The following is a 55,620-nucleotide window of genomic DNA, read 5'->3' on the forward strand; positions in this document are numbered from 1 at the left end:
ATGTCCGGCGCGCGTCGCGCCTGGACTGACGAGCGAAGCGAGCGCCAGCGAGCGAGTCGAGGAGGGAAGGCGCGACGTCAGGGCGCGCCGGACACGGCGAGCGGAGCGAGCCCATGTCATGTCCGGCGCGCGTCGCGCCTGGACTGACGAGCGAAGCGAGCGCCAGCGAGCCAGTCGAGGAGGGAAGGCGCGACGTCAGGGCGCGCCGAACACGACGAGCGGAGCGAGCCCAAAATAATGGCTCGCGCCGGCGGCTGCGCGGCGAGAACGCTGGCGACGATGAGGACCATCGCGACGAGGTGCAGCGGGCCGAAGTGCTCGCCGAGGACCACGACGCCGAGCAGGACCCCGACGACGGGGTTCACGAGGCCGATGATCGACGCCGACGTGGGTCCGAGCACGGACAGCCCGCGGAACCAGAGGACGTACGCGACCCCGCTGCCGAGCAGGCCCAGGTAGGCCAGAGCGCCGATCGCGGGCAGGTCGAGCGCCGGAGGCGTGCCTTCGACGACGAGGCCGAGAGGCAGGAGCACGAGGCCGCCGGCGACGAGCTGCCACGAGGTGCTCGTGAGGACGTCCGCCTGGGGAGTCCACTTCTTCGTCAGCACGAAGCCGACGGACGACGAGATGACTGCGAGCATTCCCGCGGCGAGGCCGACCGGGTCGAGCGGCTTGTCCAGGCCGTTCTGCAGCACGAGCAGGCCGACGCCGAAGAGGCCGACCACACTGGCGGCCAAGGAGACCCGGGCCGGGCGCTCGCTGAGCAGCAGCCATGCGACCGTCATCGTGACCATGGGCGCGGTCGCGACCATGGTCGCTCCCAGCCCGCTGGGGAGTCGGTATGCCGCGAGGAAGAGCAGCGCGTAGAACACTCCGATGTTCAGGGCGCCGAGCACGGCGGACCGCCACCACCAGTCACCGCGAGGCAGGCGCCGGACCCACAACAGCATGAGCAGGCCGACGGGAAGGGCGCGAACGGTCGCCGCGAAGAGCGGGCGCCCAGCTGGCAGCCACTCCTGCGTGACGGCATACGTCGACCCCCACACAGCGGCCGGCACGGCGGTCAGCGCGATGGTCGCCCACTGGCTCTTGTTACCTTCCATGGAAGGTAAAATACCTTCTCAGGAAGATATATTCCAACGCATGGACCGCCCCGCAGACCATGTGCAGCATGTCGTCGACCAGTGGGCCACCGAGCGACCCGACCTCGACGCGAGCCCGATCCTCGTCATCGGCCGGCTGCACCGAGTGGCGCTCGCGCTGACCGCGGAGCTCGTCCCGGTCTACAACGCGCACGGCCTCGGCGAGGGCGACTTCGACGTGCTCGCGACGCTGCGTCGCTCGGGGGCCCCGTACGAGCTGACCCCGACTGAGCTGATGGAGCAGACCATGGTGACCTCCGGCGCGGTCACCAAGCGGCTCGACCGCCTCGAGGGTGCCGGCCTGGTCGAGCGGCGCATCTCCGATGGCGATCGGCGAAGCCGGATCGTCGGGCTGACCAGCACCGGCCGCGACGTCATCGACACCGCGATGGCCGACCACCTCGCCAACGAGCGACGGCTGCTCGAGACCCTGACCGCGAGCGAACGGCGCACTCTCGCAACGTTGCTCGCCAAGCTTGGCGCCAGTCTCGGCGCATGACCAGGTTCCTTGGGCCGTGTCGGGTGAGCGTCTGCCCCTGTGCTGTGAGGGACGACGGCGACTCATACGCCCGGCTGGGGCCTGACACGGAGTCCTGACAGGACGGCTCCCGACCGTTGACGGCAGTGGCACGACGGCCACTGCGACAGATCAAGGAGTCCGTATGAACAGCAAGCGAATGGCACTCGCTGGGGCCGGAATACTCGCAGCAGCAGGCATCGCCATCGGTGCGGCATCGCTGGCCAACGCGGCCGGATCGACCGAGATCCCCGGCTACTCGGGGCAGCCCGGGAACGGTTACGGCGTCCCGAACGGTGCGCCGGGCGGCGCGGGATCGGGTGGCGGAGAGAGCCGGGGTGGCGCCCCGAACGGCAACACCGACCCGAGCAAGCCGATGCGCTCCGACGAGCAGCTGCTCACCGGCGACACCGCTGCCAGGGTGACCGCCGCGGCCAAGGCCAAGGAGCCGAACGCCACCATCGAGCGGGTCGAGACCGACTCCGACGGCGTCTACGAAGCACATATGGTGCGCGCCGACGGCACGCACATCATCGTCCAGGTGGACTCGAGCTTCGCCGTGACGAACGTGCAGGAGATGGGCCAAGGCGGTCCGGGTGACCACGCCGCCGGCGGCTACGCTCCGGTGGCATGACGGTTGGGGCACTCGCACTGCTCGCCATCGCGGCGCTGCTCGTCGGGTTCGCCAAGACGGCGATCGGCGGCATGGGCAGCGTCGCGGTGGCGATCTTCGCCTTCGTGCTGCCGACGCGCGAGTCGACCGCCGCGATCCTGCTCCTGCTCATCATCGGCGACTGCGTCGCGGTGTGGCACTACCGGCGCCAGGCCGACTACGCGTTGCTCAAACGCCTTGTGCCAGCGGTGATTCCGGGGCTGGCGCTGGGTGCTGTGTTCCTGTGGTGGGTCGACGACACCACCCTGCGGCGGGCCATCGGGATCCTGTTGCTCGTGCTCGCGGTGATGCAGCTGCTCCTGACGTGGCGCTCGCCCGACACGACCCGGGTGGCCTCGTCGCACGCGGCCGCCCTCGGCACCGGCGTGGCAGCCGGGTTCGCCACGATGACCGCCAACGCTGCGGGCCCGGTCATGACGCTCTACCTGGTGGCACAAGGGGTCGAGAAGCTGCGGTTCCTCGGCACCAGCGCCGTGTTCTTCTTCGTCGTCAACCTGTGCAAGCTGCCCTTCAGCTTCGGGCTCGGCCTGTTCACCGGGGCCACCGTCTGGCGCACCCTGGCCCTGGCACCGTTCGTCCTGGTCGGCTGCTGGGTCGGCCTGCACACCGCCCGCCGCCTGAGCCAGACGCGCTTCGACCAGCTGGTGCTGGCCGCCACCGTCGTGTCGGCGCTCGCCCTCGTCGTCCGCTGAGGGCTGCCTGCACGAGACGGGTCACCCGGGCGCGAGCCGCCCGGGGATGTTGTACGGCGTCACCACCTCGACGTTCGCGGGCGCCGACGTCGGCGCGCCGGGCAGGACGTGATGCGCGCGCATGACCTGCCGGAGGGCACGCCGCATGTCGGCCTGGAGGTCGTGGTGCAGCACCGCCGACACGACGCCTGCACGCAGCAGGTCGAGGTTGTCGGCGTCCAGGTCGTGCGCGACGAAGACCCGGCAGTCCCGCCCGGCTGTCTCGAACTCCCTTGCAATTGCACGGTTTCCGCCACCGACGGAGTAGACCGCGCAGATCGACGGGTCGCCGCGAAGTGCGTCGCGGACCGCCGTGCCCAGCGTCTCGTCGAGCCCGTCCGTGTCCGTGACCACACACGTCCGCAGCCCGGTCGTCGTCGCCGCCAGCCGGGCCACGAAGGCGTCCACCCGCTCACGCTCGCCGAAGAACGACGACCGGCTCATCGTGACGAGCACCGTGCCACCCGACCTGCCGAGCCAACGCGAGACGAGGTAGGCCGCGGTGTCGCCGGCGGCGGTGTTGTCGAGCCCGATGTATGCCGCCCTCCCGGAGTCATGCACGTCGGTGACCAGAGTGACCACGGGGATCCCGCGGGCCACGACCCGCCTCGCTGCAGCGCCGACCAGTGGGTCGTCCGGGGCTTTGAGCAGGACTCCGTGGGACAGTCGTCCACGCCGTCCGACCGCGTCGAGGGAGGCGACGGCCGCGGCCGGGTCGGCGCTCTCCCGCAGGTCGAACCGGGCTCTGACCACGGCCGGTCGCGTTGCGGGTAGCTCGGCCTCGACCGCCCGTCGGACGGCCTCTGAGAACCGCTCGGGCGCCTGCATGACAACGTCGACCACGAACGTCCGTGAGGCGATCCGCAGCTGTGACGCCTGGCGGTCGAGGTCCAGCACGGCTTGCTCGACGGCACGAACCGCACGCGCGCTCGCCCCCGCGCGACCATGCAACACCCGGTCGACGGTGGCCTCGGACAGACCGGACTGCTGGGCGATGTCGCTCACGCGGTGCGTCCGCGGGACGCGTCGGGTCATGTCGCCACGCTAGCCGCTGATGGGTTTCTGAGGGGTTCTGCCCGGCCCGCTCGCTCGCCGCAGCCGCATGCTGATAGGGACCCCAACACCCCGGCCGCCCGTCGAGGAGGACATCGTGACCGTGACCCGCCCAACCGCCAGCCCCGCCCCGCACTGGCTGGTCCCCGAGGACTGCCACCTGGAGGATCTCGTCGCCGTGCTCGAGGACCGCACCGACCTGGACGACTACCCGCACGCTGCCACGGTCGAGCAGGGCGTGGTGGTCTACGACGCCGCCGGGCTGGCCGGCATACTGAGCGACTCGGCGGCACGTCGCAGCCTGCTCGCCGAGCTCGCCCGAGCCCTCTCGCACGGCCCCGGCATCGTCGTCTTCGAGGGCGCGTTCGCTCCGGCGACCGTCGACCGGGTGACCGCGGCGTTCGAGGCGATGATCGCCGAGCAGCGCTCTTCCGGCACGCAGTCCGGGGACCACTTCGCCAAGCCGGGGGCCAACGACCGGGTCTGGAACGCCCTCGAGAAGCTCGCCGTCGCCGACCCCGGGGCCTTCGTCGACTACTACGCCAACGACATCGTCGCCCTCGCCGCGACCGCCTGGCTCGGCCCCGCCTACCAGGTGACCTCGCAGGTCAACGTCGTCAACCCCGGCGGTGCCGGCCAGACGGTCCACCGCGACTACCACCTCGGCTTCCAGAGCGACGAGGTGTGCGCGCTCTACCCCAGCCACGTCCACGCGCTCTCCCAGACGCTGACCCTCCAGGGCGCGGTGGCGCACTGCGACATGCCCGTCGAGTCCGGCCCGACTCTGTATCTCCCGCACAGCCAGAAGTACGCACACGGCTATGTCGCCTACCAGCGGCCCGAGTTCCAGGACTACTTCGTCGCCAACCACGTGCAGCTGCCGCTCGCGAAGGGCGACGCCGTGTTCTTCAACCCGGCCCTGTTCCACGCCGCCGGCACCAACCACTCGAAGGACATCCGGCGCATGGCCAACCTGCTGCAGATCTCGTCGGCTTTCGGGCGCGCCATGGAGACCGTCGACCGGCAGCGGGTCGTCGCGGCTGTCTACCCGGCGCTGCTCGCCGCCAAGGCTGCCGGCCTCCCCGATCCCGAGCTCGCGAACGCGGTCGCCGCGAGCGCCGAGGGCTACGCCTTCCCGACGAACCTCGACCGCGACCAGCCCCTCGGAGGGATGGCGCCCCCGAGCCAGGCCGACCTCGTGCGCCAGGCTCTCGTCGCCGGGACAGAAGCCGCCGAGCTGGCCGACCGGCTCACCGCCCAGTCCCGCGCGCGCGAGAGCCACTGAGGCTCCCACCGTCGAGTGGGCGCTCCGTCCCACCGTCGAGTGGGCGCTCCCACCGTCGAGTGGGCGCTCCGTCCCACCGTCGAGTGGGCGCTCCGTCCCACCGTCGAGTGGGCGCTCCGTCCCACCGTCGAGTGGGCGCTCCGTCCCATCGTCGACTGAGCGCTCACTCGACCTGTGTCGGTGCGGTGGTGCGGCGAACGACCAGTTCCGGTCTGATGAGCAGCTCGTCGCCTGAACGTGCTTCTCCCGCAAGGCGGTCCAGGCAGGATGTCACCCACAGGACGGCGGCTGCCCCCAGGAGGGCCGGGTCCTGTCGGACGGTTGTCAGGGCGACGTGTGGGTATGCCGCCTGGTCGATGTCGTCGAAGCCGACGACCGACACGTCGCCCGGGACGCTCAGCCCGGCCTGTCGCACGACGTCGATGAACCCCAGCGCGCACCGGTCGTTGAAGGCGGCCACGGCGGTCGGACGACGGTCCCGCGCGAGGGCCAGGAATGCTTCTGCGGCAGCCGCGCCGTCCAGCTCGGTAAGCCCTCCCGCAAGCACCTGCTCGTCCTGCGGAGGCTCCGACCGCATTCCGCGCCGGTAGCCCTGCCGCCGTTGCGCTGCGCCGGCCGCGCGGCCACCGTCGAGGAGCGCGACGCGACGGTGGCCGAGCGAACGCAGGTGGTCGACCGCGATACGAAGGCCGAGCGCATCGTCGGTCCGCACCACCCCGACCGACGAGTTCCGCACGGGCCGAAGGAGGCTCACGACCGGCATACGCTCAGCCAGCCGGCCCATCGCGGCCGTGGGCAGCTCGCTGCCGACGAGCAACAGCGCCTCACAGCGCTCGGCGAGGAGGGTCTCGACCGCATCGGCGTCCGGCCGGTCGGGCGTCACGCCACTCAGGACCACCTCGTATGCGGCCCGGTCGGCTTCCGCATAGAGGCTGCGGATGAGCTCGCCATGGAAGGCGTGTCCGACGGCGAAGGTGACCCCGAGCATCCGGGTGCGTCCGCGGCCGAGGCGGCTCGCCCGGGTGTCGGGGCGGTAGTCGAGCTCGCGCGCGGCGGCCAGGACCCGCGCGCGCGTCTCGTCTGACGCGCCGGCGACTCCCCGGAACACGATCGACACGAGAGCCCGCGAGACGCCCGCTCTCGCGGCCACGTCCTCCATCGTCACCCGGTTCGGCATGGCCCCGAGTCTAGAGCGCTCCACCAGCCTTGACGTGGAGCGCTCGGAGGCGTCACTATCGAACTAGAGCGCTCTAGTAGACAAGCGAAGGAGCTTCGGATGACCGCCACGCACCCCGTCCGTTTCGGGCTCATCGGCTGCGGCCGCATCGGCACGTACCACGCGACGACCCTCGCCCGACGCCTCACGGAGGCCGAGCTCGTCGCCGTTGCAGACCCTTTCGAGGAGGCTGCGCGCCGTCTCGGTGAGGCGCTCGACGTCGAGTGGCTCACGGACGCGCAAGCCCTCATCGACGACCCGCGCATCGAGGCTGTCGCCATCACGTGCGCGAGCACAGCCCACGCCGACCTCGTCGTCGCAGCGGCATGCGCCGGAAAGGCCGTCTTCGTCGAGAAGCCGATGGCCATGACTCTCGCCGACGCCGACCGCGCGATCGCCGCCGTCGAGTGTGCAGGGGTCCCGCTCCAAGTCGGCTTCAACCGCCGGTTTGCCCGTGACTTCTCGGCTGCGCACGACGCGGTCGCCTCGGGCGGGGTCGGCGCGCCGCACCTGCTCAGGTCGCTGACCCGCGACCCGGGGCTGGCGAACCCCGGCGCCGTCCCGCCCTGGACGATCTTCACGCAGACCCTCATCCACGACTTCGACGCCCTGAACTGGTTCAACGCCGGCAGCCGCGCCGTCGAGGTCAGTGTCATGGCCGACGCGCTGGTCGCACCTGACTTCAAGGACTCCGGCCTGCTCGACACCGCGGTGGTGACCGTCAGGTACGACAACGGCGCCATCGGCGTCGCCGAGGCCAGCTTCTCCGCGGCATACGGCTACGACGTCCGCGCCGAGGTCTTCGGCTCGGGAGGCATGGTGCTCGCCGGCAGCCCCGCCTACCTGACCACATCCCTGTGGACCGCGGACGGCGCCGCGCAGCCGACGGCGCGGATGGACACCGACCTTTTCGGCGAGGCGTATGCCGCTGAGCTCGCTGCGTTCTGCGCCGCGGTTCGCAGCGGTGTGCAGCCGCCTGTCGGCGCGTACGACGCGCGCGCGGCACTGCGGGTCGCGCTCGCCTGCATCGAGGCGGTCGAGACCGGCACCACCGTCACCGTGCGCGACACGGACCGGGAGGTGGCCGCGTGAGCGCCACCGGAGCGAGTCCGTTCCAGCTCGCCGTCAGCTCGGAGATGGTCTTCCTCGATCTGCCTGTGGCCGAGCGCATTCGGCGGATCCACGAGCTCGGATTCGCTGTCGAGATCTGGGACTGGACCCGGCACGACCTCGACGCGCTCGAGGCGCTGCGTGCCGAGGGTGTGGTCTTCTCGTCGATGACCGGATACGTACGGGGTCGGCTGAGCGACCGGGAGGGCGCCGACGAGCTGCTTGCGACCGCAGCGCAGTCGGTGCTAGTCGCGAAGCGCCTCGGCATCCCCCGGCTCAACCTGCACGGCACCGGACTCGACGACAGGGGACTGCCGGTCCGTCCAGAGGCCGAGGTCACCGGTGCGATGTGGCTGACTGCTCGGGAGACCCTCGCGCGCGTGGCGGAGCTCGGTGAGCGCGAGGGTGTCATGTTCGTCCTCGAGAACCTCAACACGGACGTGGACCACCCCGGCGTGCCGTTCGCTCGAGCCGCTGACTGCCTCGCGCTCGTCTCCGCAGTCGACAGCCCGCAGCTGCGCCTGATGCTCGACCTCTACCACGCGCAGATCGGTGAAGGGAACCTCATCGAGCTGTGCCGCCGCGCGCTGCCGTGGATCGGCGAGATCCAGGTCGCGGACGTGCCAGGGCGACGCGAGCCGGGGACCGGCGAGATCAGCTACCCCGCGGTGGCCGCGGCCTTGGCCGACATGGGCTACCGCGGACCGGTAGGCCTCGAGGCGTTCGCGTCGGGCGACTCCGAGCTGGCGCTCAAACGGTTCCGCGACGCGTTCACCCTCTGACCCGGCATGGGACGAGTGGGACGGAGCGCCCACTCGACCAGGTTGAGAGCGGCGCCCCGTACCGCCGCGCAGCGCGCAACCGCGTGCCCCCGACGCCCACCATCACGTCGAGTGGGCGCTGCGTCCCACCCGTCACACGGCGGCCCGCGGCTGGTGGGACCGAGCGCCCACTCGACCAGGTTGAGAGCGGGCGCCCCGTACCGCCGCGCAGCGCGCATCCGCATGCCCCGACGCCCACCATCACGTCGAGTGGGCGCTGCGTCCCACCCGTCACACGGCGGCCCGCGGCTGGTGGGACCGAGCGCCCACTCGACCAGGTTGGGAGCCGGCGCCCCGTACCGCCGCGCAGCGCGCATCCGCGTGCCCCCGAGGCCCACCATCACGTCGAGTGGGCGCTGCGTCCCACCCGTCACACGGCGGCCTGCGGCTGGTGGGACCGAGCGCCCACTCGACCAGGTTGAGAGCGGGCGGCCCGTACCGCCGCGCAGCGCGCATCCGCGTGCCCCGACGCCCACCACCACGTCGAGTGGGCGCTGCGTCCCACCCGTCACACGGCGGCCTGCGGCTGGTGGGACCAAGCACTCACTCGCCGGGGTGCGCCGGTGCCGTGGTGCCTCGCACGACGAGGTGCGGTTCGAGCACGATGTCGACGGGCTTGGCCCGACCCTCGTCCAGGCGCTGAGTCGCGGCCTCGACCGCGGCAACCGCCATCGGTTCGGGCGCCTGGCTGACGGTCGTCAGGTCGATCGTCGCGAGCCGGGCTATCGGGCTGTCGTCATAGCCGACGACTGACACGTCCGCCGGGACGTCGATCCCCTTGCGCCGCAAGGCATCCAGCGCTCCCAGCGCGGCGCGGTCGTTGAAGCAGACGAGTCCGGTGACCGAGTCGTCGCCGGACGCGAGCACGCCATCGAGCGCGGCCACGGCACCCTGACCTGCCTCCTCGGTGGCACCGCCGGGCACGACTCGCGCAGCAGGCAGCCGCAGACGGCCCACCGCCGAACGGAACGCCGTGCGGCGAACGGACGAGATCGGCCCGGCCGGACCGTCGACGTACGCGAGCGCCCGATGCCCCAGGGCGGCCAGGTGGTCGACGGCCAGCGCCACGCCGACGTCGTCCGCGGCCCGGACCACGTCGATGCCCGGCACGTCGATGGCACGCCCGATCGCGACGACATGGTGCTCTGCGGCGAGGGCGGCGAGGTCGTCGTCGGACATCGCCGGACCCAGCAGCAGCAGCGCCTCGCAGCGGAAGTCGAGGAGCGACTCCACCGCGCGCCGCTCGTCACGGGTCCGCGTCAGTGGGCTCACGACCACGTCATAGCCCCGCTCGTCGGCTGCGGCCTGGAGGTCCTCGAGCAGCTCGGCGTGGAAGGGGTTGCTCACGGTCATCGTGACGCCGAGCAGCTGGGTGCGTCGCCGGGCGAGCAGGCTGGCGGTCCGGTCCGGTCGGTACCCGAGGTCGGAGGCGGCTCGCAGGACGGCCTCGCGCGTGGACTCCGACGGTCCCGGTCGGCCGCGCAGCACGAGCGAGACCGAGGCGGTCGACACTCCAGCACGCGCGGCGACGTCGTCCAGCCTCGGACGCGCCGGACGCGCCGGACGCGCAGGACGGGCAGTTCGCGACGGTCGGGACGGGCGGGACGGCATACGGCTCCTCTGGCTAGACGACGATGGTCGGAAGTTTGTCAGCACAAAGTGTTGACACCGGGACAGCGCCCCCCGCAAACTCTCTTAAAGCGCTTTAAGGCTACCGCACCCACTGGTGTTCGAAGGAGCACATCATGACCACGTCCCCCATCGGCGTCGCCGTCATCGGCGCCGGCATGGCCGGCCGCGCGCACTGCGCGGGCTACCGCAGCGCGCCAACCCTGTTCGACCCCCCGCTGCCCCCGATCCGGTATGCCGCCGTGGTCGACGCCAACGCGGCCGTGGCCGAGGACGCCGCAACCCGATACGGCTTCGACCGTCACAGCACGGACTGGCGCGACCTGCTCGACGCCGACGACGTCCACGTCGTCAGCGTCGTCGTCGCGAACCACCTGCACCGGCAGATCGTCGAGGAGCTCCTCGACGCGGGCAAGCACGTCCTGTGCGAGAAGCCGCTCGCCGCCGGCCTCGAGGACGCACAGGCCATGGTCGCCGCTGCAAAGGCGCACCACGACCAGGTGACCGGAGTCGGCTTCGTCTACCGGCGCCAGCCCGCTGTCGCCGCGATCCGCGACCTCCTGCAGGACGAGCTCGGCGAGGTGTCGCACTTCAACGGCCGCTACTGGTGCGACTATGCGCGCAGCTCGGAGACGCCGATGGCTTGGCGCTACAAGGGCGGACCAGGCACCGGCGCGCTCGCAGACATCGGCAGCCACCTCATCGACCTGTCCGAGTTCGTCTGCGGCCCAATGGACTCCGTGAGCGGCGGTGCTTTCGCGACCAAGGTCACCGAGCGGGCAGTTCCGCTCGGCACGACATACGGGCACGCCAAGGCCGAGCTGTCGGACGTGTGGGAGCCCGTCGAGAACGACGACGTCGCGACGTTCACCGCCCACTTCGCCAGCGGCGCCGTCGGCACGTTCTCGATCTCTCGGATCGCGCCGGGACACGCCAACTCACTCGCGGTCGACATCATGGCCGAGCGCGGCGGTGCCAAGTGGGACATGGACCGACCCGCCGAGTTCAGCGTCATCCGCAAGCTCCGCGGCGACGGCCTCGACGGGTACAACCAGGTGCTCGCCGGGCCGGCTCACCCCTACGTCAAGGGCGGCCTGCCCATGGACTTCCCCGGCTGCTCCTACGGCGTCGGCGACCTCTTCGGCTACCAGGCCCGAGCGTTCCTCGAGCAGGTCGCCGGCATCAAGGGCCTCCCCCCGGTCGCGCCGTTCGAGGACGGCGTGCGCGACCTCCAGATCATCGACGCGGTCATCCGCTCGGCCGCGGCCGGCGGCGCCCGCGTCTCGGTCGCCAAGGGCGCCTGAGCCTCCCCCGCACGTCACAGACCACCCGGAAAGGACCATCCATCATGCAGCTCGGTGCGTACAACGCGTGTCTCGCGGACAAGTCGCTCCCCGAGGCCCTCGACATCATCGCCGGCCTCGGCCTCACCAGCGTGGAGATCAACTCGGGCGGCTTCCTCCCGCCGATCCACCTGCCCATCGACGACCTGCGCTCCAGCGAGGACGCGCGCCAGCAGTACCTCGGCGAGTTCGCCTCGCGCGGGCTCACCCTCACCGCGCTCAACTGCAACGGCAACCCGCTGCACCCAGCGGCCGGCTTCCCGCACTCGCAGGACCTCATCGACTCGATCGAGCTCGCCGCCCTGCTCGGCGTCACTCGCCTCGTGACGATGTCTGGGACGCCCGGCGGCGAGCCGGGCACCACTGTCCCCGTGTGGAACCCGCTCCCCTGGTGGAGCCCGTTCCTCGACGTGCAGGACCACCAGTGGAGCGTCGCGGTCCCGTACTGGAAGGACATCCAGGCCCGCGCCGCCGATGCCGACGTCAAGGTCGCCATCGAGATGCACCCGGGCAACATCGTCTTCAACCCCCGCACGATGCATCGTCTCGTCGAGGAGATCAACGCGACGCACGTCGGCGCGGAGATGGACCCCAGCCACCTGTTCTGGCAAGGCATCGACCCCGTCCTCGCCGTGGCCGACCTCGGTGAGCTCGTCTACAACGCCGCCGCGAAAGACACTCGGATCAACGAGTCCGCCAAGGTCAACGGCGTCATCGACGACGCCTTCAGCCGGGTCGCAGAGGGCGCGCCGGGCTACCTCTCGCTCGGCGGGGGCACGAACCTGAGCGGCTGGCCGAAGCACCCGTCGTGGGACTTCGTCGCGGTCGGCCGCGGCCATGACACGGCGTACTGGACCGAGTTCCTCCGCGCCCTGCACAAGATCGACCCCGACATGCCGGTCAACATCGAGCACGAGGACCAGGAGCTCGACCAGCTCGAGGGGTTGCGCTTCGCAGCCAACACTCTCCTCGAGGCAGAGCAGGCGCTCTGACCATGGGCCACGTCGACGAGCCGTTGCGCATCGGCATCCTCGGAGCCGCGCGCATCACTTCGCTGAGTCTCGTCGCACCGGCCACGGCCACCGGGCATCGCCTCGTGGCCGTGGCCGCGCGGGACGGCGGGCGCGCGCGGGACTTCGCGGCCGAGCACGGGGTCGAGCGGGTGCACGAGTCGTATGCCGACGTGCTCGCGGACCCCGAGGTCGAGGCGGTCTACAACCCGCTGCCGAACTCCCGTCACGCGGAGTGGAACATCCGGGCCGCCGAGGCGGGCAAGCACGTGCTGGCGGAGAAGCCGTCGGCGCTGGACGCGGCCGAGGCGCAACGCGTTCGGAACGCCGTGACGGCATCCGGCGTCGTCTTTCTGGAGGCGTTCCACTACCCCTACCACCCGCTGTTCGCGCGCGTGTGCGCGCTGCTCGGCGACGGCGCCGTGGGCGAGGTCGAGCACATCTCGGCCGTGCTGCGTATGCCGGCGCCACCCGACCATGACCCGCGCTGGTCGAGCGAGCTGGGTGGCGGCGCCACGATGGACCTCGGCTGCTACAGCCTCTCCTGCCTGCGCCTGCTGGGCAGGTATGCCGGCGGCGAACCTCGCGTGGTCGGTGCGTGGGCGGACGAGCGGCCGGGTCGCCCCGGGGTCGACGAGCGGCTCTTTGTCGATCTTGAGTATCCTTCTGGTGCAACGGGGTTCGGCGGCAGCGACATGGACGCCACTGACCGCGACATGGCGCTTACCGTGCGAGGGACGCGTGGCGAGATCGTCGTGCCGATGTTCCCGGTGCCGCACGAGGGCGACTCCCTCGTGCTCGGGCGGGCGGGGTCCGAGGCCGTCGTTGAACACCTCGGGACGCGGACGAGCTACACGTACCAGCTCGAGGCATTCGCCGCCGCGGTCCGCACCGGTGCGCCCGTCGTGACGAACGCCGACTGGTCGGTGGCCAACCTCGAGCTCGTCGACGCGGCATACCTGGCCGCCGGCCTGCCGACACGCGCCGATGCGAGAGCCCTCACGAGCTGACTGGACCTGTCCCGCGCGTCAGCGGGGGAACAGGTCACAGCGATAGGCCAGCACGATGGCCTGGGCCCGGTCGCGCACCTCGAGCTTCTGCAGCACGCGCGTGACGTGGGTCTTGACCGTGGTGTCGCTGATGAAGAGCGCGCGCCCGATCTCGGCGTTGGACAGACCGTCGGCGATGAGCCGGAGGACGTCCAGCTCCCGCGAGGTGAGCGTCGACAGGGCCTGGGGCGGCGCCTGGCGATAGCGGGGAGTGAAATGGGCGATCACCCGGCGGGTGATCGAGGGCGACAGCAGCGCGTCACCCGCCGCGACAGTCCGGACGGCCGCGATGAGCTGCTCGGGCGGCTCGTCCTTGAGGACGAACCCGCTCGCCCCGGCGTGCAAGGCCTCGTAGACGTAGTCGTCGAGGTCGAAGGTCGTCAGGATCAGCACCTTCGCTGCCGCGTCGGCGGTCAGGATCCGTCGGGTCGCCTCGAGGCCGTCCAGCACCGGCATCCGGATGTCCATGAGCACGACGTCGGGGCGGTGGCGCGCGGCCTGAGCGACCGCCTCCTCACCGTTGCTCGCCTCGGCGACGACCTCGATGTCGGGCTCGTCCGCGAGCAGCATGCGCAGCCCGGCACGCACCATCGACTGGTCGTCCACGACGAGGGTCCTGATCGTCACCCGGTCATCGTCCATCGAGAGGCAGCCTCGCCGACAGAGCGAAACCACCACCATCGATTGCGGTGGCACTCATCTGCCCTCCGTAGATCTTGACGCGCTCGCGGATGCCGACCAGTCCGTGGCCAGTGCCGTCAGCCATGGACCCGCCCACACCGTCGTCCAACACTTCGAGCGCGATCTCGTTGGGGTCGTAGCTGATCCGCACCTTCGCGTGACTTGCGTGGGCGTGCCGGAGCGTGTTGGTGAGGCCCTCTTGGACGATGCGGTAGGCAGACAGGTCGAGCCCCGGGGCAAGCGGCACGGGATCACCGTGGACCTCCAGCCGGGCGTCGAGACCGGCCCTGCGCACGTCCTCGACCAGCGCGGGCACCTGCGCGAGGCCGGGCGCAGGGGCACGGTCCACGTCCTCGCCGTCGGACCGCATGGCGTCCACGATCCGCCGCATCTCGGACAGGGCCACGCGGCCGGCGTGCTCGACGTTCTCGAGCGCGGCGCGGTTCGCGGCGTCCGCAGCCGGCATTCGATGCCTGACCGCCCCGACCTGCAGCACCATGACACTCACCGAGTGAGCCACGACGTCGTGCAGCTCGCGAGCAATCCGAGCCCGCTCCTCGGCCACCGCCACCCTGGCCGACGCCGCACGGTCCCGTTCGGCCTCCGCCGCGCGACGCTCGGCAGCCTCGGTCTGCTCGGACCGCTCGTGGAGGACGAAGCCGACCAGCCAGCCGAGCACGAACAGCGCCGGGATGAACAGCATGCTGCTGGCCGAGTGCGTCGGGTCGTTGTAGACGATCGTGGTCGCACCGACGACGACGACCGCGAGGCCCACTCGGGCCTGGCGCACGTCGGCCAGGCTGCCGAGCAGCACGGCGGCGATCATCCCGGCGATGAACACCGGGGACTGGCCCACGATGAGGCGACCGTCCGCGAAGGACAGCGCCGCGCCGACGAGCCAGGTCGCCGCCGGTGCGACGAAGGGCGCCCAACGGCGCAGGAGCAGGCTGAGCACCACGGCGCCGACGGCCGCAGCCTCCAGCCAGGGCCGGGAGCCATGGTCGCCCGGCGCGGTCCCCAGGCGCACGGCCGTCCCGACCGCACCGGCGACGGCGAGGACGACGACGAGCGCGTCCAGCCCGTACTCCGTCACGATGCTCCGGTATCGACTCACGTCGCCAACGTATGCCGGTGCGCCGGGCCCCCGCGTCGTCCAAAGGTCGGACTGGGCGTCCTTCCCCGAGACGACAGGGAACCCGCACTTTCGACGACGCGGTCGACGGCGTCGCGCTCCTACCGTCGAGAGTCATGACAACAACCAGCTCTCTTGAGAACGGCGCCGGCCCGACCCGGCGCCCGTCGACGTCGACCGCGGCCCACGGCATACAGGTCAGGGCACCTCAGCCGACGGCCATCCCGCAGTACTCCCGCGCGCGGATCCTGGCCGTCTGGGCCGCCGCCGCGCTGCCCATGGCGGCCCTCGCGTGGATCGCCGCCCCGCTGCTCGCCGGCGCCCTCGACGGTCCCAGCGCCTGGCCGCGAGCCCTGCTGCTCTGCCTCACCGCAGGGCTCGCGTGGCAGCTGGTCCTGGTGGCTGCCTCGGTGCGCCGCGAGCAGGGCTCGCTTCGCTGGTCCGTCGTGAAGGACGCGCTGTGGCTGCACGCACCGACCAGCCCGCGCAGCGGCAGGCGCGGAGGCCGCCTGTGGTGGGTCCTGGTGCCCCTCGTCCTCGCCGTCGCCGCGAAGGAGGCGCTGCCGAAGATCCCGGCCCCCGCCAACCGCGACCAGGGTCTGTTCCTCCAGTCCCTCGACGGCCGTGAGTTCTTCTCCGGCAACTGGCTCTGGTTCGCCCTGACCGTGACGATGATGGTGCTCAACACGGTGCTGGGCGAGGAGCTGCTCTTCCGGGGCCTGCTGCTGCCGCGAATGCGAGGCGCCTTCGGCCGCTGGGACTGGCTGGCCAACGGCATCCTCTTCGGCCTCTACCACCTGCACCTGCCGTGGTCGATCCCGGCGAACCTCCTCGACACGTTCTTCATCTCGTGGCCGGCCAGCAGGTATCGCAGCGCCCTGATCGGCATCTGCGTCCACAGCGTTCAGACCGTGGTGTTCACGGCGATGCTGCTGGTCCTCGTGCTGCGGTGACGCGCAGAGTCGAATGCATCGAGGTGACCGCCCGACCTGTTGGCTCAGGTCGCGCGGTCACCTCGGTCCGGGCTCAGGCGTAGAAGTCGGGCTTCGCGACCATCTCCACCGTGACGACACCGTCCTCCGTGAGCGCCTTGACGCCGGCGTCGCAGACGCAGGCCGCGGCATATCCGTCCCACGACGTGGAGCCCGTGTGCTCCCCACGCCCGACCGCGTCGATCCACTCCTGCACCTCGGTGACGAAGGCCCCCCAGAAGCGGTCGTTGTGGTCGCGGGCGATGGAGTTCCGGTGCCCCGAGGCGTCCCGCACCTCGATGGCGTTCTGGTCGGCGAGGCTGACGGTGCCCTTCTCTGCGACGGCCTCGCACCGGATGTCGTAGCCGAACTGGCAGTTGACGAAGATCTCGTCGTCGACCCGCACACCCGACTCGGTCTCGAGGACGAGCACCAGCGGGTCCTGCAGGTGCTCGAAGCGCAGCGACGTCTTCTTCGGCTTGTCGACGCGGGCCGAGACGAACTCCTCACCGAGCAGCCAGCGCATCGTGTCGACCTCGTGGATGGCGGTGTCGTTGATCGCCATGTCCCACGTGTAGTTCTGCGGCACAGTGGGATTGCGGTGCGCGCAGTGAACCATGAGGGTCTCGCCGAGGTCGCCGGAGTCGAGCAGTGCCCTCATCTGGCGGTAGCTCTTGTCGAAGCGCCGCATGAACCCGACGGTCACCAGTCGACGCCCGACGGCCTGCTCGGCAGCCATGATGCGCAGCGCCGCCTCCGCCGTGGGCGTCAGCGGCTTCTCACAGAAGACCGGCTTGCCGGCCGCGATGCAGGCCAGCACGTCCACCTCGTGAGCGGGGCCGTAGCTGCAGATCATCACGGCGTCGACCTCGTCGGCGCCGATGAGGCTCGCCGAGTCGGGGTATGCCGTGCCGCCGATCCGGTCGGCGACCTCCTTCGCGCGCACCTCGTCGACGTCACTCACGGCGACGACGCGGCCGCCCGCGATGACGGTGTGGATGCGGTCGATGTGCGCCTGCCCCATGCCGCCGGGGCCGATCATGCCGATGCGTACGGTCATGGTGACTGTCTCCTTGCCAATCTGGGGCGTCAGCGCAGGCCGAGGCCGATGGATGCGAGGTACTCGCGGGTCTGGATGGCGTTGGGCAGGGGGTAGGACGGCTCGCAGGGGTACATGTCCTGCTCGCACACGACGTAGAGGTCCTTGTCGAGGTCGGCCAGTGCTTCGATGAGCGAGGGCATGTCGGGCGCACCGGCGGGAGGCGCGACGGAGCAGCCTTTGGCGACAGCGAGACCGAACGGCCAGTCCTCGTCGTGGGCCTGCTGGACGAGGCCCGGGTCCATCGCCTTGATGTGGACGTACGAGATGCGCTCGGGGTACTTGCGGCACAGCTCCATCGGGTCGCCGCCGCCGTAGACGATGTGGCCGGTGTCGAGGCAGAAGCCGACGTACTCGGGGTCGGTCGCCTGGAAGATGCGGTCGATGTCCTCCGGAGTCTCGATGTGGCTGTCGCCGTGCGGGTGCAGGACCATCCTGAGGCCGTAGTCCTCCTTCATGATCCGGCCGAGGCGGTCCGCGTTGGCGATGTAGTGGTTCCACGCCTCGGTCGAGAGCACCCGGTCGTCGGTGTACTCCCAGGTCTTGTCGTCGCGAAAGAGCGGCGGCAGGTGGACGATGTACTCCGCGCCGACGGCGGCGTGCGTCTGCGCGATCGAGCGGAACGTGGCTTCCGTGTCGGCCCAGGCCTCCGGCTTGTGCAGGATGCCCCAGCCGGTGCCCGCGACGACGCGGAAGCCGCGCCGGTCCATCGCATCCTGGAGTCGCTTCGGATCCTTGGGGAAGTAGCCGTACGGCCCCGTCTCCATGACGGAGAACCCAGCCTCGGCCATCTCGTCGAGTGCCTTCTCCCAGGGGATCTGTTTCTCGTCCTCGGGGAACCAGACGCCCCACTGGTCCGGGCAGACGCCGATGGTCAGCTTGGCGTAGCGGGGGTCGGTGTTGCGGGCCTTGGACTCGCCCATGGATGTTCCTTTCACGGCAGTGTGGTGAGGTCGGTGAGCTCACTGAGCTCGGTCGGGTCGGTGCGGTGGGTGAGCGCGACGGCCGCTGCCGCCGCCTCGTGGTGGAGCCCCTGGTGGCCCGTGCGTGGCTCGTCGTACCGCAGCTCGCGGCCGTCGTGGGCGCGGACGGTGAAGCCGCCGGGCTGGTAGAACGGGCCGTCGATGTGGAGCGTGGCCTCGGATCCGACGACCGTCGCCGTCGTCGGGGTGTCGCCGAGGATGGAGGCGAACAACGAGGCGACTCCCCCGGACGACGACCGGGCGGCCACCGCGATCTGCCCCTCCACCCGGTCAGGGCTGAGAGCGGCCGGTGCCCGCGTGACCACCTCGGAGATCTCCTCCAGCTCACCGAGCACCCATCGCGCGAACCACAGAGGGTAGGTCAGCAGGTCGTAGCGCGGTCCCCCGGCGAGGTCCGCCCGCATGATCCGGTGCTCGGGGCCGAAGAGCTCGCCGAGGTCGGCCTGGACCGAGTGGACGGTGCCGAGCAGGCCGCCGTCGAGCAGCTGCCGGATGACGTCGAACTTCGGCAGGTAGGCCGACCAGAGGGCCTCCATGAGGAAGAGCCCGCGGGCAGCCGCGAGAGCCTCCAGCTCGGCAACCTCGGCCGCCGACAGTCCCATCGGCTTCTCGACCACCGTCGCCCTGCCCGCCTCGAGCGCGAGGCGCCCGTGCGGCAGATGGAGGTGGTGCGGCGTCGCGACGTAGACGATGTCGACGCCCTGGTCGGCGACCAGCTGCTCGTACGAGCCGTATGCCGTCGGCCTGGGCGGCGTGCCCCCGCCGGCCCTCGTGGCCCCGTCGTTTCGGTCGACGAACCCGTCGGCGAACGCGTCCGCGCCCTCCAGCGTGCGGGACCCGACGGCATACACCTGCTGTCGCGTGTGGCGCACCATCGCGTCGCAGAAGCGCTGGGCGATCCAGCCCGTCCCGAGGACGCCCCACCGCAGCGGTGGAGCGTCCATCGGGTCCGGCGTCCGTGGTGCGGGCAGGACAGCGGGCAGAGCCATCAGTCGTTCTGGGGGAAGCCGAGGTTGAGGCCGCCGTGGCTCGGGTCGAGCCAGCGCGAGGTGACGACCTTGCCGCGGGTGAAGAAGTGCACGCCTTCGGTGCCATGGGCGTGGGTGTCGCCGAAGAGCGAGCTCTTCCACCCGCCGAAGGAGTAGTACGAGACCGGCACCGGGATCGGCACGTTGACGCCGACCATGCCGACCTCGACGTTCCGCTGGAACCTACGGGCGGCGCCGCCGTCGTTGGTGAAGATGGCTGTGCCGTTGCCGTAGGGGTTGCTGTTGATGAGGTTGAGGCCCTCGTCGTAGGAGTGCACTCGGACCACGGACAGCACGGGGCCGAAGATCTCGTCGTCGTAGACGGACATGCCCGGCTTGACGTTGTCGAACAGCGTCGGCGCGAGGAAGTAGCCCTCCCCGTCGGCGTCGAAGTCGCTCTCCCGGCCGTCGACGACGAGGGTCGCGCCGTCGGCGACACCGGAGTCGAGGTAGGAGGCGACCTTGTCGCGGTGCTGCTTGGTGACGAGCGGGCCCATGTCGCAGCCGCGCGTGCCGTCGCCGGTGACGAGCTTGCCCATGCGGTCACGGATCTTCGAGATGAGCTCGTCGGCGATCGGCTCGACCGCGACGAGGGCCGAGATCGCCATGCAGCGCTCGCCGGCGGAGCCGAATCCCGCGTTGACGGCCGCGTCGGCGGCCAGGTCGAGGTCGGCGTCGGGCAGCACGAGCATGTGGTTCTTCGCGCCGCCGAGGGCCTGCACCCGCTTGCCGTGGGCTGTGCCGGTCTCGTAGACGTACCGCGCGATCGGGGTCGAGCCGACGAACGACACCGACTTGATGTCCGGGTGCGTGAGCAGCGCGTCGACCGCCTCCTTGTCGCCGTTGACGACGTTCATGACGCCGTCCGGCAGCCCGGCCTCCTTCCAGAGGGCGGCGATGGCGACCGCTGCCGACGGGTCCTTCTCGGAGGGTTTGAGGACCACGGCGTTGCCGCAGGCGATCGCGATCGGGATGAACCACAGCGGCACCATCGCCGGGAAGTTGAACGGCGAGATGACAGCGACGACGCCGACCGGCTGCCGGATCGAGTAGACGTCGACGTTCGTCGAGGCGTTCTCGCTGAAGCCGCCCTTGAGCAGATGCGGTATGCCGCAAGCGAACTCGGCGACCTCGAGGCCGCGCGTGACCTCACCGACGGCGTCGCTGAGCACCTTGCCGTGCTCTGCGGTGATGAGCGCGCCGATCTCGTCCTTCTTGGCGTTGAGCAGCTCCCGGAAGGCGAAGAGCACCTGGGCGCGCTTGGCCAGCGACGAGTCGGCCCACCCCTCCCAGGCGGCCTTGGCCTGCTTGACGACGTCGTCGACGAGAGCCGCTGACGCGAGATCCAGGACCCCCGTCTGCTCGCCGGTGGCGGGGTTGAAGACGGGCGAGGTGCGCTCGGCGGTGCCGGTCCACGGCTGGCCGCCGATGAGGTGGGTGATGCGGGTGGGGGTGCTCATGGTGCTGTTCCTTCGTTCGAGCAGGTGGAGGTGTGGGTCTGGGGCGGTGTCCGGTTCAGGGGGAGGTGAGGGTGGGCGGGGTCGACCACTTGTCGAGGTACGAGCGGATCGTGTCGCGCATGTACTCGCTGGACTCGCGGGCGCGGTCCTCCCAGGCGAAGACGCACGCCGTGACGATGCCGTCGAAGCCGATGCGCTCGAGCCCGCGGAAGAACTGGTCGAAGTCGACCTCGCCCTGGCCGATGTCGAGGTGCTGGTGCACCGTGACCTGCGACCCGGGCGGGTTGACGATGTAGCGCAGTCCGGAGGACGCCGTGTGGTCGTAGGCGTCGGCGACGTGGACCATGGTGAGCAGGTCGCCCGCCTTGTCCATGATCCCGTCGCAGTCGTTGCCCTGGTGGAATGTGTGCGGCGCGCAGTAGAGGAACGAGACGTTGGGCGAGTTGATGCCGCGGATGAGGTCGACGGCGCGTTTGCCGTCCTCCTCCCAGTCGTCCGGGTGCGGCTCGAGGACGAGGCGGATGCCCTCACGCTCGAAGACCGGGAGCAGGTCCTCCATCGACCGCCAGAACTGCCGCTCGCACACGGCGGCCTCTCTGGGGTTGCCGTTGAGCTCGGAGTTCATCGTGTCGACACCGAGGTCCGATGCGATCTGGATGGCGCGCTTCCAGTAGCGCACGGCCGCCTGCCGCTCGTCCTCGTCGGGGCCGGACCACCTGAAGAGTGGCAGGACGGACGACACGCCGACACCGGCCGACGAGAGCGCCTTGCGGAAGGCCGCCACACCGGAGTCGTCGACGCGCGGGTGGTTGAAGAACGGGATGAAGTCGTCACGGGGTGACAGCTCGATCCACTCGTATCCGAGGTCGGCGACCAGCCCGGGCAGCTCGGCGAGCGGTGTCGTGCGGAACATGTAGGGGTCGATGGCGAGCTTCACGGTTCGAACTCCTTTGTGAGCCAATGAAAGCCGGTGTGTCAGGGGGTGTCAGGAAGGGTCGGACGGCGTGGCCGCACCGGGGTTGGTCGGCGCAACGAGCGGGCGCTGGGTTGCCTTGTGCTGCTCGTACTCGCCGTATGCCGTCTCGGTCGACGCGAGCTCGCTGACCTCGGAGACGGGGACGTCCCACCACGAGTCGGAGTCGGGCGCGTAGATCGTGGGGTCGGTCTCGACATAGATGACGACCGGGCCGCCGTCGGCCGGCCACGCCTTGGCCTCCTTGATGGCCTGGGTCAGCTCGTCGGGCGAGTGCACCTCGATCACGTGAGCGCCGAGGCTGCGGGCGTTGGCCGCGAGGTCAACCGGCAGCACGTCGCCGTCGAGGCGTCCCGATGACACGTTGCGGTAGCGGTACTTGGTGCCGAACCGCTGGGAGCCGAGCGACTCGGACAACGACCCGATCGAGTGGAACCCGTGGTTCTGCACGAGCACCACGACGACCTTCACCCGCTCCTGCACGGCGGTGACGAGCTCGGTCGGCATCATGAGGTAGCCGCCGTCGCCGACCATGGCGAACACGTCGCGGGTCCCGTCGGCGAGCCGGATGCCGATGGAGGCCGGCACCTCGTAGCCCATGCAGGAGTAGCCGTACTCCACGTGGTACGCCTTGCGGTCGCGGACCCGCCACAGCTTGTGGATGTCGCCCGGCATCGAGCCGGCCGCGCACAGCACGACGTCGCGGGGGTCGCTGAGCTCGTTGACCGCACCGAGGACCTGGCCCTGGGTGAGCAGCCCGTCGGCGAGTGCGTCGGTCACCTCGGCCGGCGGGTTGTAGGTGCTCTCGACCTCTGCGTCCCAGGCGGACCAGAGGTCGGCCTGCCGCTCACGGTACGCCCCGTCGACACTGTGCCCTTCCAAGGCGCCGATCAGGGCGTGGAGCGCGGCCCGAGCGTCCGCGACGACCTGGAGCCCAGAGTGCTTTCCGGCATCGAAGCGCGCGACGTTGACGTTGACGAAGCGGACGCCCTTGGCCTGGAAAGCGGTTCGCGAGGCCGTGGTGAAGTCGCTGTATCGCGTGCCGATGCCGATGACGACGTCGGCCTCACGGGCCAGGGCGTTCGCCGCTGTCGTCCCGGTGGAGCCGATGGCACCCATCAGCTGGGGGTGCCCGTGGGGAAGGGAGCCCTTGCCGGCCTGGCTCTCGCCGACGGGTATGCCGGTCTGCTCGCACAGGGTGGCCAGCGCCTCCTCGGCCTGCGCGTAGTGCACGCCACCCCCGGCGACGATGAGCGGGCGACGAGCGCCGCGGATGACCTGCGCCGCCTCGTGGATGTCCACCGGCTCGGGCTGCGGCCGGCCGATCCGCCACGTGCGCTCGGCGAAGAGGTCTACGGGCCAGTCGAAGGCCTCGGCCTGCACGTCCTGCGGGAGCGCGATCGTCACTGCCCCGGTGTCGACCGGGTCGGTCAGGACGCGCATCGCGCCGAGCAGCGCGGAGGGCAGCTGCTCCGGCCGGCTGACCCGGTCGAAGAACCGCGACAGCGGGCGGAAGGCGTCGTTGACCGTGACATCTGCGGCATACGGCACCTCGAGCTCCTGGAGCACGGGCGACGACACGCGCGTGGCGAACGTGCCCGACGGCAGTAGCAGCACCGGGAGCCGGTTGATCGTCGCGAGAGCCGCACCGGTGAGCATGTTCGTCGAGCCGGGGCCGACGGACGCGGTGCACGCCCACGTCTGCAGCCGGTCCTTCTGCCGCGCGTAGGCCACCGACGTGTGGACCATGGCCTGCTCGTTGCGGGCCAGCACATAAGGAAGGTGCTGGTCGCCGGACTCGACCAGCTCGTTCTGGAGCAGCGCCTGGCCGATGCCGGCGACGTTGCCGTGGCCGAAGATGCCGAAGACACCCGCGAAGAGCTTCTGGCGCTCGCCGTCTCGCTCGCTCCACTGGTTGGCCAGGAACCGGACCACCGCCTGGCCGACGGTGAGTCGGACGGTGTCGGCCGGGTCGGCTGCGTTGCTCATCGGGCACCTCCGAAGGGGAGTCTGGGGTCGACCGGCTGGGTCGACCAGGTGTCTCTGACCCAGCCATGTGCCGGGTCGTCGCAGATCAGCCAGGCCCGCTCGGGACCTGGGCCGGCCATGACGTTGAGGTAGTACAGGTCGTAGCCGGGTGCGGCCATGGACGGGCCGTGCCACCCGTGCGGCACGAGGACGACGTCGCCGGAGCGCACCTCGGCCATGACGTCGATGGGACGGTCGTCGGTGCCGTAGACCCGCTGGTAGCCAACGGGATCCGCACCGTTTGGCGCGGTGGCGCCGGCCTCGACCGCGGCCTCGAAGTAGTAGATCTCCTCGAGCTGGGTCTCTTCGCCGGCTCGCTCCTCGTCGTGCTTGTGCGGCGGGTAGGAGCTCCAGTTGCCGGCCGGGGTGACGACCTCGCAGGCGATGACCGAGTCGGCGTCCAGCACGCCCGGGATGCCGAAGTTGCGCACCTCGCGGCTCGCGGTGCCCGCACCGCGGAGCTCGACCGGCACCTCGTCCGAGAGCACGTGCCGGAAGGTCGTCGCGCCGGCCTGCTTGCCTGCCACCGCGAAGGCGAGTGCGACCCGGGCGTCGCTGCGGGCAGTCACGGAGAGCCGGGATCCCGCAGGCACGTAGGCGACGTCGGTCGCGCCGGCGAAGACCGACTCGCGCCCGGCGAGCACCGCCTCGTGGCTGCCCGACGCGTCTTCGCTCGACACCACGACAGATCCGTTGAGCGGCACGACGACGAACTCCCGGTCACCGGTCACGAGACCGCGCGACTCCCCCGAGGCGAGCCGGCCGGCATACAGCCCGGTGTGCTCCCAGCCGGAGGCGTCCGGCTCGACGACGACGTCCCAGCCGTCGCCGCCGGCGGTGCCGAACGGACGGTGCCAGGTCATCGGCGGTCCCCGTGGACCAGCTCGGCGGCGATGTCGACGGCGGAGGCGACGTCGGCGTCGGGCGGGTAGAGCAGCGCGCGACCGACGACCAGCCCGCGCACGGCGGGGATGTCGAGGGCCCGACCCCACGACGCGTAGGTGTCCTGTGGGTCGCCCTTGGGGTCACCGCCGAGCAGCAGGGTCGGCAGGGTCGTCGCGTCCATGACCCGGTCGAGCTCGTCGACGACCGGCAGCTTGAGCCAGGTGTGCGCGCTCGACGCGCCGAGGCCCTGGGCGATGTGGATCGACTTGATCGTCGAGTCGGGGTCGAGCTGGTTGACGACCCGACCCCCCTCGTGCGTCGACAGGAACGGCTCGATCATCGCCATGAGCCCGCGCTCCGCGAGCGCGGTGATGGCGTTGGCGCTGGCCTCGAGTGTCGATGCGGTGCCGGCGTCCTCGAGACAGATCCGGGTGAGCATCTTGCCGCCGTCGAGCCCGCGCGCGGCGATCTCCGCGGCTGTGTATGCCGTGAAGCGGTCGTCGAGCTCGAACGAAGCCCCTTGCAGGCCACCGCGGTTCATCGAACCGATGGCGATCTTGCCCTCGAGAGCGCCGAGCAGCAGAAGGTCGTCCAGGATGTCCGGCGTGCCGAGCACACCGTCGACCCCGGGGCGGTCGAGCGCGGTCGCGAGCCGGTCGAGCAGGTCGCTGCGGCTGGCCATCGCTGTGCCGCGGTCGCGCACGCCGAGGGCCCCGCGCGCGGGGTGGTCGGCGGCCACGACGAGCATCCGGCCGTCGCTGCCTACCAGGGGGCGCCGCTCGCGCGCGGCCCACGCTGAGGCGATCCGGCCGGGCTCCCGCACACGCACCTCGGTGAGGTCGGCAACGGACAGGCGCGGTCGCTGCGGGGTGGTGGTCATCGTGCCTCCTCGGCAATGGGAGCGAAGGTCGTCGAGCCGGTGAGCCGCTCGTCCACCTCGGCGGTGGTCGGCATGGCCGTCGAGCACTCGAGCCGCGAGGCGACGATCGCTCCGGCGACGTTGGCGAACTCCAGGACCCGCCGCAGGTCCCAGCCGGACAGCAGTCCGTGGCAGAGCGCGCCACCGAAGGCGTCGCCGGCTCCGAGGCCGTTGACGACTTCGACCGGGAAGGGCGGCACCTCGACACGCTCGTCACGCGTCGCCGCGAGCACGCCCTTGGGGCCCTGCTTGACGACGGCGATCTCGACACCGCGCTCGAGCAGGGCGTCGGCGGCGCGCTGCGGGTCGGTCTCGCCGACCGCGACCTCGCACTCCTCACGGTTGCCCACGGCGACCGTGACGTGCTCGAGGGCCCGGCCCACCTGCTCGCTGGCCTCGGCGGGGTCGGCCCAGAACATCGGGCGGTAGTCGAGGTCGAGCACCGTGTGCATGCGTCGGCCGCGTGCGGCCCAGGCGGCGAAGTGCGCCGCGCGGCTCGGCTCCTGGGACAGGCCCGTGACGGTCGACCAGTAGACGCCGGCGTCCCGGATCGCGTCCAGTGGCAGCTCGTCGGGCTCGATCATCAGGTCGGGGGCGATCGGCCAGCGGTAGAAGTAGAGCGGGAAGTCGTCCGGCGGGAAGACCTCGCAGAAGGTCACGGGCGTCGGCGGACCGTCGACCGCCGAGACGAACCGGTCGTCGACCCCGAAGTCCTGCAGCGCCTCGTGGACGTAGCGCCCGAACGCGTCCTTGCCGGTGCGCGTGACGAGCGCGACCCGGCGCCCGTGGCGCGCAGCGGCGACCGAGACGTTGGTCGCGCTCCCGCCAAGGAACTTCTCGAAGGTCCGCACCTTCTCGAGCCCGACCCCGTGCTGGAGCGGGTAGATGTCGACGCCCACGCGGCCGATGGCAACGACCTCGAAGGCCGCCGAGCCAGGCATGAGCCCACCGTCCGCGTTCACAGGTTCTCGATCTCCTCGAGGCGCACGACGCGCCCCTCGCGTCGGGACAGCTCGCACGCCTCGGCGACGCGGAAGGCCTGGAGGGCGTCGTCGACGCTGCACGGCGTGGGCAGCACGCCTCGGGCCACGGCCGCGAAGGCGGTCAGCTCAGCACGGTATGCCGGCAGGAACCGCTCCATGAACGACCAGTGTCGGGGGCCGCGTGGGTAGTCGGCCGACGGCTCCGCCGAGGTGACGGCGAGCGAGTCGTCGTAGCCGACGCCGATGGTGCCCTCGCTGCCGCGGACCTCCATGCGCACGTCGTGGCCGCCCCCGTTGTAGCGCGTCGCCGAGAGCGACACGAGGGTGCCGTCGTCGAGCGTGAGCAGCGCGGCCGCCGTGTCGACGTCGCCTACCTCGGTGAAGAAGTCCGCACCCTTGTTGGCTCCCGTCGCGTACACCGCGACGACCTCACGGCCCGTCACGAAGCGCAGGATGTCGAAGTCGTGGATGGAGCAGTCGCGGAAGAGGCCGCCGCTCGTCGGGATGTAGGCGGCGTGCGGCGGCGACTGGTCGCCGGTGTTGGCGAGCACCGTGTGGATGAAGCCGAGCTCGCCGCTCGCCACCGCCTGCTGCGCACGCCGGTAGCCGACATCGAAGCGGCGCTGGAAGCCGACATGGACCGGGACGGCGGAGGCGGCGGCCAGCTTGGCCAGCTCCATCGTCTCCTCGAGCGTGGATGCGACCGGCTTCTCGCAGAAGGTCGGCACGCCGGCCGCGACGCCGAGGCGCAGCAGCGGAGCGTGCCCGGGCGTCGCCGTCGCGATGACGAACCCGTCGATGCCGCTCTCGAGCAGCGCCTCGGGCGACTCGGCGAAGCCGATGTCGAGACGGTCCGCGACCGCCCGGGCGGCCGAGGGATCCAGGTCCGCGACGACGACCTCGTCGACGTCGCGCAGGCCGCGCAGCGTCTCTGCGTGGAAGGCACCGATCCGGCCTACGCCGGCGAGTCCGATACGCACAACACACTCCCTTGGGTGGCACTCTTCGTCGCCCGGGGCGCCGGGCGCACGGTCCGACACTGCGTCGCCCGTCGACATCGATGGTCGCGTCGTCTCACCCTTGCTGTCAAGCAAATGTTAGAACATTCTGATGTTTGATCAATTGCTTGACAGACCGTCCTGACTGCTGCATCCTCCTGTTTGCTGGCACCGCCGCCGGGGTCGCGGACATCCACTGACACCGATGACGGCGCCGGAGCGGAATGGGCACGAGCTTGTGGCCCTGCGCAGTCGATGGCGAAGACCTCGCCACACACCGTTCGACCAGGACGGACGAAGCCAGACCTGAATACGGACAGCGGCCCCGGAGACGGCCCGCCCAGAGCAGAACGACACGGGCTCCCCATCGCTGCCCGCGTCACCCCGGACCAGCCCGGTCCCGCTCCCGACCTCCACCGTCACAGCTCGTCGCGTCCGCGTCAGGCGACCGGATTCCGCGACAGACGAAAGGAATCAACGATGATCCCTCGAACTCGAAAGAGTTTGACCGTCGCCGCTGGCATTGCCACGGCAGCGACGCTCGCCCTGGCTGCCTGCAGCAGCGGCGGCGCCCCCAGCACCACCTCTACCGGCGGGGGCGGGGGTGGCGGCGGCAACAGCGGCTACACCTTCGCGATGATCACCCACGAGACGCCTGGAGACACGTTCTGGGACCGCATCAAGGCCGGAGCCCAGCAGGCCGCGAAGGACACCGGTTCCACCCTCAAGTACTCGGCAGACCCTGAAGCCGCCAAGCAGGCGGTGCTGATCCAGAACGCCATCGACTCCAAGGTGGACGGCATCGCGACCACCCTCGTCACACCGGACGCGCTGATCCCGACGATCAAGAAGGCCGAGGCGGCCGGCATCCCGGTGGACACGTTCAACTCGGGCATCGACTTCTTCCAGCAAGCGGGAGCACTCACGCACTTCGCCTCAAACGAGAAGCTGGCTGGTCAGCAGGCCGGGAAGCGTGCCGCCGACGCCGGCGCCACCAAGATCCTGTGCACCATCCAGCAGACCGGATCGGTGGCCCTCGAGGACCGCTGCGCCGGCGTCAAGGAAGCGTTCCCGAACACGGAGAACCTGCAGGTCAACGGCGCCGATGACGCTGCGGTGACGACCGCGATCCAGGCCAAGCTGACGGAGGACAAGACGATCAACTGGATCGTCACCCTGGGTGCACCTCAGGCCCTTGACTCGATCAAGGCCGCCCAGGGGGCCGGTCGGACAGACGTGAAGATCGGGACGTTCGACACCAACCCGGATGCGGCGCAGGCGGTCAGCGACGGCAAGATCCAGTGGTTCATCGACCAGCAGCCCTACCTGCAGGGCTACATGGCCATCACCCAGCTCTACCTCTTCAAGAAGAACGGCAACGTCCTCGGTGGCGGCCAGGCCGTGCTGACCGGCCCCTCCTTCGTCGACAAGACAAACATCGACCAGGTCCTCCCCTTCATCAAGAACAACACCCGCTGAGCACCCGACGAGGCGGCCGGCCTCACACGGCCGGCCGCCTCTTCGCAGATTGCACGGATCGGAGCAATCCATGAGTCAGACAGTCCAGACTCCGCCCGCCGCGCCGGCCGAGGCCTCGAACCGGGTCACGCTCGGCTGGTCCAACCGCCTCCTCGCGAGGCCCGAGATCGGCGCCCTGGTGGCTGCGGTCGTCATCTTCGTCTTCTTCCTCATCGTGGCGCCGGCCTTCCGCACCCCAGCCTCCTTCTTCACCGTCCTCTACCAGTCCTCGACCATCGGCATCGTCGCGGTCGGGGTCGGGATGCTGATGATCGGCGGTGAGTTCGACCTTTCCGCCGGTGTCACCGTCACCACAGCCGGGCTGTTCAACGCGATGTTCTGCTACCAGCTCGGGATCAACCTGTGGGTCGGCGCGATCCTGTCGCTGGTGCTCTGTCTCGCGATCGGGTTCCTCAACGGCTATCTGGTCATGAGAACCGGGATCCCGAGCTTCCTGATAACCCTGGGCACGTTCTTCGTGCTCCAGGGCGCCAACCTCGGCATCACCAAGCTGGTCACGGGATCCGTGTCCAGCCCGAACATCAACCAGATGGCGGGCTACAGCTCCCTCAACTGGATCTTCGCCAACGAGTGGCAGATCGGCTCGGTCACCCTCTCGATCACCGTCATCTGGTGGTTCATCTTCGTTGCGCTCTCCGCCTACGTGCTGCAGCGGACCAAGATCGGCAACTGGATCTATGCCGTCGGCGGCAACGCCGCCTCGGCCCGCGCGGTCGGAGTGCCCGTCACCAGGGTCAAGGTCGGCCTCTTCATGACCGTGTCGTTCCTCGCGTGGTTCGCCGGTATGCACTACCTGTACAACTACAACACGCTCCAGGCCGGCAACGGCGTCGGCAACGAGTTCCTCTACATCATCGCTGCGGTCGTGGGCGGCACGCTGCTGACCGGCGGTTACGGCAACGCCATCGGCGTCGCCATCGGCGCCTTCATCTTCGGCATGACGAGCCTCTGCATCGTGTATGCCGGGTGGGACCCGAACTGGTTCAAGGCCTTCCTCGGCGTCATGCTGCTGCTCGCCGTGATGGTCAACCTCTACGTCAAGCGACTCTCGACAGCCCGAAAGGTGGGTTGACATGACTGACACCCTTCACGAGCACGCCGACCCGGAGCTGCACAAGGGCGAGCCGCTCGTCGAGATGATCAACATCGGCAAGACCTATGGCGCCATCCGCGCGCTCAAGGGAATCAACCTCACCGTCAACGCCGGAGAGGTCACCTGCGTCCTCGGTGACAACGGCGCGGGCAAGTCGACCCTCATCAAGATCATCTCGGGCCTGCACCCGCACAACGAAGGCACGCTCAAGGTCGATGGGCAGGAGGTCCAGTTCACCAGCCCCCGCGACTCGCTCGCGCACGGGATCGCGACCGTCTACCAGGACCTCGCGGTCGTCAGCCTGATGGAGGTCTGGCGCAACTTCTTCCTCGGCTCCGAGCTCACCTCGTCGAGCGTTCCCCTGGCCCCGCTCAAGATCAGCGAGATGAAGGAGATCGCCGACCAGGAGCTGCGCAAGATGGGCATCGTCGTCAAGGACATCAACCAGCCGATCGGCACCCTGTCGGGCGGTCAGCGCCAGTGTGTCGCCATCGCTCGTGCGGTGTACTTCGGCGCGCGAGTGCTCATCCTCGACGAGCCGACGGCGGCACTCGGCGTCAAGCAGTCCGGCGTCGTGCTCAAGTACACCGCCGCAGCGCGCGATGCGGGCCTCGGGGTCGTCTTCATCACCCACAACCCGCACCACGCCTACCTCGTGGGCAACCACTTCGTCATCCTCAAGCTCGGCCAGGCCGTCCTCGACAAGAAGCGGTCCGAGGTCGCCCTCGACGAGCTGACCCGGCAGATGGCCGGCGGCGACGAGCTGACCGAGCTGTCCCACGAGCTGCAGGGCAGCTGAGGACACGAGGAAAGGAGGCACCATGAGCGTCGCGGTCGCGCACCAGGTGCGGTCGTCGAGCGACCTCGTCCTCGCCGAGGGAGCTCGCCAGGCCCGCTTCCGGGAGACCGGTCTCGTCGTCATCCATGTCGTCGACGCCCTCGACAGCGATGTCGCCGAGGCGACCCGGGCCGGCATCTCCGACTCCGTCGAGCGCGTGCTCGGCTCGACCGGCGCAGAGCCGGTCGAGGTCGACGTGCGCCTCGTCGCCGGAGGGCATGAGATCGGCGACGTGTCCGAGGCGATCCTCACCACCGTCAAGGAGCTGCGCCCCGACCTGCTCGTCATCGGGGCGCGCCGCCGCTCGCCGGTCGGCAAGGCATTCCTCGGCAGCGTCGCGCAGAACATCATCCTCGACTCGGACGTGCCCGTCCTCGTCGTGAAGAGCCCACGGTGACGGCGTGGGGGTGTCATCGTATGAGCATGTCCTGTCATGCCGACGTCGAGTCGCTAGGTTGCGCCCATGTCGAAGACGGTTGACGTCCGGATCGACCGCGGGACACCGGTCCCCCTCTACCACCAGCTGGCGGAGCAGCTGAGCGCTGCCATCACGGCGGGGGACCTCCAGCCCGGGGACCCGTTCGAGAACGAGGTGGCCATGGCGGACCGTCTGGGCCTGTCGCGCCCGACGGTCCGCCGGGCCATCCAGGAGCTCGTCCAGCAGGGCCTGCTGCTGCGCCGCCGGGGCCTCGGCACGACGGTTGCCGCCCGCCAGATCCACCGCCGGGCCGAGCTGACCAGCCTCTACGACGACCTGCGCCGCGAGGGCGGTGGCGCCGAGCCGCGCACGACCGTGCTCACGCACGAGGTCGTCGAGGACGCGGTCGCCGCGACGGCGATGGAGCTGCCCGTGGGGACGCCGCTGCTGCACGTCATGCGGCTGCGCAGCAACGGCGACCGCCCCCTTGCCATCCTGCAGAACTGGCTGCCGCCGCGATACTCCGACATCAGCCGCGACGAGCTCGAGCACGACGGCCTCTACGCCCTGCTCCGGGCCCGCGGAGGCAAACCCGTCGTTGCGCACCAGCGCATCGGCGCTCGCACGCCGTCCGCCTCCGAGCGTCGGCACCTCGGGCTGCGCGCATCCCAGCCGGTCCTGACGATGACCCGCACCGCGTTCGACGCGGTCGGCGACCCGGTCGAGTACGGCGACCACTGCTACCACGCGGAGGACTACACGATCGAGGTCATGCTCGACGAGCGCTGACCCCACCACGTCGTCCTGAGCAACACACCTGGAAACCTCCAGCTCCGTCGAGCTGCAGCTGTGCCGAGGTGACGGTCCGGCGCGGAGCGCCGGCTCCACCCGGGTGTGTTCGGGTCGGTGCCGTGCGTCAGTGGGTCGGCAGGACGAGCGTCAGTATGCCGTTGACGACCGCGACCGCGAAGGCGCAGCTGGCCACCACGAGGAGCAGCCGGCCGCCGGGACCCTCCGCCAGGCCGCGCCCGGAGCGCAGGCTCGCGTTCGCCAGCCGCGAGCGTCTCTCGGCGAGCCACCAGACGAGTCCGCCCCCGACCGCGACGAGGACGACCACGACACCAACCGCGAGCCAGGACCCGCCGGCGAGGAAGAGCCGGGTGACGAGCAGACCGACGCCTGCGAGCGCCAGGCAGGTCCGGCGCCACGCCAGCACGGTGCGCTCCGGCTGAAGGCCCGGGTCCCAGGGCCTTTGCGGCTCAAGGCGGCTCATCTGGCCAGCACACCGACGAGGACCAGGATCGCCGTGGCCGCTCCGACCAGGCTCAGCACGAGCGTCATGGGAGTCGAGGGGAGCGGGCGGCCGAGCCGCATGGCCCGTTCGGCGCGCCGCCAGCCGAACCAGGCCAGGACGGGCGTCGTCGTACCGGCGGCGAGCAGCAGGATCGAGGCGGCGAGCCGCCAGCCGGGATGGATGTCGAGAGCGAGTGCCTCGAGTGCCACCCCGCCGGCGGTCAGCGCGAGGCCGGTGCGGATCCACGCCAGGAAGGTGCGCTCGTTGGCCAGAGTGAACCGCGGGTCAGGCTCGGAACCGACGCCGAAGACCGACTCCGGGAACCGTCTCTCCCCGTTCGATGTGTTCTCGCGCGGCATCCTGCGCCCGACTACATCGACGCGGCGGGCTTGAGGACGTCCAGGCCGAGGAACGGTCGCAGCGCCTCGGGCACGACGACCGAGCCGTCCGGCTGCTGGTGGTTCTCGAGGATCGCCACGAGCCAGCGGGTCGTGCCGAGCGTGCCGTTGAGCGTCGCGACCGCACGCGTGCCCGAACCGTTCGGGTCACGCTCGCGGGTGTTGAGCCGGCGAGCCTGGAACGTCGTGCAGTTCGACGTCGAGGTCAGCTCGCGGTACTTGCCCTGTGTCGGCACCCAGGCCTCGCAGTCGAACTTGCGTGCGGCGGGTGTGCCGAGGTCTCCTGCGGCGGTGTCGATGATGCGGTAGGGCACCTCGATCTTGGCGAGCATCTCGCGCTCCCAGTCGAGCAGTCGCTGGTGCTCGGCCTCGGCGTCCTCGGGCCGGCAGTAGCTGAACATCTCGACCTTGTGGAACTGGTGGACGCGGATGATGCCGCGGGTGTCCTTGCCGTGCGAGCCGGCCTCGCGGCGGTAGCAGGCCGACCACCCGGCATACCGCTTGGGCCCGGCCGAGAGGTCGATGATCTCGTCGGCGTGGTAGCCGGCGAGCGCCACCTCCGACGTGCCCGTGAGGTAGAGGTCGTCGGCCTCGAGGTGGTAGACCTCCTCGGCGTGCGCGTCCATGAAGCCGGCGCCCACCATGATCTCGGGACGGGCCAGCGTCGGGGTGATCATCGGCGTGAACCCGGCTCCGGCGGCCTGGGCCATCGCCATGTTGAGCAGCGCGAGCTCGAGCCGGGCGCCGACACCGGTCAGGTAGTAGAACCGCGCCCCGCCGACCTTGGCACCGCGCTCCATGTCGATGGCACCGAGCCGCTCGCCGAGCGCGAGGTGATCGAGCGGCTCGAAGCCCTCGGCTGCGAAATCCCTTGGGCTGCCGACTGTTTCGAGCACGACATAGTCGTCCTCGCCGCCGGTCGGGACGCCGTCGATGATGACGTTGCCGACCTGGCGCAGCAGCGCGTAGAGCTCGGCCTCGGCGTCCGAGGCGACGCTCTCGAGCGCCTTCACCTCCTCGCTGAACGAGGCGGCGTGAGTGCGCGCCTCGTGGGCGGCCCGCTCGAGCCGGCCGACGTCGCCGTCGCCCGACTTCTTGGCCTTCTGGAAAGCCGCCATCGCCGCGCCGACGTGCTTGCTGACCGTCTTCTGCTCGGCGCGCTTGCCCTCGAACTCGCCGAGGGACGACCGGCGGCGCTCGTCGGCTGCGAGGATCGCGTCCACGATCCCCGGGTCCTCTCCGCGGGCCAGTTGCGAGGCGCGGACCCGGTCGGGTTCGTCGCGCACGAGCTTGATGTCGATCACGCGGGCCAGCCTATCGGCGCCCCGCGTGGACCCACGACCGCGTTTGCGGCACGTCGACCCCAGTCGAGTGGTCACTTCCACACGCCGAGTCCCAGTCGAGTGGTCACGCGGTGTGTGTCGAAGTGACCACTCGACTCCCCCCGCCAGTCGAGTGGTCACTTCCATACGGCGCGCCCGGTCGAGTGGTCGCTCGGTGTGTATCGAAGTGACCACTCGACCGGCTTGGGGCTACTTCACCTCGGCGCGGGTGAGGCGCCAGATCCCGACACCGAGCGGCAGCATGACCCAGACCGCGACGGACACCGCGAGGTGCGCCCACTGCGCCCCGGTCAGAGAGCCCTCGAACAGCGGGGCCATCGTCTGGTTCATGTCGAGCCACTCGGCGGCCGAGTGCAGCCACGACACCATGCCGCCGAGGATCGACCACACGGTCGGCAGGATGAAGTAGACGACGATCGCGGCCGGCGTGTTCTTGAAGAGCATGCCGAACCCGACGCCCTGGGCGATGCCGAGGAGCACGTAGGCGCCGGCACCGAGCAGGACGAGCCCGCCGATGGTCCAGTCGGCCTCGATGCCGCGGAAGGTGATGGCCGACTGGTGCGCGATGCCGGCGAGCACGAGCGAGAACGCGAACGCGCACACCCCGACGACGAGCGCCGAGACCAGCTTGGCCCAGGCGACCCGGATCCGGCGCGGCTCGAGCCCGAACGTGACGAGCCCGGTGCGCTGCGACCACTCCGACGTGACCGCCAGGATGCCGACGACCGGGAGGATGATCGCGATCGGCATGGTCGTGGCCTGGAGGTACTCCTCGAAGCTGTGCTGGCCGCCCTTGTTGAAGAACATGATCGTCAGCGCGACGGCGATGACGGCGCCGATGCCGATGATGAGCCAGCGGCCAGCGCGGGTGTCGAGCATCTTGCGCAGCTCGACGGCGACGAGGCGGGTGAACGGCACGCCCTTGGTCGGGCGCGGGCCGGCGATGCGGTCCGGGATCTTCGCGGTCGCCGGCAGGGCGGACTCGGCGTTCGGGGACGTGACGGTGCCGGTCACGGCGGTCGTAGCGGTCGTGGCGGTCATGCCGCCACCTCCTCTCGTGCGGAGTCGGCCGTGAGGTCGAGGAACATCTCCTCCAGCCCCCGGCTGTCGCCACCGCGCAGCTCGGTCAGGATGATCGCGTTGGCCGCGGCCACGCGGCCCACGGCGATCGGCTCGGCGTCGACCTGGACCCCGCCGGCCGGCGTCCGCTGGGCGACGATGGACTGGGTGGCGAGGGCGCCGATGAGGGCGTCGTCGTCGGTCGAGCGGACGTAGGTCCCCGCCCCGGCGAGCAGCTCACCCTTCGTGCCCTGGGCGACGATCTTGCCGTGGCCGATGACGATGATCTCGTCGGCGACGCGCTCGATCTCGTTGAGCAGGTGCGAGCTGAGCAGGACGGTGCCGCCCTCGTTGGCGTAGCCGCGAAGGAGGTCACGCATCCACCGGATGCCCGCCGGGTCGAGGCCGTTGGCCGGCTCGTCGAGGATGAGCACCTCGGGGTCACCGAGCAGCGCGTGGGCGATGCCGAGGCGCTGGCGCATGCCGAGGGAGTAGTTGCGGACCCGGCGCGAGGCCTCCTTGTCGGTGAGGCCGACGAGCTCGATCATGTCGTCGACCCGGCGACGGTCGACGCCCATGAGGACGGCGCCGAGAGTGAGCACCTCGCGGCCGGTGCGGCCGGCGTGCTGGGCCGAGGCGTCGAGGAGCAGGCCCACGTGGCGGCCGGGGTTGGGCAGAGCGGCATACGGCCTGCCGAGGACGGTCGCGCGACCCGAGGTCGCGGGGGTGAGGCCGGCCATGACCCGCATCGCGGTCGTCTTGCCGGCGCCGTTCGGTCCGAGGAAGCCGGTGACGAGACCGGGCTTGACCTCGAACGAGACATCGTCGACGGCCGTGAACGGGCCGTACCTCTTGGTGAGTCGTTCCACTGTGATCATGACGGCAAGCCTCTCGAAGCCGGATGTGCGCGCACATCAGTCATCAGCCTGATTTCGACCCCTACCAAAGTCGCACCCGACCCTGACGCGAGTCAGGGTCGCGTCCCTGAGCGACGTCCTTTGGTCGGTATGCCGCCCGCCCCCACTCTGCCTACGCTGGGTCGCGTGCCACTTCCTCGCGTCGCCCGGACCCGCCGGGGTCACATCTGGGGTGAGACGTGGCGCCTGGTCGTCGCGTTCCTCTTCGGGCTGGCGATCTGGGGGATGGTCCGCTCGGAGCTGGACACGGTGCATGCCGTGCCCCGGTTCGGCTCGGAGTGGCTGTTCGCCGACCTGCTGCTCGGCGTCGTCGCGACGGTCCTGCTGCTGTGGCGGCGACGCTGGCCCCTCGGGATCGCCCTGACGACAACGCTCCTGAGCAGCGTGTCGTCCGTCGCCATCGGGGCGTCGGCGGTCGCGCTGGTGTCCTTGTCGACCCGTCGGCGGTGGAGGGACCTGGTCGTCATCTCGGTCCCCTACTTCGTGTCCGGCTGGGTCCACGACTGGGTCTTCCGCCCGGGCCTCGAACCCCAGCCGTGGTCGAACGTCATCATCGGCACGCTGGTCTTCGCCGTCCTCGTCGCGATCGGGTGGGCGGTCGGCGAGCGACGGGCCTTCGTGGCGTCGTTGCACGAGCGGGCGGTCACCGCGGAACGCGAGCAGGCGATGCGGGTCGTGCAGGCGAAGCTCGCCGAGCGGGCTCGGATCGCCCGCGAGATGCATGACGTGCTGGCGCACCGGATCTCCTTGGTGTCCATGCATTCCGGGGTGCTCGCCTACCGCAAGGACCTGACGCCGGACGAGGTCGCCGCGACGGCCGAGATCGTCCGCGACAGCGCCAACAAGGCCCTCGCAGAGCTCCGCGCGGTCCTCGGGGTGCTGCGCGACGTGCCGGGCGCCAACGGGTCAGAGCCGGGGACCTCGTCTGGTGGGTCGCCGGATGGGTGGTCGGGCGGGTCGGCAGGTGACGCTGCAGGCGCTCCCGAGCCGCCCCAGCCGACCCTGCGCGACCTCGACGAGCTGCTTGCCGAGGCCACCACCGCAGGTGCGACGGTCGTCATCGAGCGGTCCGGCGACCTCGACGACGTCCCCGAGCAGGTCTCGAGGAATGCGTACCGGATCATCCAGGAGTGCCTGACGAACGCGCGCAAGCACGCGCCGGGCATGACGGCGTCCCTCGCGGTGGCGCGGCGGACCGAGCCCGACGGGACCGACGCCGTGCACGTCATGGTGCGCAACGGCATACCTCACCCGTCGCAGGAGCCGGTCCCATCGGTCGCGCCGGTCGGTTCCACGAGCACCGGCGCCGACGGCATCGGCGGCATCGGCGGCACAGCGCCGAACTCGGTGCCAGAACGGGTCACGGCGCCGCAGGGCGCCGGCATGGGGCTGCTCGGGCTCACCGAGCGGGCCGTGCTCGCCGGCGGTGAGCTGAGGTACGGCCAGGACCGGCGCGGGGACTTCGTCGTCACGGCCCGGCTGCCGTGGGATGCGTGAGCGCCGACGTGTCGGGGATCGAGCGGGTGACACGGGTTGTCCTCGTCGACGACGACGCGCTGGTGCGCGCGGGCCTGCGCATGATCCTCGGCGGCGCCCCCGACCTTGCCGTGGTCGCCGAGGCCGGCGACGGCATCGAGGCCGAGCGCGTGGTCGCCGAGCACCGACCCGACGTCGTGCTCATGGACATCCGGATGCCTCGGCGCGACGGCCTGGAGGCCACTAGGAGGCTGCTGTCCGAGTCTGCGCGCGCGGGCCGCGACCATGAGCTGCGGATCATCGTGCTCACGACCTTCGACGCCGACGACATGGTCGTGCAGGCCCTGCGGGCCGGGGCCAACGGCTTCCTGCTCAAGGACACCGAGCCGGCTCGCCTCGTCGAGGCGGTCCAGCTCGTCGCGTCCGGCCAGCCGATCCTGTCGCCGAGCGTCACCGCGACCCTCATGGCCCACGTCGCCTCTGTCGACTCGGCCGACTCCGCGGAGGCCGCGCGACGACGCTTCGCCCAGGCCCGGCTCGTCGACCTCACCGACCGCGAGCGCGAGGTGGCGCTCGCCATCGGCCGCGGGCTGTCCAACGCCGAGATCTCTCGCGAGCTCTATCTGTCCGTCCCGACCGTCAAGGCCCACGTCTCGCGGATCCTCGACAAGCTCGGCGCCGACAACCGCGTGCAGATCGCCATCGTCGTCCACGACGCCGACCTCCTCTGACGCGCCGGACACGGCGAGCGGAGCGAGCCCAAGTGATGGTTCGGCGCGCGTCGCTCCTGGACTGACGAGCGAAGCGAGCGCCAGCGAGCGAGCCGAGGAGGGAAGGCGCGACATCAGGGCGCGCCGGACACGGCGAGCGGAGCGAGCCCATGTGATAGCGCGCCGGACACGGCGAGCGGAGCGAGCCATGTGATGGTTCGGCGCGCGTCGCTCCTGGACTGACGAGCGAAGCGAGCGCCAGCGAGCGAGCCGAGGAGGGAAGGCGCGACATCAGGGCGCGCCGAACACGGCGAGCGGAGCGAGCCAATGTAATCGAGTGGACGGGACCCGGCCCGGCGGCATACCTTCTCTCCCGTGTGGATCTCCTGATGCCTTCGTGCCCGCCCGCCAGGTCGTGACCTCCGACGTCACCCGCGGGGCCCTGCCGACCATCAAGGACCCTGATGCCATCCACGCTCACCATCTCTGATCTCGACGTCGTCTTCGGCGCTCGCACCCTGTTCACGGGCCTCGACCTGACCCTCGCCGACGGCGACGTCACGGCGGTCGTCGGGCCGAACGGCTCCGGCAAGTCGACCCTGATGCGCACCATCGTCGGCGAGCTCGCCGTCGAGTCGGGCTCGATCCGGCTCGCGCCACGGGACGCGACTGTCGCCTGGCTCCCGCAGGTGCTACCCGACCCGAGCGAGACCCTGCTGGCCTACGCTCGCCGTCGCACCGGGGTCGAAGCGGCCGACGCTGAGCTCGAGTCTGCTTCTGCGGCAATCGCTTCGGCCGTTCCCGACGCTGACGACCGCTACGCTCACGCCCTCGAGCGCTGGCTCGCCCTGGGGGCCGCGGACCTCGAGGACCGGCTGCCCGAGGTCGCCGCGAAGGTGGGCCTCGATGTCGATCCGTCGCGCCCGCTCGGCACGCTCTCCGGCGGACAGGCCGCCCGCGCCTGCCTCGTCGCGGTGCTGCTCAGCCAGTACGACGTGCTGCTGCTCGACGAGCCCACCAACAACCTCGACACGCGCGGCCTCGACCTCATGGCGGACTTCGTCCGCTCGCACGAGGGTCCGGTGCTCATCGCCAGCCACGACCGCAGGTTCCTCGACGAGGTCACCACGAACGTCGTGGAGCTCGACCTGCACCAGCAGCGGATCGGCCACTACACCGGCGGCTACAGCGAGTTCGTGGCCCAGCGGTCGCTCGCCCGGGCCCAGGCGTGGGAGGCGTACGAAGGGTATGCCGCCCGTCGAGACTCGCTGCTGGCCCAGTCGCGCCAGCGGCAGGAGTGGGCCGACAAGGGCCGCCGCAACGTCGCCACGGGCGGCGAGCCTGACAAGCACATCCGCGAGAAGCACCTTGCGCGGGCCGACCGTCAGGCGGCGAAGGGGGCTCGTCTGGAGCGCGCGGCCGACCGCCTCGACAGCGTCGCACAGCCCCGCAAGGAGTGGCAGCTGCGCTACACCATCACCGAGGGCCGGCCGTCCGCCGACGTCGTCGCGACCCTGGCGGACGCGGTGGTCGAGCGGCACGGGTTCAGACTCGGCCCAGTGTCTCTCGTCGTCGGACGCGGCGACCGGATCGCGGTCATCGGCGACAACGGGAGCGGCAAGACGACCCTGCTCAGCGCACTGCTGGGCGACCTTCCTCTGACATCGGGGCGCCAGTCACTCGGCACCCGTGTGTCGGTGGGGGTCCTGGACCAGAGCCGAAGCCTGCTCGACGCCGACGCGCCGGTGGTCGACGTCGTCCGGCGCGCGCTCGGCAAGAGCTCGAGGACGGGCCAGGAGTGGACGCTCGCTGACGTGCGCACCCTGCTGGCCAAGTTCGGGCTCGGGGCGGGGCACATCGGCCGGGCCGCCCGGAGCCTGTCGATGGGCGAGCGGACCCGGGCGCTGATGGCGCTGTTCCAGGGCCGCGAGGTGAACGTCCTCGTGCTCGACGAGCCGACGAACCACCTCGACGTCGACGCGATCGAGCAGCTCGAGGCCGCGGTGGCGGCCTTCTCGGGGACCGTGCTCGTGGTGAGCCACGACGCGAGCCTGCTCGACGGCATACGGCTCACTCATCGGTGGACCCTGGCCGACGGCGAGGTGGCGGTGGAGGTCCTCTGAGCCCTGGCGATCGCGGCAGGTCGGGGAGATCCTCGCGCACGTGGTGCGTGGAAACCTCCCCGACCCAGGGCGGAGTCCCTCCCATTGGGCGACGATCTGCGCCACGCTGGGTCCATGCCAGCAACGACGGTCGTCCTCTTCGGTGCCACCGGTGACCTCGCCAAGCGCAAGCTCCTCCCGGGGGTGCTGCACCTGCACGAGACCCAGCTGATCGAGGGGCTGCGCGTCGTGGCCACCTCACTCGACGAGCTGACCCGGGACGAGTTCCTCGAGCTCGTCTTCACCTCGATCCGCGAGCACAGCAGCCACGACGTGAGTGACAACGACCTGCGCGACTTCGCCGAACGCATCCACTGGGTGCCGGGAAGCCTTGGGCCAGAAGGGATTCGCAAGGCGGTCGATGAGTCCGAGGACATCATCGGGGCGGACGCGTGGCGTCTGCACTACCTGTCGGTGCCCCCCAAGGCCGCCCTCGCCGTCGTGGACCAGCTCGCCCAGGCCGGGCTCGTCGAGCGCAGCCGGATCATCATGGAGAAGCCGTTCGGCGTCGACCTCGTGACCGCGAAGGCTCTCAACGCCCACCTGCACGAGGTCTTCGACGAGGACCAGATCTTCCGGATCGACCACTTCCTCGGCAAGGAGGCGGCGCAGAACATCCTCGCCTTCCGCTTCGCCAACGGCCTCTTCGAGCCGATCTGGCACCGCAACCACATCGACCACATCCAGATCGACGTGCCGGAGACGCTGGGCCTGTCGCAGCGCGCGGACTTCTACGAGGGCACCGGTGCCTACCGCGACATGGTCGTGACCCACCTGTTCCAGGTGCTCGCCTTCACCGCGATGGAGCCGCCGACCGCGCTCGAGCCGCACGCGATCAGCGAGGAGAAGAACAAGGTCTTCCGCTCCATGTCGCCGATCGACCCGCACGACGTCGTACGCGGCCAGTACGTCGGGTATCGCAACGAGCCGGGCGTGCGCTTCGACAGCCAGACCGAGACCTTCGTGGCCCTCAAGTGCTACGTCGACAACTGGCGCTGGGCAGGCGTGCCGTTCTACCTGCGCACCGGCAAGCGCCTGGCTGAGGGCGCCCGGATCATCTCCATCGCGTTCAAGGAGCCGCCGCGCTCGATGTTCCCGCCCGGCTCCGGCGTCGGCGACAACGGCCCGGACCACCTGACCTTCGACCTCGCCGACAAGTCGCGGATGTCGCTGTCGTTCTATGGCAAGCGCCCCGGCCCGGGCATGAAGCTCGACAAGCTCTCGATGCAGTTCTCCGTGCAGGAGACCGACTGGGCGGGGTCCGTGCTCGAGGCGTACGAGCGCCTCATCTACGACGCGGCCCGCGGCGACCGGACCCTGTTCACCTCCGCCGACGGCATCGAGCGCCTGTGGGCGATCAGCCAGCCGCTGCTCGAGAACCCGCCCATCGTGCGCCCGTACGAGCCCGGCACATGGGGCCCGAACCAGATCCACCAGCTCGTCGCGCCGTGGACCTGGCGCCTGCCGTTCGAGCGGCGCTGGCGCGACCCGAACGTCAGCGGCTCCTGAGCGGGTCGCGGGTGAAACCCTTGTAGCGCGTGCCCTGGTGGATGAGGTGGCCCCGGTCGCCCTCGGCGAGCTGGCCGAACTCCGCGCCGTTGACCTGCAGCTCCCGCCGATCGCCTGATGGCTCCTCGAACGTGACGTGGTACGACGTCGTGGTCGCGTGGTCCCCATGGCGGTCGAGGTCCTGGCGACGTGACACGACCATCGCGTCGACGCTGCGCAGCGGCGCCTCGTTGGTGGCACGCCACTGGCTCAGACCCTTGACGAAGGCCATCCCGAACACGGTGACGGCGCCCGTCGCGATGACGGCGAAGAAGAAGTAGAACGCTCCGGACGGTCCCGGAAGCCCGCTGTCGAACGGCATACGAACCCCTGCTGTGCTCACGGGCCCCGATGCCCGGCCAACCACATGGTGACCTGCGCAGTGTGCCACCGCGAGCGGCGCAGCGTGCCGATTATTCGCCCGGGTACTGCACCCCGACCTGGCGGCGGACCTCGTCCATCGTCTCCATGACACGCAGCGTCGTCGCCTGCGGCATGACCTGCGACTCGGTTTCGCCGGCGACGAGGCACCGCGCGAACTCCGCGGCTTCGTAGGAGAACCCACGCAGGTCGTCGGGCAGCCCGCCGGGCCGCTCGTCGAGCACGTCGTTGGTGCGGCTGACGAGGCGGATCGTCGAGCGGGCGCTGTAGAAGGAGCTGCTCAGCTCGAGCCGGGCCTCGGTGCCGGCGACCACGGCAGTGCACGGCGTGACCCCCGACATCGTGCAGGAGAGCAGACCCTGGGCGCCGCTCTCGCCGGTGACGGTGACAGAGGTGGTCGCGTCGACACCGAGGTCGGTCAGGGTGCCGCGGGCGGAGACGGAGACCGGAGCGCCGAGCACGAGGTCTGCGAACGAGACCGGGTAGACACCGAGGTCGAGCAGCGCCCCTCCGGCGAGCTCCGGATCGGACAGGCGCGCCGGACCGCCGGGATACAGCCGCTGGCCGTGGTCGGCGAACAGCGCCACGACGTCCCCGATCAGTCCGGACTCGACGACGTGCCGCACGACGTCGTACTGCGGCATGAAGCGGCTCCACATGGCCTCGATCACGAGCAGACCGCGCTCCTGCGCGGCCCAGAACACCTCGCGCGTCTCGTCGGCGCTGCGCGCGAAGGCCTTCTCGACGAGCACCGGCTTGCCGGCCTCGATCGCGAGCAGGGCGTGCGCCCGGTGCTCGGAGTGGGGCGAGGCGACGTAGACCGCGTCGACGTCGGGGTCGGCGACGAGGTCCTCGTAGCTGCCATAGGCGCGGCCGATCCCGAACTCGTCGGCGAAGTCCTGCGCCCGCTCCCGGCTCCGCGACCCGACCGCCACGACCTGCGACGCGGTGCCCACGGCGACGGCGTCGGCGAACGTGTGCGCGATGCCGCCCGGTGCCAGGATGCCCCACCGGATCGCCGGCGCCGCGTGCGGGTCGGGCGTGCGTGCCTCGGGCAGCCGCAGCTGCACGTCGATCGGCAGTGTCATGCGTTCACATCCCAGAGGTGGTGCTGGACGTCGTGCAGGAAGTAGAGCGCGAGGGTCGCCGCGGTGAACTCGGAGCCGTTGCTGCGCAACGCCGGCCACTGCCACTGCTCGCCGCTCGGGCGTTCGTATGCCGTTGTCGCAGCCTCGAACGCCTCCGCCAGCTCACGCATCACGGCTTCCGGGTCGGCGCGCCAGTACTGCTTCTCGTTCGCTGTCTCGTCCTGGTCCCAGTTGGCGAACTGTACGACCGCGCCGCCACCGGCCAGGATCTGCTCGATCCGCCCCCGCATCACGTCGCAGACGTCCTGGACGTGGCAGGTGTACTCCAGCGGCGACCACACGCCGGGCGCGGGCCGGGCGAACACGTCGTCGCGGACGAGCACAGCGGCATACCGTGCGGCCGCCTCACGCAGGCGGGCCGGGACGTCCTGGGGGCGCATCTCCTCGGCGTCGAAGCCGCATTCCGGACACGCGCGCGACAGCACCCAGGTCCAGTCGGAGTCGTCCGGGGTGGCGGGCCCCGGGTCGGTGATCGGCCCTGTGGTCGGCGCGGTCGGCTCGGTCATGCGCCACAGCCTAGGCCCCGACGGCCCGGCGATTCCGGGCGCCCACGCACGTGACGATAACGTTCTCAGGTGCTCAAGGACTACCTGCCGTGGATCATCGCCGGCGCCGTGGTGCTGGCGCTGGTCATCGGCGGCGTCGTGCTCAACCGTGTCTCGCCGGCGACGACGGCGACCTTCCGCCGCCGCGGCCGCCCTCGCCCGCCCCGGGGGCACTTCCGCAGCGGGGACATTCCGGACGTCCAGCTGAAGCGCGCGGCGGTCGTGGTCAACCCGACGAAGTTCGCCGACCTGCCCAACCTGCGCGAGCGGATCACCGCCACCTGCCACGGGAACGGGTGGGGCGACCCGATGTTCTACGAGACGACAGCCGACGACCCCGGCGCCGGCCAGGCGGCGCAGGCGCTCCGCGACGGGGCCGACATCGTCTGCAGCCTCGGCGGCGACGGAACCGTGCGCAACGTCGCACGGGCGCTGATCGGCACCGAGACTCCTCTCGGGATCCTCGCCGCAGGCACCGGCAACCTGCTCGCTCGCAACCTCGACCTGCCGGTGGCCCTGGATCTCGCGGTGACCGTCGCCCTCACCGGGCGCAACCGGCGCATCGACGTGGGCGAGATCGTCATCTCGAACGGGCCGACGGACCCGGCACTCGCGCAGGCCGAAACCCTCGACGAGGCAGAGCCGTTCACGACCCACCCGTTCCTCGTCATGAGCGGGCTGGGGATGGACGCCGAGATCATGGCCGGCACGAACGAGAACCTCAAGAACAAGGTGGGCTGGCCGGCTTACATGGTGTCGGGGCTCAAGCACCTCGTCTCGCCCGAGTTCCGGATCTCGGTGAAGGTGGACGACGAGCTGGAGTTCCGGCGCCGCGCGCGCATGGTCGTCGTCGGCAACGTCGGGCGCCTGCTCGGCGGCCTCGTCCTCATGCCCAACGCACGCGTCGACGACGCACAGCTCGACGCCGTCATCGCGTCGCCGCGAGGCGTCGTCGGGTGGGTGCCGGTCGCGACCCGCGTCGTGACGCGCAGCCGCAAGGGTCACCCGACCCTGGACCACAAGGTGTGCAAGGAGATTCGCGTCCGCACCGATCGCCCGGTGCCCGTCCAGATCGACGGTGACGTCATCGGCGAGGCTACGGAGATCACGGCGACCGTGCGACCGGCCGCCCTGACGGTCCGCGTCAGCCAGGTCTGACCCCGGGCGACCACCACGCCTGAAGCCACTGGTACGGCGTGAAGCCACCCGCGCACGGGTGGCTTCAGACTCTGTCGGTGTCTCGGTGCCGGACCGGCGGCCTCAGCTGCTCTCCGCCAGACTCCGCATGGTCCAAAGCTCGGTGCGCATCCGCCGGGGCTGGCGCAGTGCATAGAGGACCGCCCCGCCGATGTCCGTGGGTTCCATGAACGGGCCATCGGCGGGGTCGGCGTCGCCGAACCGCCCGTCGGCCGCGGCGAAGGCCGTGTTGACGCCGGCTGGCGCGATGACGGTGGTTCGAATCCCTTCGGAGCGCAGCTCCCGGTCGAGCGCGTAGCCCAGGTTGACCTGCGCACCCTTCGTGGCGGCATACACCGCTTCCTTGCCGCCCCCGATGAGCAGGCCGGCCACGGACCCGATGATGACGATGTCGCCACCGTCACCCTGGGCGCGGAACTGCCTGACGGCTGCCCGGGCCAGCCAGACCGTGCCCTTGACGTTGACGTCCACCATGAGCTCGACCTGCCCGGCGGAGTAGTCGAGCAGGCCGCCGTAGAAGCCGACTGCGGCGTTCGCGACGACGCTGTCGACCCGCCCGAAGGCCTCGACCCCCCGCGCGACGAGCGCGTCACCGGTCGCCTCGGCACGGACGTCGCCGACGACGGCACGGACCCGCTCGCCGCCCACCGCGAGCAGCGGCTCGAGGGCATCCCCCCTGACGTCCCCGGCGACGACCCGGGCACCCGCTTCGAGCAGCGCGTGGACCGTCGCGCCACCGATGCCTCCGCCGGCACCGGTGACGACGACGACCGTCCCGTCGAGGCTTCGAGGGTCCAGACTCCTCACTTGACCGCACCCATCGACAGGCCGCGAACCAGCTGCTTCTGGGCGATCCAGCCGGCGAGGATGACCGGCAGCACCGCGATCGTCGCTGCGGCGGACAGCACCGCGAGGAACTGGCCGCGCCCGCTGACGAAGCTGCCGAGGAACGGTGGGGTCGTGCGGGCCGCGGAGCTGGTGAGCAGCAGGGCGAGGAAGTACTCGTTCCACGCGAAGATGAAGCTGATCAGCGCCGCAGCGGCGATCCCGGGCAGGACGAGCGGCAGGACGATCCGCACGATCTCACGGTAGAGCCCGGCGCCGTCGACCCTGGCCGCCTCGATGATCTCGTAGGGGACCTCGAGGAAGAACGACCGCATCATCCACACGGTCACCGGCAGGTTCATCGCACCGTAGACGATGGCGAGTGCGTAGATGTTGTCCAGCATCCCGATGTTCTTGAGGATCAGGAACAGCGGGAGCACGACGGCTGCCAGCGGCATGAACCGGGTCGAGATGAAGAAGGTCAGCGACGACTCGACCTTCTTGACCCGCCGGATGCTCAGCGCGTACGCGGCCGGGATCGCGAGGCCGACCGCGATGATCGTGGCGACGACGGATGCGGTAAGGGAGTTCTGCAGGTAGGCGCCCATCCCGCGGTCCATCGCGGTCTGGTAGCCCTCGGTCGTCGGGGTGAAGAAGATCGTGGGGTTGACCGACGACGCGACCGACTCCGGCTTCATGCCGTTGATGAACATCCAGAAGACCGGGAAGAAGAAGATGAGCACGAGGGCCCAGGTGAGGATGTTGAGCGCGGTGTTCCTGAGTGCCGGGTTTCTTACTGCGGAGTTCATCGACTGCCTCCTGCCATGAAGACCTTGAACAGGGTTCGAAGGGCGATCGTCGCCACGATGATCGTGAGGATGACGGTGACGACGCCGTATGCCGCCGCCTGCCCGACGTCGAGACCGATGAAGGCCCGCTCGTAGAGCAGGTAGGCCAGGGTCTTCGTGCCGCCGGTGCCCTTGGTGAGGATGGCGATGGGGTCGAAGACCTGCAGGAGGATGACCGACCCGAGCAGCACACCGATCTCGATGTACATCCGCAGGTGCGGCAGCGTGATCCACGTGAAGGTCCGCCACGTTCCGGCGCCGTCGACCTGCGCAGCCTCGAGCGTCTCCTTGGACTGGCCCGAGAGGCCGGCCAGCAGGATCAGCATCATGAACGGGGTGAACTGCCAGGTCAGCACGATGACGACCGCGGCCATCGGGTAGTCCGTGATCCAGGACACCTCGCCCAGCCCGAGGGTGCGCAGCAGCCAGTTGATCATCCCGATGTTCGTGTCGAACATCGAGTACTTCCAGATCAGTGACGCGGCGACCGGCATGACCAGGAACGGGGTGATCATGAGCGTGCGCGCGATGGGCCGACCCGGCAGCTTCCGGTCCAGGAGGATGGCGAACAGGAGCCCGAAGAGCAGGGAGAGCACGACGGAGAACCCGGTGATGAGCACTGTCGCGCGCACGGACGACCACAGCTCACCGGACGTCAGGGCCGTCTTGTAGTTGTCGAGACCGCTGAAGCCACGGTCGTTGGGGTAGAGCAGGTTGTACTTCATGAACGAGAAGGCGACCGTCACGAGGAACGGGATCTGCGTGAGCAGGACGAGGAAGATGACGGCCGGCAGCAGCAGGCCCCGGTTGGTCATCAGCTCCTTGCGCTGCAGTCGGCGCCGGTCCGTCGCGGTGCGCGCCTCGACGTCGTCGAGGTCGGTGGACGGGGTCGGGTTGATGGTCGTGGTCATGTCGACACTCCCTTGTGCGACCGGATGGGAGAACGGGGTGCGGATGCCGGGCCCGCCGAGGATGGCTTCTGCCCGAGGGCGAGCCCGGCACGCACGTCAGGAGGTGAGGTTCACTTGTGCTTGTCGCCTGCCGCCTGGGCGTCGGACTGACACTTGCTCAGCGTGTCGTCGACGGACGAGCGGTTCGCCAGGTAGTCCGCGACGTACTGCGCGCACTTGTTGCCGACGTCCTGGAACTCGGGGATCGAGACGTACTGGATGCCGACCCACGGCTGCGGGTTCACGCCCGGCTGCTTCGGGTTGACCGAGCTCATGACCTCGAGCGTGATCGGGGCATACGCCTTCGCGGCGTCCTTGTACTCCGGGATGGAGTACGTCGAGGTGCGCGAGCCCGGCGGCACGTTCGACCAGCCGATCTTCTGGCCGACCAGCTTGATGTAGTCCTTGCTCGTGGCCCACTTGACGAAGTCGAGCGCCGCGGCCTTGTTCTTCGTCGTGGCCGGGATGGCGAGGTTCCAGCTCCACAGCCAGCCGGACTCCTTGGTCTTGTCGACCGGCATGTGCGCGTAGCCCATCTTGCCCTTGACCGGCGAGTCGCTGGCCTCGAGCAACGACGCGGCGACCGACGCGTCCGCCCACATGGCGGCCTTGCCCTCCTTGAGCGCGGTCAGGCACTCGTTGAAGCTGTAGGAGACCGGGTCCTTCTCGCCGGAGTTGTCGAGCAGCTGCTTGTAGAAGGTGAGGGCCTGCTTCCACTCCGGCGTGTTCACCGTGGCGTTCCACTTCGAGTCGTACCAGTTGCCTCCGAAGGTCTGCACGACGGTGGTCAGCGGCGCGAAGAGGTCACCCCAGCCGGGCTTGCCGCGCATGCAGATGCCGGCCATGTCGGGCGTGTTGACCTTCTTCGCGGCGTCCGCGACCTGCTGCCAGGTCGGGTTCGTCGGGATGGTGACCCCTGCCTTGTCGAGGACCTCCTTGTTGTACATGAGGATCGAGGACTCGCCGTAGAACGGGACCGCGAAGAGCTTGCCCTGGTAGGTGTTGACGTCACGGACGGGCGGGAGGATGTCGTTGAGGTCGTAAGAGGAGTCCGACTGCAGGTCGGACGTGAGGTCGACGAGCCATCCGTTGGCGCCCCACTGCGGTGTCTCGTAGGCGCCGATCGTGACGATGTCGTACTGGCCGGCGCCGCTGGCGACGTCGGCGGTGACCGCGGCGCGCAGGTCGCCCTCCTCCATGACCTGGAAGTTGACCTTGGTGCCGGGGTGGGACGACTCGTACTCGGTCTTGAGCTTCTCCATGTCCTTCATCTGGCCGTTGTTCACGGTGGCCAGGGTCAAGGTGACGTTGCCGCCGGCAGCTCCCGTGCCGCCGCCCGACGAGACAGCCCCCGACGAGCACGCACTGAGCGCCGCCGCGAACGCCATAGCGCCCGCACCGAGGCTCACCATGCGCTTGTTCCCTCGCATACCTAACTCCTTTGGTAGGGACTTCATCGAGACACCGGCGCGGCCGACCTGACGGGACGGCCGTCCAGGCCCGAAGGGCCCCTCGTGCACGGACGCCTCTGCGTCGATCCGCACCGGAATGCTGGAAACCTAGGCAGACCCCCAGGGACCGACAAGCACCATCGGGCGCGCAGTTTCGGTACTATTTTTCGCACCCCCGATCGGCCCGGTGGTCTCCGTCTGAGAGGCACCACCTGCGACCATGCGCCCAGAGGGCGCCCAGCCGCCCAGTGTCAAGCAGGGAGGGATGATGACGATTTCGTACCAACCCAGCACCGGTGTCGCTGTCGATCCGGCCAGGCCCGACCCGACAGATCCCCGGGAGCTGCTCTTTCACATCCCGCGGTCGCCGACGCTGCGTCGCGAGGTGATCCCACCGCACCCGCAGCAGTCGATCCGGGTGCTGACCCACGACTTCCCGAGCGAGATCTGCGGCTGGGGATCGCACCCCGAGTACGAGATCCACCTCATCACCAAGACCCACGGGAGCTTCATCGCCGGCGACCACATCGGCACCTTCGGCCCCGGTCAGGTCAGCATCATGGGCCCGAACCTCCCCCACGACTGGGTCAGCGACCTCCCGGCCGGCCAGGTCGCCGTCGACCGCGACGCGGTGATCCAGTTCACGGACGAGTGGATCCACAAGTGCATGGCCGACATCCCCGAGCTCGGCGAGGTCACCGAGATGCTCCAGAGGTCGAGCCGCGGGCTCGTCTTCACCGGAGCCACCGCCTGGCGCGCCGCCGAGACGATCCTCGCCGTCGTGCAGAGCACCGGCGTCGAGCAGATGGGCCACTTGTTCAGGGTGCTGGCGCTGTTCGCCAAGGCGCCGCCAGACGAGTTCGAGGTGCTCGCGAGCGAGTGGATGGGCCGCCCGACCGGCGTCGGGTCACAGCAGGCGGTGGAGGCCGGGCTCAGCTACATCTTCGAGAACCTCACGGGTGACATCCGGCTGTCGACTGCCGCGCACCTCGCGTACATGTCCGAGCCGACGTTCTCGAAGTACTTCAAGGCGGCGACCGGCATGACCTTCAGCAGCATGGTCAAGAAGCTCCGGATCGCCCACGCCCGCAGGCTGCTCGACACGACCGACCATGCCATCGCCCAGGTCGCCGTGATGAGCGGCTACCACAACATGGCCAACTTCAACCGCCAGTTCCTCGCCGAGGTCGGCACGACGCCCACGTTCTACCGCCGGCTCGAGAACACCCAGAAGCCCCCACCCGAGCTGTTCAGCCTCGGCCGGCACGCCCATCAGGACTGACGCTGCAGGCTGCGACCGCGTATGCCGTCAGCGGCCGAGCAGGGCGTCCAGAGTCCCATGCACGCCGCGCTCGGCCAGCCAGTCGCGTGTCTCCAGGAACGCTGCGCGGAACCGGCTGTCATCGGCGAGATCGCCCCAGAGAGAGCGCAGTTCGATGAACGCAGCCGGGTCGTCGTCGAGGGCGGACGCGGCGAGCGTGGTGGAGTAGACGTCCTCCGGGACCTCGCGCCCTGAGATCTCACCCCGCCCGATGAGCGCCCAGTACTCCGCCCAGGCTGCGCACATCGCTGCGCCCAGCTTGACCGGCCTGCCCGCCGCGAGGTTCGCTCGCACCGCGGGGAGCGTGAACGTCGCCATCCGGTTCGACCCGTCGGTCGCGAGCCGGACGAGCGTGTCCTTGACGCCCGGGTTGGCGAAACGCTCGAGCAGCGTCGCTATGTAGGCCGCGAGGTCGATGCCAGGCAGCTCACCCAGGGTCGGGGCGGCCTCGTCGGCCATGTAGCGCTCGAGGTACTCCCGGATGCGGTCGTCGCGCATGGTCTCGTCCACGAGGACGTATCCCAGGGGCGCACCGAAGTAGGCGAGCGCCTGATGGCTCGCGTTGAGCAGGCGCAGCTTCATCAGCTCGTACGGGCGCACATCCTCGACGAACTGGACGCCGACCGTCTCGAGTTGCGGCCGGCCCAGCGGGAAGCGGTCCTCGACGATCCACTGGGAGAACGGCTCCGCCGGCACGGGCCAACCGTCGTCGAGGCCGAACTCCCGGGCCAGGACCGCGCCGTCGTCCTCGGTGGTTGCGGGCGTGATCCGGTCGACCATGCAGTTGGGAAAGCTGACCGCTGAGCGGATCCACTCGGCGAGTCCGTCGTCGACGAGCCTCGCCAGCTCGCACACCGACTGACGCGCCACGTCGCCGTTGCCCTGGAGGTTGTCGCACGACAGCACCGTGAACGGCGGGAGGTTCGCCGCTCGCCGCCGCCGCAGGCCCTCGACGATGTACGCGAAAACCGTGCGCGGGTTGTCGAGGTTCTGGACGTCGTGGACGACAGCCTCGCTGCTGGGGTCGAACTCGCCTGTCGCGGGATTCCTCAGGTATCCGCCCTCCGTGACCGTCAGGCTCACGATGCGGACGTCGGGGTCGACCAGTCGGGCGTAGACCGCCTCGGGGTCATCGGGCCCGAAGAGGTACTCGATGACGGAGCCGATGACCCGGGGGGCGAGCGACCCGTCGGCGTGGCGCTCCACCAGCGTGTACAGGCAGTCCTGCGCACGCATGACGTCGCGCATGACACGATCGCGGGGCAGGACGCCCACACCGCAGATGCCCCACTCCCGCGATGACCCGCCCTGCATCAGCTGGTCGATGTACACGGCCTCGTGGGAGCGATGGAAGTTGCCGAACCCGAAGTGGACGATGCCCACCGACACCGCCGACCGGTCGTACGACGGGATGGCTGTGCCGAGCTGGGCCAGTGCGGCGGCGTTGAGGCTGGTCACGTTCGTAGGTCCTTTCGCGAGGCGGAACCCAACGGGCATGAAACCAACCACGTGACCTGGTGACGAGACGCCTGCCTCTCGGTGGACCGAAAAGTATCGACACTGCACCGAATTGCATGGATCCCGACAGTCGAGTGAGCGCCCCGCCCCTCCAACCACAGGAAATCCTGTGGCTGGAGGGGCGGGACGCTCGCTCGACTGCAGGTATGACCCGGGGGCGGTCCGGGAGCGGTCAGCGGGCGCCGAGCGCGTGCTCGACGGCGAGCTGGTTGAGCGCGACGAAGGCGTAGCCCGCCTCGGCGACGCCGTCGACGTCGAAGTCCTCGAACGCCGCCGGGTTGGCCAGCAGGTCAGCGAGCGACTCCCCCTCGCCCAGCGTCGGCTGGGACAGCTCGAGGACGCGGCTCGCCTCGAACGCGGCCTGCACCTCGGGGTCGGCCCGGTAGGCGGCGGCGCGCTCCTTGAGGACGATGTACGTGCTCATGTTCGCGGCGGCCGAGGACCACACCCCGTCCATGTCCTCGGTGCGCGACGGCTTGTAGTCGAAGTGGCGAGGGCCCTCGTAGCGGGGGCCGCCGCCGACGAAGCCGTTCTCGATCAGGTCGACGGTGAAGAACGCGGACAGCAGGTCGCCGTGGCCGAAGACGAGGTCCTGGTCGTACTTGATCGAGCGCTGGCCGTTGAGGTCGATGTGGAAGAGCTTGCCCGACCACAGCGCCTGGGCGATGCCCGAGGTGTAGTTGAGCCCGGCCATCTGCTCGTGGCCGACCTCGGGGTTCAGGCCGACGATGTCGCCATGCTCGAGCTGCGCGATGAAGCCGAGAGCGTGGCCGACGGTCGGCAGCAGGATGTCGCCGCGGGGCTCGTTCGGCTTGGGCTCCAGGGCGATTCGCAGGTCGTAGCCCTGCTCCTTGATGTAGCCCGCGACGGTGTCGATGCCCTCGCGGTAGCGGTCGAGCGCGGCGTTCTGGTCCTTCGCGCCGTCATACTCGGCGCCCTCGCGGCCGCCCCACATGACGAAGGTCTGCGCGCCGAGCTCGGCCGCCAGGTCGACGTTGCGGACGACCTTGCGCAGGCCGTAGCGGCGCACCTCACGGTTGTTCGAGGTGAACGCGCCGTCCTTGAAGATCGGGTGGCTGAACGTGTTCGTCGTGACCATCTCGCAGACGAGGCCGGTCTCGTCGAGCACCTTGCGGAAGTCGGCGATGATGCGGTCGCGCTCGGCGCTCGAGCTGCCGAAGGGGACGAGGTCGTCGTCGTGGAAGGTGACGCCCCAGGCGCCGAGGTCGGCGAGGCGGCGGCAGGACTCCAGCGGGTCCAGGTGCGGCCGCGAGGCATCGCCGAACTGGTCGCGAGCCTCCCAGCCGACGGTCCAGAGACCGAACGAGAACCGGTCATCAGCAGTGGGGGTGCGAACCATGTGGCTCCTCCTCGAGCAAGTCCTATTTGTTTACCCGTACAACTTATTCCAGCCGACCTCATGGGTCAAGTGACCGGGCAGGCCGAAAATGGTGCCCGCACCGGCCCAGCGCAGGCCAGGATCCGGTCGGCTGACCGGGGCGGCGGCACGTCGTCAGGCGAAGAGTGCCTGGCCCCAGAACTCGCCGGTCTTCAGGCCGGGCGGGCAGGCGAAGACCGCCGAGCCCGTGTGCTCGATGTACTCGTTCAGCACGTCCTTGCTGGCCAGGGCCTTCTGCATCGGGACGAACTGACGCTCGGGGTTGCGCATGTAGGCCAGGAAGAACAGCCCGGCGTCGAGATGCCCGACGCCGTCGCTGCCGTCGATGAAGTTGTAGCCCCGTCGCAGGATGCGTATGCCGCCGAGCTGGCTCGCGTGGGCGAGCCGCATGTGAGCGGCCACCGGGATGGCCGGCTCGCCGCCCGGGCCCTTCCTTGCGAAGTCAGGGACGTCGAACTCCTTGGCCAGGCCGAGCGGGGCGCCCTCCTTCTTGTCCCGGCCGATGATGTCCTCCTGCTCCTGCAGGGTGGTCCGGTCCCACACCTCGATGTGCATCCGGATCCGACGCGCGACCAGGTAGGACCCCCCGGCCATCCAGGCCCCGCCGCCGGTCTCGTCGCTGTCGGCGACCCACACGTGCTCGGCCAGCCCGTCGGGGTCCTCGGCCTTGAGGTTGTTGGTGCCGTCCTTGAACCCGAACAGGTTTCGGGCCGTCGCCTGCGAGGTCGAGGTCGACGAGGTGCGGCCGAACCCGAGCTGGGACCACCGGACCGCGACGACGCCGGAGCCGAGACGGATGAGGTTGCGGACTGCGTGCACCGCGACCTGGGGGTCGTTGGCGCACGCCTGGATGCAGAGGTCACCGCCGGACCGGTTGGGGTCGAGCTGGTCTCCGCGGAAGGCGGGGAGGTCCGCGAGCGCCGCCGGCTTCTTCGCCGCCAGGCCGAACCGGCGGTCGAAGAGCGATGGCCCGAAGCCGACCGTGATGGTCAGCCCGGAGGCCGGAAGACCGTAGGCCTCCCCCGTGTCTTCCGGCGCGCGGTTCGGACCACCGCCGACGAGCCCGCCTGGAGAGGCCTCCGCACCGGCGGTCATCCTCTCGGCCGCCCGTGCCCAGGTCTCGAGCATCTCGACCAGCTGGGCCCGATCCGTGGTCACGACGTCGAGCGCGACGAAGTGCAGGCGGTCCTGCGCGGGCGTGATGATGCCGGCCTGGTGCTCGCCATGGAAGTCGATGGGCGCGTCGAGGCCGTTCGCGGCGGTCGCAGCGGGCGCCGCCGCGGCGGCGGACTGGACCTCGGAAGCCCGGCTCACGGCATACGCGGCGACGCCTGCGGCAGCGACGGCTCCGGTCGCGCCGAGGACCTGGCGGCGGTTGACCGCGCTCACTTGGCCTCCACCACCCCGGGCACCTTGGCCACCTGCTCCGACAGGGCGTCGAGGGACACCGTCAGTGCCTTGATGTCGGCGGCGGTCAGGTCGGTGTAGGTCTTGAAGCGGCCGTCGACCCGATGCGTGGCGAG

Annotated in this window: 53 protein-coding genes (1 of these 53 only partly in view); 21 read left to right on the plus strand and 32 right to left on the minus strand. The window is 70.1% G+C overall.

What is annotated here, in order from left to right; genetic code table 11:
• Window positions 1-116: 116 nt before the first annotated feature.
• On the minus strand, window positions 117-1,103 hold the full coding sequence (locus tag ACWEOW_RS05310; RefSeq protein WP_452268121.1) for an EamA family transporter: 987 nt from the start codon (window positions 1,101-1,103) through the stop codon (window positions 117-119).
• Between the two features lie 40 nt (window positions 1,104-1,143).
• Here ACWEOW_RS05310 and ACWEOW_RS05315 point away from each other — a divergent pair, with 40 nt between their 5' ends.
• The 3 genes from ACWEOW_RS05315 (at window position 1,144) to ACWEOW_RS05325 (ending at window position 3,024) form a co-directional block, all read left to right on the plus strand.
• Window positions 1,144-1,641, plus strand: a complete 498-nt coding sequence (locus ACWEOW_RS05315) for a MarR family winged helix-turn-helix transcriptional regulator (protein WP_452268122.1) — start codon at window positions 1,144-1,146, stop codon at window positions 1,639-1,641.
• 163 nt (window positions 1,642-1,804) lie between these two features.
• Window positions 1,805-2,293 carry a hypothetical protein gene (locus ACWEOW_RS05320; RefSeq protein ID WP_452268123.1) on the plus strand — a complete coding sequence of 163 codons (489 nt, stop codon included), beginning with the start codon at window positions 1,805-1,807 and terminating at the stop codon, window positions 2,291-2,293.
• Window positions 2,290-3,024, plus strand: coding sequence for a sulfite exporter TauE/SafE family protein (locus tag ACWEOW_RS05325; protein WP_452268124.1), 735 nt, complete (start codon window positions 2,290-2,292; stop codon window positions 3,022-3,024). The genes ACWEOW_RS05320 and ACWEOW_RS05325 overlap by 4 nt, the downstream gene beginning before the upstream one ends.
• Window positions 3,025-3,045: 21 nt before the next feature.
• Here the strand turns inward: ACWEOW_RS05325 and ACWEOW_RS05330 are convergent, their stop codons facing one another.
• Window positions 3,046-4,098, minus strand: coding sequence for a LacI family DNA-binding transcriptional regulator (locus tag ACWEOW_RS05330; protein WP_452268125.1), 1,053 nt, complete (start codon window positions 4,096-4,098; stop codon window positions 3,046-3,048).
• Window positions 4,099-4,213: 115 nt separating this feature from the next.
• On the opposite strand from ACWEOW_RS05330, the gene ACWEOW_RS05335 reads away from it, so the two are divergent.
• The gene (locus ACWEOW_RS05335; protein ID WP_452268126.1) at window positions 4,214-5,401 is read left to right on the plus strand and encodes a phytanoyl-CoA dioxygenase family protein; all 1,188 of its coding nucleotides are present in this window, start codon (window positions 4,214-4,216) and stop codon (window positions 5,399-5,401) included.
• A gap of 163 nt (window positions 5,402-5,564) precedes the next feature.
• Here the strand turns inward: ACWEOW_RS05335 and ACWEOW_RS05340 are convergent, their stop codons facing one another.
• Entirely contained in the window at window positions 5,565-6,578 is a 1,014-nt protein-coding gene (locus ACWEOW_RS05340; RefSeq protein ID WP_452268127.1) for a LacI family DNA-binding transcriptional regulator, read from the minus strand.
• A 99-nt stretch (window positions 6,579-6,677) separates the two neighbouring features.
• Here ACWEOW_RS05340 and ACWEOW_RS05345 point away from each other — a divergent pair, with 99 nt between their 5' ends.
• Window positions 6,678-7,709 carry a Gfo/Idh/MocA family oxidoreductase gene (locus ACWEOW_RS05345; protein ID WP_452268128.1) on the plus strand — a complete coding sequence of 344 codons (1,032 nt, stop codon included), beginning with the start codon at window positions 6,678-6,680 and terminating at the stop codon, window positions 7,707-7,709.
• A 44-nt stretch (window positions 7,710-7,753) separates the two neighbouring features.
• On the plus strand, window positions 7,754-8,509 hold the full coding sequence (locus ACWEOW_RS05350) for a TIM barrel protein (RefSeq protein ID WP_452268431.1): 756 nt from the start codon (window positions 7,754-7,756) through the stop codon (window positions 8,507-8,509).
• 582 nt (window positions 8,510-9,091) lie between these two features.
• On the opposite strand, the gene ACWEOW_RS05355 is transcribed toward ACWEOW_RS05350, so the two are convergent.
• Window positions 9,092-10,159 (minus strand): LacI family DNA-binding transcriptional regulator, encoded by a 1,068-nt coding sequence (locus ACWEOW_RS05355; RefSeq protein WP_452268129.1) that lies wholly within the window; start codon window positions 10,157-10,159, stop codon window positions 9,092-9,094.
• 134 nt (window positions 10,160-10,293) lie between these two features.
• On the opposite strand from ACWEOW_RS05355, the gene ACWEOW_RS05360 reads away from it, so the two are divergent.
• The 3 genes from ACWEOW_RS05360 to ACWEOW_RS05370 are packed head-to-tail and all read left to right on the plus strand — an operon-like array spanning window position 10,294 to window position 13,540.
• Window positions 10,294-11,481 carry a Gfo/Idh/MocA family protein gene (locus tag ACWEOW_RS05360; RefSeq protein ID WP_452268130.1) on the plus strand — a complete coding sequence of 396 codons (1,188 nt, stop codon included), beginning with the start codon at window positions 10,294-10,296 and terminating at the stop codon, window positions 11,479-11,481.
• 44 nt (window positions 11,482-11,525) lie between these two features.
• Window positions 11,526-12,512: a sugar phosphate isomerase/epimerase family protein gene (locus tag ACWEOW_RS05365; protein ID WP_452268131.1), complete on the plus strand. Its 987-nt coding sequence runs from the start codon at window positions 11,526-11,528 to the stop codon at window positions 12,510-12,512.
• Window positions 12,513-12,514: 2 nt separating this feature from the next.
• Window positions 12,515-13,540, plus strand: a complete 1,026-nt coding sequence (locus ACWEOW_RS05370; RefSeq protein WP_452268132.1) for a Gfo/Idh/MocA family protein — start codon at window positions 12,515-12,517, stop codon at window positions 13,538-13,540.
• Between the two features lie 18 nt (window positions 13,541-13,558).
• Here ACWEOW_RS05370 and ACWEOW_RS05375 read toward each other — a convergent pair whose 3' ends face one another.
• Both ACWEOW_RS05375 and ACWEOW_RS05380 read right to left on the minus strand, forming a co-directional pair.
• Window positions 13,559-14,221 carry a response regulator gene (locus ACWEOW_RS05375; RefSeq protein WP_452268133.1) on the minus strand — a complete coding sequence of 221 codons (663 nt, stop codon included), beginning with the start codon at window positions 14,219-14,221 and terminating at the stop codon, window positions 13,559-13,561.
• Window positions 14,211-15,374 (minus strand): sensor histidine kinase, encoded by a 1,164-nt coding sequence (locus tag ACWEOW_RS05380; protein ID WP_452268134.1) that lies wholly within the window; start codon window positions 15,372-15,374, stop codon window positions 14,211-14,213. Before ACWEOW_RS05380 ends, ACWEOW_RS05375 begins: the two co-directional genes overlap by 11 nt.
• A 134-nt stretch (window positions 15,375-15,508) precedes the next feature.
• Here ACWEOW_RS05380 and ACWEOW_RS05385 point away from each other — a divergent pair, with 134 nt between their 5' ends.
• The gene (locus ACWEOW_RS05385) at window positions 15,509-16,345 is read left to right on the plus strand and encodes a CPBP family intramembrane glutamic endopeptidase (protein ID WP_452268135.1); all 837 of its coding nucleotides are present in this window, start codon (window positions 15,509-15,511) and stop codon (window positions 16,343-16,345) included.
• A gap of 73 nt (window positions 16,346-16,418) precedes the next feature.
• Here the strand turns inward: ACWEOW_RS05385 and ACWEOW_RS05390 are convergent, their stop codons facing one another.
• From ACWEOW_RS05390 to ACWEOW_RS05435, 10 genes are read right to left on the minus strand one after another with little or no spacing between them, the layout of a single operon-like run.
• Window positions 16,419-17,423, minus strand: a complete 1,005-nt coding sequence (locus ACWEOW_RS05390; protein ID WP_452268136.1) for a Gfo/Idh/MocA family protein — start codon at window positions 17,421-17,423, stop codon at window positions 16,419-16,421.
• Between the two features lie 29 nt (window positions 17,424-17,452).
• Window positions 17,453-18,385, minus strand: coding sequence for a TIM barrel protein (locus ACWEOW_RS05395; RefSeq protein WP_452268137.1), 933 nt, complete (start codon window positions 18,383-18,385; stop codon window positions 17,453-17,455).
• A gap of 11 nt (window positions 18,386-18,396) precedes the next feature.
• The gene (locus ACWEOW_RS05400) at window positions 18,397-19,434 is read right to left on the minus strand and encodes a Gfo/Idh/MocA family protein (RefSeq protein WP_452268138.1); all 1,038 of its coding nucleotides are present in this window, start codon (window positions 19,432-19,434) and stop codon (window positions 18,397-18,399) included.
• Window positions 19,434-20,933 (minus strand): CoA-acylating methylmalonate-semialdehyde dehydrogenase, encoded by a 1,500-nt coding sequence (locus ACWEOW_RS05405; RefSeq protein ID WP_452268139.1) that lies wholly within the window; start codon window positions 20,931-20,933, stop codon window positions 19,434-19,436. Before ACWEOW_RS05405 ends, ACWEOW_RS05400 begins: the two co-directional genes overlap by 1 nt.
• A 55-nt stretch (window positions 20,934-20,988) precedes the next feature.
• Window positions 20,989-21,870, minus strand: coding sequence for a sugar phosphate isomerase/epimerase family protein (locus ACWEOW_RS05410; protein ID WP_452268140.1), 882 nt, complete (start codon window positions 21,868-21,870; stop codon window positions 20,989-20,991).
• Window positions 21,871-21,918: 48 nt separating this feature from the next.
• Window positions 21,919-23,895, minus strand: a complete 1,977-nt coding sequence (gene iolD / locus ACWEOW_RS05415; RefSeq protein ID WP_452268141.1) for a 3D-(3,5/4)-trihydroxycyclohexane-1,2-dione acylhydrolase (decyclizing) — start codon at window positions 23,893-23,895, stop codon at window positions 21,919-21,921.
• Complete coding sequence (gene iolB / locus ACWEOW_RS05420; protein ID WP_452268142.1) at window positions 23,892-24,797, minus strand: 5-deoxy-glucuronate isomerase; 906 nt, start codon at window positions 24,795-24,797, stop codon at window positions 23,892-23,894. The genes iolD and iolB overlap by 4 nt, the downstream gene beginning before the upstream one ends.
• Window positions 24,794-25,699, minus strand: coding sequence for a Cgl0159 family (beta/alpha)8-fold protein (locus ACWEOW_RS05425; RefSeq protein WP_452268143.1), 906 nt, complete (start codon window positions 25,697-25,699; stop codon window positions 24,794-24,796). Before ACWEOW_RS05425 ends, iolB begins: the two co-directional genes overlap by 4 nt.
• Window positions 25,696-26,679: a 5-dehydro-2-deoxygluconokinase gene (iolC, locus tag ACWEOW_RS05430; protein ID WP_452268144.1), complete on the minus strand. Its 984-nt coding sequence runs from the start codon at window positions 26,677-26,679 to the stop codon at window positions 25,696-25,698. The genes ACWEOW_RS05425 and iolC overlap by 4 nt, the downstream gene beginning before the upstream one ends.
• Window positions 26,680-26,696: 17 nt before the next feature.
• Window positions 26,697-27,701 (minus strand): Gfo/Idh/MocA family protein, encoded by a 1,005-nt coding sequence (locus ACWEOW_RS05435; RefSeq protein ID WP_452268145.1) that lies wholly within the window; start codon window positions 27,699-27,701, stop codon window positions 26,697-26,699.
• Between the two features lie 498 nt (window positions 27,702-28,199).
• Between ACWEOW_RS05435 and ACWEOW_RS05440 the strand changes: the two genes are divergently transcribed.
• The 5 genes from ACWEOW_RS05440 (at window position 28,200) to ACWEOW_RS05460 (ending at window position 32,396) form a co-directional block, all read left to right on the plus strand.
• Entirely contained in the window at window positions 28,200-29,198 is a 999-nt protein-coding gene (locus tag ACWEOW_RS05440) for a substrate-binding domain-containing protein (RefSeq protein ID WP_452268146.1), read from the plus strand.
• A 70-nt stretch (window positions 29,199-29,268) separates the two neighbouring features.
• Window positions 29,269-30,330: an ABC transporter permease gene (locus ACWEOW_RS05445; RefSeq protein WP_452268147.1), complete on the plus strand. Its 1,062-nt coding sequence runs from the start codon at window positions 29,269-29,271 to the stop codon at window positions 30,328-30,330.
• A gap of 1 nt (window position 30,331) precedes the next feature.
• Window positions 30,332-31,150, plus strand: coding sequence for an ATP-binding cassette domain-containing protein (locus ACWEOW_RS05450; RefSeq protein ID WP_452268148.1), 819 nt, complete (start codon window positions 30,332-30,334; stop codon window positions 31,148-31,150).
• A 22-nt stretch (window positions 31,151-31,172) separates the two neighbouring features.
• Entirely contained in the window at window positions 31,173-31,586 is a 414-nt protein-coding gene (locus ACWEOW_RS05455; protein WP_452268149.1) for a universal stress protein, read from the plus strand.
• Window positions 31,587-31,652: 66 nt separating this feature from the next.
• A complete protein-coding gene (locus ACWEOW_RS05460) occupies window positions 31,653-32,396 on the plus strand; it encodes a GntR family transcriptional regulator (protein WP_452268150.1) in 744 nt (247 codons plus the stop codon).
• 127 nt (window positions 32,397-32,523) lie between these two features.
• On the opposite strand, the gene ACWEOW_RS05465 is transcribed toward ACWEOW_RS05460, so the two are convergent.
• The 5 genes from ACWEOW_RS05465 to ACWEOW_RS05485 all read right to left on the minus strand — a co-directional run bounded on the left by ACWEOW_RS05465 (window position 32,524) and on the right by ACWEOW_RS05485 (window position 36,579).
• Entirely contained in the window at window positions 32,524-32,880 is a 357-nt protein-coding gene (locus ACWEOW_RS05465; protein WP_452268151.1) for a DUF202 domain-containing protein, read from the minus strand.
• Window positions 32,877-33,260 (minus strand): YidH family protein, encoded by a 384-nt coding sequence (locus ACWEOW_RS05470; protein WP_452268152.1) that lies wholly within the window; start codon window positions 33,258-33,260, stop codon window positions 32,877-32,879. The genes ACWEOW_RS05465 and ACWEOW_RS05470 overlap by 4 nt, the downstream gene beginning before the upstream one ends.
• A gap of 11 nt (window positions 33,261-33,271) precedes the next feature.
• Window positions 33,272-34,603 (minus strand): serine--tRNA ligase, encoded by a 1,332-nt coding sequence (gene serS / locus ACWEOW_RS05475; RefSeq protein WP_452268153.1) that lies wholly within the window; start codon window positions 34,601-34,603, stop codon window positions 33,272-33,274.
• 228 nt (window positions 34,604-34,831) lie between these two features.
• The gene (locus ACWEOW_RS05480) at window positions 34,832-35,683 is read right to left on the minus strand and encodes an ABC transporter permease (protein ID WP_452268154.1); all 852 of its coding nucleotides are present in this window, start codon (window positions 35,681-35,683) and stop codon (window positions 34,832-34,834) included.
• On the minus strand, window positions 35,680-36,579 hold the full coding sequence (locus ACWEOW_RS05485; RefSeq protein WP_452268155.1) for an ABC transporter ATP-binding protein: 900 nt from the start codon (window positions 36,577-36,579) through the stop codon (window positions 35,680-35,682). The genes ACWEOW_RS05480 and ACWEOW_RS05485 overlap by 4 nt, the downstream gene beginning before the upstream one ends.
• 165 nt (window positions 36,580-36,744) lie before the next feature.
• Here ACWEOW_RS05485 and ACWEOW_RS05490 point away from each other — a divergent pair, with 165 nt between their 5' ends.
• The 4 genes from ACWEOW_RS05490 to zwf all read left to right on the plus strand — a co-directional run bounded on the left by ACWEOW_RS05490 (window position 36,745) and on the right by zwf (window position 42,475).
• Window positions 36,745-38,115 (plus strand): sensor histidine kinase, encoded by a 1,371-nt coding sequence (locus tag ACWEOW_RS05490; RefSeq protein WP_452268156.1) that lies wholly within the window; start codon window positions 36,745-36,747, stop codon window positions 38,113-38,115.
• Window positions 38,112-38,825, plus strand: a complete 714-nt coding sequence (locus ACWEOW_RS05495; protein ID WP_452268157.1) for a response regulator — start codon at window positions 38,112-38,114, stop codon at window positions 38,823-38,825. Before ACWEOW_RS05490 ends, ACWEOW_RS05495 begins: the two co-directional genes overlap by 4 nt.
• A gap of 443 nt (window positions 38,826-39,268) precedes the next feature.
• Window positions 39,269-40,927 (plus strand): ABC-F family ATP-binding cassette domain-containing protein, encoded by a 1,659-nt coding sequence (locus ACWEOW_RS05500; protein ID WP_452268158.1) that lies wholly within the window; start codon window positions 39,269-39,271, stop codon window positions 40,925-40,927.
• Between the two features lie 114 nt (window positions 40,928-41,041).
• On the plus strand, window positions 41,042-42,475 hold the full coding sequence (zwf, locus tag ACWEOW_RS05505) for a glucose-6-phosphate dehydrogenase (RefSeq protein WP_452268159.1): 1,434 nt from the start codon (window positions 41,042-41,044) through the stop codon (window positions 42,473-42,475).
• On the opposite strand, the gene ACWEOW_RS05510 is transcribed toward zwf, so the two are convergent.
• From ACWEOW_RS05510 to ACWEOW_RS05520, 3 genes are all read right to left on the minus strand, one after another.
• Window positions 42,462-42,857, minus strand: a complete 396-nt coding sequence (locus ACWEOW_RS05510) for a DUF2500 domain-containing protein (protein ID WP_452268160.1) — start codon at window positions 42,855-42,857, stop codon at window positions 42,462-42,464. The two genes, zwf and ACWEOW_RS05510, sit on opposite strands and share 14 nt — an antisense overlap.
• Window positions 42,858-42,927: 70 nt before the next feature.
• Complete coding sequence (locus ACWEOW_RS05515) at window positions 42,928-43,983, minus strand: Gfo/Idh/MocA family protein (RefSeq protein ID WP_452268161.1); 1,056 nt, start codon at window positions 43,981-43,983, stop codon at window positions 42,928-42,930.
• Window positions 43,980-44,549 (minus strand): DinB family protein, encoded by a 570-nt coding sequence (locus ACWEOW_RS05520; protein ID WP_452268162.1) that lies wholly within the window; start codon window positions 44,547-44,549, stop codon window positions 43,980-43,982. The genes ACWEOW_RS05515 and ACWEOW_RS05520 overlap by 4 nt, the downstream gene beginning before the upstream one ends.
• 69 nt (window positions 44,550-44,618) lie before the next feature.
• On the opposite strand from ACWEOW_RS05520, the gene ACWEOW_RS05525 reads away from it, so the two are divergent.
• Complete coding sequence (locus ACWEOW_RS05525) at window positions 44,619-45,746, plus strand: diacylglycerol/lipid kinase family protein (protein WP_452268163.1); 1,128 nt, start codon at window positions 44,619-44,621, stop codon at window positions 45,744-45,746.
• Between the two features lie 102 nt (window positions 45,747-45,848).
• On the opposite strand, the gene ACWEOW_RS05530 is transcribed toward ACWEOW_RS05525, so the two are convergent.
• The 4 genes from ACWEOW_RS05530 to ACWEOW_RS05545 form a co-directional block, all read right to left on the minus strand.
• Window positions 45,849-46,592 (minus strand): SDR family oxidoreductase, encoded by a 744-nt coding sequence (locus ACWEOW_RS05530; protein WP_452268164.1) that lies wholly within the window; start codon window positions 46,590-46,592, stop codon window positions 45,849-45,851.
• Window positions 46,589-47,419, minus strand: coding sequence for a carbohydrate ABC transporter permease (locus tag ACWEOW_RS05535; protein ID WP_452268165.1), 831 nt, complete (start codon window positions 47,417-47,419; stop codon window positions 46,589-46,591). Before ACWEOW_RS05535 ends, ACWEOW_RS05530 begins: the two co-directional genes overlap by 4 nt.
• A complete protein-coding gene (locus ACWEOW_RS05540; RefSeq protein ID WP_452268166.1) occupies window positions 47,416-48,369 on the minus strand; it encodes a carbohydrate ABC transporter permease in 954 nt (317 codons plus the stop codon). The genes ACWEOW_RS05535 and ACWEOW_RS05540 overlap by 4 nt, the downstream gene beginning before the upstream one ends.
• A gap of 110 nt (window positions 48,370-48,479) precedes the next feature.
• Complete coding sequence (locus tag ACWEOW_RS05545) at window positions 48,480-49,838, minus strand: ABC transporter substrate-binding protein (protein ID WP_452268167.1); 1,359 nt, start codon at window positions 49,836-49,838, stop codon at window positions 48,480-48,482.
• 289 nt (window positions 49,839-50,127) lie between these two features.
• Here ACWEOW_RS05545 and ACWEOW_RS05550 point away from each other — a divergent pair, with 289 nt between their 5' ends.
• On the plus strand, window positions 50,128-51,141 hold the full coding sequence (locus ACWEOW_RS05550; protein WP_452268168.1) for a helix-turn-helix domain-containing protein: 1,014 nt from the start codon (window positions 50,128-50,130) through the stop codon (window positions 51,139-51,141).
• A 27-nt stretch (window positions 51,142-51,168) separates the two neighbouring features.
• Here ACWEOW_RS05550 and ACWEOW_RS05555 read toward each other — a convergent pair whose 3' ends face one another.
• The 4 genes from ACWEOW_RS05555 to efeO form a co-directional block, all read right to left on the minus strand.
• The gene (locus ACWEOW_RS05555; protein ID WP_452268169.1) at window positions 51,169-52,638 is read right to left on the minus strand and encodes a mannitol dehydrogenase family protein; all 1,470 of its coding nucleotides are present in this window, start codon (window positions 52,636-52,638) and stop codon (window positions 51,169-51,171) included.
• A 232-nt stretch (window positions 52,639-52,870) separates the two neighbouring features.
• Window positions 52,871-54,058, minus strand: coding sequence for a xylose isomerase (gene xylA, locus ACWEOW_RS05560; protein ID WP_452268170.1), 1,188 nt, complete (start codon window positions 54,056-54,058; stop codon window positions 52,871-52,873).
• A gap of 153 nt (window positions 54,059-54,211) precedes the next feature.
• Window positions 54,212-55,486, minus strand: coding sequence for an iron uptake transporter deferrochelatase/peroxidase subunit (efeB, locus tag ACWEOW_RS05565; RefSeq protein ID WP_452268171.1), 1,275 nt, complete (start codon window positions 55,484-55,486; stop codon window positions 54,212-54,214).
• Window positions 55,483-55,620, minus strand: partial view of an iron uptake system protein EfeO gene (gene efeO, locus ACWEOW_RS05570; RefSeq protein WP_452268172.1) — the 3' portion only. Its footprint extends 1,029 nt past the window's final position; 138 of the gene's 1,167 nt are visible here — the last part of the coding sequence; its start codon lies beyond the right edge, outside the window; the stop codon is at window positions 55,483-55,485. Before efeO ends, efeB begins: the two co-directional genes overlap by 4 nt.

Source organism: Monashia sp. NPDC004114, assembly GCF_053603855.1.

What these genes read in the sequence shown, in the direction of transcription:
- ACWEOW_RS05310 (WP_452268121.1), bottom strand. Translation starts at nt 1,103, where the DNA reads ATGGAAGGTAACAAGAGCCAGTGGGCGACCATCGCGCTGACCGCCGTG.
- ACWEOW_RS05315 (WP_452268122.1), top strand. Translation starts at nt 1,144, where the DNA reads ATGGACCGCCCCGCAGACCATGTGCAGCATGTCGTCGACCAGTGGGCC.
- ACWEOW_RS05320 (WP_452268123.1), top strand. Translation starts at nt 1,805, where the DNA reads ATGAACAGCAAGCGAATGGCACTCGCTGGGGCCGGAATACTCGCAGCA.
- ACWEOW_RS05325 (WP_452268124.1), top strand. Translation starts at nt 2,290, where the DNA reads ATGACGGTTGGGGCACTCGCACTGCTCGCCATCGCGGCGCTGCTCGTC.
- ACWEOW_RS05330 (WP_452268125.1), bottom strand. Translation starts at nt 4,098, where the DNA reads ATGACCCGACGCGTCCCGCGGACGCACCGCGTGAGCGACATCGCCCAG.
- ACWEOW_RS05340 (WP_452268127.1), bottom strand. Translation starts at nt 6,578, where the DNA reads ATGCCGAACCGGGTGACGATGGAGGACGTGGCCGCGAGAGCGGGCGTC.
- ACWEOW_RS05345 (WP_452268128.1), top strand. Translation starts at nt 6,678, where the DNA reads ATGACCGCCACGCACCCCGTCCGTTTCGGGCTCATCGGCTGCGGCCGC.
- ACWEOW_RS05350 (WP_452268431.1), top strand. Translation starts at nt 7,754, where the DNA reads ATGGTCTTCCTCGATCTGCCTGTGGCCGAGCGCATTCGGCGGATCCAC.
- ACWEOW_RS05355 (WP_452268129.1), bottom strand. Translation starts at nt 10,159, where the DNA reads ATGCCGTCCCGCCCGTCCCGACCGTCGCGAACTGCCCGTCCTGCGCGT.
- ACWEOW_RS05360 (WP_452268130.1), top strand. Translation starts at nt 10,294, where the DNA reads ATGACCACGTCCCCCATCGGCGTCGCCGTCATCGGCGCCGGCATGGCC.
- ACWEOW_RS05365 (WP_452268131.1), top strand. Translation starts at nt 11,526, where the DNA reads ATGCAGCTCGGTGCGTACAACGCGTGTCTCGCGGACAAGTCGCTCCCC.
- ACWEOW_RS05370 (WP_452268132.1), top strand. Translation starts at nt 12,515, where the DNA reads ATGGGCCACGTCGACGAGCCGTTGCGCATCGGCATCCTCGGAGCCGCG.
- ACWEOW_RS05375 (WP_452268133.1), bottom strand. Translation starts at nt 14,221, where the DNA reads ATGGACGATGACCGGGTGACGATCAGGACCCTCGTCGTGGACGACCAG.
- ACWEOW_RS05385 (WP_452268135.1), top strand. Translation starts at nt 15,509, where the DNA reads ATGACAACAACCAGCTCTCTTGAGAACGGCGCCGGCCCGACCCGGCGC.
- ACWEOW_RS05390 (WP_452268136.1), bottom strand. Translation starts at nt 17,423, where the DNA reads ATGACCGTACGCATCGGCATGATCGGCCCCGGCGGCATGGGGCAGGCG.
- ACWEOW_RS05395 (WP_452268137.1), bottom strand. Translation starts at nt 18,385, where the DNA reads ATGGGCGAGTCCAAGGCCCGCAACACCGACCCCCGCTACGCCAAGCTG.
- ACWEOW_RS05400 (WP_452268138.1), bottom strand. Translation starts at nt 19,434, where the DNA reads ATGGCTCTGCCCGCTGTCCTGCCCGCACCACGGACGCCGGACCCGATG.
- ACWEOW_RS05405 (WP_452268139.1), bottom strand. Translation starts at nt 20,933, where the DNA reads ATGAGCACCCCCACCCGCATCACCCACCTCATCGGCGGCCAGCCGTGG.
- iolD (WP_452268141.1), bottom strand. Translation starts at nt 23,895, where the DNA reads ATGAGCAACGCAGCCGACCCGGCCGACACCGTCCGACTCACCGTCGGC.
- iolB (WP_452268142.1), bottom strand. Translation starts at nt 24,797, where the DNA reads ATGACCTGGCACCGTCCGTTCGGCACCGCCGGCGGCGACGGCTGGGAC.
- ACWEOW_RS05425 (WP_452268143.1), bottom strand. Translation starts at nt 25,699, where the DNA reads ATGACCACCACCCCGCAGCGACCGCGCCTGTCCGTTGCCGACCTCACC.
- iolC (WP_452268144.1), bottom strand. Translation starts at nt 26,679, where the DNA reads ATGCCTGGCTCGGCGGCCTTCGAGGTCGTTGCCATCGGCCGCGTGGGC.
- ACWEOW_RS05440 (WP_452268146.1), top strand. Translation starts at nt 28,200, where the DNA reads ATGATCCCTCGAACTCGAAAGAGTTTGACCGTCGCCGCTGGCATTGCC.
- ACWEOW_RS05445 (WP_452268147.1), top strand. Translation starts at nt 29,269, where the DNA reads ATGAGTCAGACAGTCCAGACTCCGCCCGCCGCGCCGGCCGAGGCCTCG.
- ACWEOW_RS05450 (WP_452268148.1), top strand. Translation starts at nt 30,332, where the DNA reads ATGACTGACACCCTTCACGAGCACGCCGACCCGGAGCTGCACAAGGGC.
- ACWEOW_RS05455 (WP_452268149.1), top strand. Translation starts at nt 31,173, where the DNA reads ATGAGCGTCGCGGTCGCGCACCAGGTGCGGTCGTCGAGCGACCTCGTC.
- ACWEOW_RS05460 (WP_452268150.1), top strand. Translation starts at nt 31,653, where the DNA reads ATGTCGAAGACGGTTGACGTCCGGATCGACCGCGGGACACCGGTCCCC.
- ACWEOW_RS05465 (WP_452268151.1), bottom strand. Translation starts at nt 32,880, where the DNA reads ATGAGCCGCCTTGAGCCGCAAAGGCCCTGGGACCCGGGCCTTCAGCCG.
- ACWEOW_RS05470 (WP_452268152.1), bottom strand. Translation starts at nt 33,260, where the DNA reads ATGCCGCGCGAGAACACATCGAACGGGGAGAGACGGTTCCCGGAGTCG.
- ACWEOW_RS05480 (WP_452268154.1), bottom strand. Translation starts at nt 35,683, where the DNA reads ATGACCGCCACGACCGCTACGACCGCCGTGACCGGCACCGTCACGTCC.
- ACWEOW_RS05485 (WP_452268155.1), bottom strand. Translation starts at nt 36,579, where the DNA reads ATGATCACAGTGGAACGACTCACCAAGAGGTACGGCCCGTTCACGGCC.
- ACWEOW_RS05500 (WP_452268158.1), top strand. Translation starts at nt 39,269, where the DNA reads ATGCCATCCACGCTCACCATCTCTGATCTCGACGTCGTCTTCGGCGCT.
- zwf (WP_452268159.1), top strand. Translation starts at nt 41,042, where the DNA reads ATGCCAGCAACGACGGTCGTCCTCTTCGGTGCCACCGGTGACCTCGCC.
- ACWEOW_RS05515 (WP_452268161.1), bottom strand. Translation starts at nt 43,983, where the DNA reads ATGACACTGCCGATCGACGTGCAGCTGCGGCTGCCCGAGGCACGCACG.
- ACWEOW_RS05520 (WP_452268162.1), bottom strand. Translation starts at nt 44,549, where the DNA reads ATGACCGAGCCGACCGCGCCGACCACAGGGCCGATCACCGACCCGGGG.
- ACWEOW_RS05535 (WP_452268165.1), bottom strand. Translation starts at nt 47,419, where the DNA reads ATGAACTCCGCAGTAAGAAACCCGGCACTCAGGAACACCGCGCTCAAC.
- ACWEOW_RS05540 (WP_452268166.1), bottom strand. Translation starts at nt 48,369, where the DNA reads ATGACCACGACCATCAACCCGACCCCGTCCACCGACCTCGACGACGTC.
- ACWEOW_RS05545 (WP_452268167.1), bottom strand. Translation starts at nt 49,838, where the DNA reads ATGCGAGGGAACAAGCGCATGGTGAGCCTCGGTGCGGGCGCTATGGCG.
- ACWEOW_RS05550 (WP_452268168.1), top strand. Translation starts at nt 50,128, where the DNA reads ATGACGATTTCGTACCAACCCAGCACCGGTGTCGCTGTCGATCCGGCC.
- xylA (WP_452268170.1), bottom strand. Translation starts at nt 54,058, where the DNA reads ATGGTTCGCACCCCCACTGCTGATGACCGGTTCTCGTTCGGTCTCTGG.